This window comes from Streptomyces sp. NPDC001787 (genome assembly GCF_040297465.1).
In the GTDB taxonomy this organism is placed as follows: Bacteria; Actinomycetota; Actinomycetes; order Streptomycetales; family Streptomycetaceae; genus Streptomyces.
Genome location: NZ_JBEOZE010000009.1, coordinates 230,686 through 277,531, shown reverse-complemented (window position 1 = coordinate 277,531; position 46,846 = coordinate 230,686). Strand labels below are relative to the sequence as shown.

At 71.8% G+C, this 46,846-nt stretch carries 43 protein-coding genes and 1 pseudogene (1 of these 44 cut by a window edge); 25 read left to right on the top strand and 19 right to left on the bottom strand.

Annotated features, from left to right (window positions below):
- Nucleotides 1–81, bottom strand: a pseudogene (locus ABT170_RS16085) (electron transfer flavoprotein subunit beta); the annotation flags it as partial.
- 145 nt (nt 82–226) lie between these two features.
- On the opposite strand from ABT170_RS16085, the gene ABT170_RS16080 reads away from it, so the two are divergent.
- Together ABT170_RS16080 and ABT170_RS16075 are read left to right on the top strand one after the other, a co-directional pair.
- Nucleotides 227–895: a TetR family transcriptional regulator gene (locus tag ABT170_RS16080; protein WP_329946779.1), complete on the top strand. Its 669-nt coding sequence runs from the start codon at nt 227–229 to the stop codon at nt 893–895.
- A 126-nt stretch (nt 896–1,021) separates the two neighbouring features.
- Nucleotides 1,022–1,405, top strand: coding sequence for a PhlB family protein (locus tag ABT170_RS16075; RefSeq protein ID WP_329946780.1), 384 nt, complete (start codon nt 1,022–1,024; stop codon nt 1,403–1,405).
- Between the two features lie 113 nt (nt 1,406–1,518).
- On the opposite strand, the gene ABT170_RS16070 is transcribed toward ABT170_RS16075, so the two are convergent.
- On the bottom strand, nt 1,519–2,214 hold the full coding sequence (locus ABT170_RS16070) for a type 1 glutamine amidotransferase domain-containing protein (protein WP_351867801.1): 696 nt from the start codon (nt 2,212–2,214) through the stop codon (nt 1,519–1,521).
- Nucleotides 2,215–2,766: 552 nt separating this feature from the next.
- Here ABT170_RS16070 and ABT170_RS16065 point away from each other — a divergent pair.
- The 11 genes from ABT170_RS16065 (at nt 2,767) to ABT170_RS16015 (ending at nt 15,685) form a co-directional block, all read left to right on the top strand.
- Entirely contained in the window at nt 2,767–4,350 is a 1,584-nt protein-coding gene (locus ABT170_RS16065; protein ID WP_351867799.1) for an ABC transporter substrate-binding protein, read from the top strand.
- Entirely contained in the window at nt 4,347–5,300 is a 954-nt protein-coding gene (locus ABT170_RS16060; RefSeq protein ID WP_329946582.1) for an ABC transporter permease, read from the top strand. Before ABT170_RS16065 ends, ABT170_RS16060 begins: the two co-directional genes overlap by 4 nt.
- Nucleotides 5,297–6,187, top strand: a complete 891-nt coding sequence (locus tag ABT170_RS16055; RefSeq protein ID WP_502970523.1) for an ABC transporter permease — start codon at nt 5,297–5,299, stop codon at nt 6,185–6,187. The genes ABT170_RS16060 and ABT170_RS16055 overlap by 4 nt, the downstream gene beginning before the upstream one ends.
- Complete coding sequence (locus ABT170_RS16050) at nt 6,184–7,299, top strand: ABC transporter ATP-binding protein (protein WP_351867796.1); 1,116 nt, start codon at nt 6,184–6,186, stop codon at nt 7,297–7,299. Before ABT170_RS16055 ends, ABT170_RS16050 begins: the two co-directional genes overlap by 4 nt.
- Before the next feature lie 86 nt (nt 7,300–7,385).
- Nucleotides 7,386–8,342 (top strand): ABC transporter ATP-binding protein, encoded by a 957-nt coding sequence (locus ABT170_RS16045; protein ID WP_351867823.1) that lies wholly within the window; start codon nt 7,386–7,388, stop codon nt 8,340–8,342.
- A gap of 170 nt (nt 8,343–8,512) precedes the next feature.
- Entirely contained in the window at nt 8,513–10,354 is a 1,842-nt protein-coding gene (locus ABT170_RS16040) for a gamma-glutamyltransferase family protein (RefSeq protein WP_329946584.1), read from the top strand.
- 45 nt (nt 10,355–10,399) lie between these two features.
- Nucleotides 10,400–11,245 (top strand): inositol monophosphatase family protein, encoded by an 846-nt coding sequence (locus tag ABT170_RS16035; RefSeq protein WP_351867793.1) that lies wholly within the window; start codon nt 10,400–10,402, stop codon nt 11,243–11,245.
- Nucleotides 11,246–11,381: 136 nt separating this feature from the next.
- Nucleotides 11,382–12,797 carry a phytoene desaturase family protein gene (locus tag ABT170_RS16030; protein WP_329946586.1) on the top strand — a complete coding sequence of 472 codons (1,416 nt, stop codon included), beginning with the start codon at nt 11,382–11,384 and terminating at the stop codon, nt 12,795–12,797.
- A gap of 105 nt (nt 12,798–12,902) precedes the next feature.
- Nucleotides 12,903–13,445, top strand: a complete 543-nt coding sequence (locus ABT170_RS16025) for an O-acetyl-ADP-ribose deacetylase (protein WP_329946587.1) — start codon at nt 12,903–12,905, stop codon at nt 13,443–13,445.
- Nucleotides 13,446–13,674: 229 nt separating this feature from the next.
- On the top strand, nt 13,675–15,147 hold the full coding sequence (locus ABT170_RS16020) for an AlkA N-terminal domain-containing protein (RefSeq protein ID WP_329946588.1): 1,473 nt from the start codon (nt 13,675–13,677) through the stop codon (nt 15,145–15,147).
- A 19-nt stretch (nt 15,148–15,166) separates the two neighbouring features.
- Complete coding sequence (locus ABT170_RS16015) at nt 15,167–15,685, top strand: methylated-DNA--[protein]-cysteine S-methyltransferase (protein ID WP_351867788.1); 519 nt, start codon at nt 15,167–15,169, stop codon at nt 15,683–15,685.
- Between the two features lie 129 nt (nt 15,686–15,814).
- Here ABT170_RS16015 and ABT170_RS16010 read toward each other — a convergent pair whose 3' ends face one another.
- On the bottom strand, nt 15,815–16,399 hold the full coding sequence (locus tag ABT170_RS16010; protein ID WP_329946590.1) for a TMEM165/GDT1 family protein: 585 nt from the start codon (nt 16,397–16,399) through the stop codon (nt 15,815–15,817).
- A 333-nt stretch (nt 16,400–16,732) separates the two neighbouring features.
- Here ABT170_RS16010 and ABT170_RS16005 point away from each other — a divergent pair, with 333 nt between their 5' ends.
- On the top strand, nt 16,733–17,137 hold the full coding sequence (locus tag ABT170_RS16005) for a (2Fe-2S) ferredoxin domain-containing protein (protein ID WP_329946591.1): 405 nt from the start codon (nt 16,733–16,735) through the stop codon (nt 17,135–17,137).
- A 33-nt stretch (nt 17,138–17,170) separates the two neighbouring features.
- On the opposite strand, the gene ABT170_RS16000 is transcribed toward ABT170_RS16005, so the two are convergent.
- Nucleotides 17,171–18,415 (bottom strand): hypothetical protein, encoded by a 1,245-nt coding sequence (locus tag ABT170_RS16000; protein ID WP_351867784.1) that lies wholly within the window; start codon nt 18,413–18,415, stop codon nt 17,171–17,173.
- A 157-nt stretch (nt 18,416–18,572) separates the two neighbouring features.
- The gene (locus ABT170_RS15995) at nt 18,573–19,067 is read right to left on the bottom strand and encodes an NUDIX domain-containing protein (protein ID WP_329946593.1); all 495 of its coding nucleotides are present in this window, start codon (nt 19,065–19,067) and stop codon (nt 18,573–18,575) included.
- A gap of 134 nt (nt 19,068–19,201) precedes the next feature.
- Between ABT170_RS15995 and ABT170_RS15990 the strand changes: the two genes are divergently transcribed.
- A complete protein-coding gene (locus tag ABT170_RS15990; protein ID WP_329946783.1) occupies nt 19,202–20,317 on the top strand; it encodes a glycerate kinase in 1,116 nt (371 codons plus the stop codon).
- A gap of 173 nt (nt 20,318–20,490) precedes the next feature.
- Here ABT170_RS15990 and ABT170_RS15985 read toward each other — a convergent pair whose 3' ends face one another.
- Nucleotides 20,491–21,270: a PucR family transcriptional regulator gene (locus ABT170_RS15985; RefSeq protein ID WP_329946594.1), complete on the bottom strand. Its 780-nt coding sequence runs from the start codon at nt 21,268–21,270 to the stop codon at nt 20,491–20,493.
- Nucleotides 21,271–21,700: 430 nt separating this feature from the next.
- Between ABT170_RS15985 and ABT170_RS15980 the strand changes: the two genes are divergently transcribed.
- From ABT170_RS15980 to ABT170_RS15960, 5 genes are all read left to right on the top strand, one after another.
- Entirely contained in the window at nt 21,701–22,498 is a 798-nt protein-coding gene (locus tag ABT170_RS15980; protein ID WP_329946595.1) for an ABC transporter ATP-binding protein, read from the top strand.
- A gap of 113 nt (nt 22,499–22,611) precedes the next feature.
- Nucleotides 22,612–23,352, top strand: coding sequence for an ABC transporter ATP-binding protein (locus tag ABT170_RS15975; RefSeq protein ID WP_351867819.1), 741 nt, complete (start codon nt 22,612–22,614; stop codon nt 23,350–23,352).
- Nucleotides 23,349–24,239 (top strand): branched-chain amino acid ABC transporter permease, encoded by an 891-nt coding sequence (locus ABT170_RS15970; protein ID WP_329946596.1) that lies wholly within the window; start codon nt 23,349–23,351, stop codon nt 24,237–24,239. Before ABT170_RS15975 ends, ABT170_RS15970 begins: the two co-directional genes overlap by 4 nt.
- A complete protein-coding gene (locus tag ABT170_RS15965) occupies nt 24,232–25,365 on the top strand; it encodes a branched-chain amino acid ABC transporter permease (protein ID WP_443034392.1) in 1,134 nt (377 codons plus the stop codon). The genes ABT170_RS15970 and ABT170_RS15965 overlap by 8 nt, the downstream gene beginning before the upstream one ends.
- Entirely contained in the window at nt 25,362–26,615 is a 1,254-nt protein-coding gene (locus ABT170_RS15960) for an ABC transporter substrate-binding protein (RefSeq protein ID WP_329946597.1), read from the top strand. Before ABT170_RS15965 ends, ABT170_RS15960 begins: the two co-directional genes overlap by 4 nt.
- A gap of 217 nt (nt 26,616–26,832) precedes the next feature.
- On the opposite strand, the gene ABT170_RS15955 is transcribed toward ABT170_RS15960, so the two are convergent.
- Entirely contained in the window at nt 26,833–28,518 is a 1,686-nt protein-coding gene (locus tag ABT170_RS15955; RefSeq protein WP_351867778.1) for a DHA2 family efflux MFS transporter permease subunit, read from the bottom strand.
- A gap of 166 nt (nt 28,519–28,684) precedes the next feature.
- On the opposite strand from ABT170_RS15955, the gene ABT170_RS15950 reads away from it, so the two are divergent.
- Together ABT170_RS15950 and ABT170_RS15945 are read left to right on the top strand one after the other, a co-directional pair.
- On the top strand, nt 28,685–29,161 hold the full coding sequence (locus ABT170_RS15950; protein WP_329946599.1) for a MarR family winged helix-turn-helix transcriptional regulator: 477 nt from the start codon (nt 28,685–28,687) through the stop codon (nt 29,159–29,161).
- 204 nt (nt 29,162–29,365) lie between these two features.
- Nucleotides 29,366–30,136, top strand: a complete 771-nt coding sequence (locus tag ABT170_RS15945; protein WP_329946600.1) for a PIG-L deacetylase family protein — start codon at nt 29,366–29,368, stop codon at nt 30,134–30,136.
- A 79-nt stretch (nt 30,137–30,215) separates the two neighbouring features.
- On the opposite strand, the gene pssA is transcribed toward ABT170_RS15945, so the two are convergent.
- From pssA to ABT170_RS15895, 10 genes are all read right to left on the bottom strand, one after another.
- The gene (gene pssA / locus ABT170_RS15940) at nt 30,216–31,043 is read right to left on the bottom strand and encodes a CDP-diacylglycerol--serine O-phosphatidyltransferase (RefSeq protein ID WP_329946786.1); all 828 of its coding nucleotides are present in this window, start codon (nt 31,041–31,043) and stop codon (nt 30,216–30,218) included.
- Between the two features lie 22 nt (nt 31,044–31,065).
- Nucleotides 31,066–31,713: a phosphatidylserine decarboxylase gene (locus tag ABT170_RS15935; RefSeq protein WP_266925455.1), complete on the bottom strand. Its 648-nt coding sequence runs from the start codon at nt 31,711–31,713 to the stop codon at nt 31,066–31,068.
- Between the two features lie 180 nt (nt 31,714–31,893).
- Entirely contained in the window at nt 31,894–33,099 is a 1,206-nt protein-coding gene (locus tag ABT170_RS15930; protein WP_329946601.1) for an acyl-CoA dehydrogenase family protein, read from the bottom strand.
- A 27-nt stretch (nt 33,100–33,126) separates the two neighbouring features.
- Complete coding sequence (locus tag ABT170_RS15925) at nt 33,127–33,630, bottom strand: MaoC family dehydratase (protein WP_329946602.1); 504 nt, start codon at nt 33,628–33,630, stop codon at nt 33,127–33,129.
- Nucleotides 33,631–33,632: 2 nt separating this feature from the next.
- Nucleotides 33,633–34,607, bottom strand: coding sequence for an HpcH/HpaI aldolase/citrate lyase family protein (locus ABT170_RS15920; RefSeq protein ID WP_329946603.1), 975 nt, complete (start codon nt 34,605–34,607; stop codon nt 33,633–33,635).
- A complete protein-coding gene (locus tag ABT170_RS15915; protein ID WP_329946604.1) occupies nt 34,604–36,616 on the bottom strand; it encodes an ethylmalonyl-CoA mutase in 2,013 nt (670 codons plus the stop codon). Before ABT170_RS15915 ends, ABT170_RS15920 begins: the two co-directional genes overlap by 4 nt.
- 10 nt (nt 36,617–36,626) lie before the next feature.
- The gene (gene ccrA, locus ABT170_RS15910) at nt 36,627–38,000 is read right to left on the bottom strand and encodes a crotonyl-CoA carboxylase/reductase (protein ID WP_329946605.1); all 1,374 of its coding nucleotides are present in this window, start codon (nt 37,998–38,000) and stop codon (nt 36,627–36,629) included.
- A 352-nt stretch (nt 38,001–38,352) separates the two neighbouring features.
- The gene (locus ABT170_RS15905; RefSeq protein WP_351867771.1) at nt 38,353–39,165 is read right to left on the bottom strand and encodes a GNAT family N-acetyltransferase; all 813 of its coding nucleotides are present in this window, start codon (nt 39,163–39,165) and stop codon (nt 38,353–38,355) included.
- A 105-nt stretch (nt 39,166–39,270) separates the two neighbouring features.
- Entirely contained in the window at nt 39,271–40,089 is an 819-nt protein-coding gene (locus tag ABT170_RS15900; protein WP_329946607.1) for a TetR family transcriptional regulator, read from the bottom strand.
- A gap of 91 nt (nt 40,090–40,180) precedes the next feature.
- A complete protein-coding gene (locus ABT170_RS15895; RefSeq protein ID WP_351867768.1) occupies nt 40,181–41,962 on the bottom strand; it encodes a 3-hydroxyacyl-CoA dehydrogenase family protein in 1,782 nt (593 codons plus the stop codon).
- 373 nt (nt 41,963–42,335) lie between these two features.
- Here ABT170_RS15895 and ABT170_RS15890 point away from each other — a divergent pair, with 373 nt between their 5' ends.
- Nucleotides 42,336–42,908, top strand: coding sequence for an adenylosuccinate lyase (locus tag ABT170_RS15890; protein WP_329946609.1), 573 nt, complete (start codon nt 42,336–42,338; stop codon nt 42,906–42,908).
- 51 nt (nt 42,909–42,959) lie between these two features.
- Here ABT170_RS15890 and ABT170_RS15885 read toward each other — a convergent pair whose 3' ends face one another.
- Together ABT170_RS15885 and ABT170_RS15880 are read right to left on the bottom strand one after the other, a co-directional pair.
- On the bottom strand, nt 42,960–44,573 hold the full coding sequence (locus tag ABT170_RS15885; protein WP_351867765.1) for an alpha/beta hydrolase: 1,614 nt from the start codon (nt 44,571–44,573) through the stop codon (nt 42,960–42,962).
- Nucleotides 44,574–44,728: 155 nt separating this feature from the next.
- A complete protein-coding gene (locus tag ABT170_RS15880; protein WP_329946611.1) occupies nt 44,729–45,772 on the bottom strand; it encodes an Rv2578c family radical SAM protein in 1,044 nt (347 codons plus the stop codon).
- A 150-nt stretch (nt 45,773–45,922) separates the two neighbouring features.
- Here ABT170_RS15880 and ABT170_RS15875 point away from each other — a divergent pair, with 150 nt between their 5' ends.
- Nucleotides 45,923–46,366, top strand: coding sequence for an SRPBCC family protein (locus tag ABT170_RS15875; RefSeq protein WP_266925501.1), 444 nt, complete (start codon nt 45,923–45,925; stop codon nt 46,364–46,366).
- A gap of 223 nt (nt 46,367–46,589) precedes the next feature.
- Nucleotides 46,590–46,846, top strand: partial view of an MFS transporter gene (locus ABT170_RS15870; protein WP_351867762.1) — the 5' end (the start) only. Its footprint extends 2,191 nt past the window's final position; only the first 257 of its 2,448 coding nucleotides appear in the window; it begins with the start codon at nt 46,590–46,592; the stop codon falls past the right edge of the window.

Here is a 46,846-nt window from a genome sequence, read left to right as displayed (position 1 = left end):
CACCGTCAGGTCATCGGCGAAACGCCGGTCACCGGTCGCGTCGGGCACATACTTCACACAGACAACGATCCTCAAGCTCACGCCGGCTCTCCTACCTGGGTGTGGTTCGTAGAACGAGATTATGGCACTCAGTACCCTCTGTAAAGGTACGTAGTGCCAAAAGCGTCGTTCCGGTGCTACGTTTCGCCGCATGACCGAGGCGCGCAGACCGGAGAAGAAGGCCCCCATGCGGGAGGTGCTCGCACAGGCGGCTTTCCAGCTCTTCCTGGAGCGCGGATTCGAGCAGACCACGGTGGACGACATCGTGGCGCGGGCCGGGGTCGGACGGCGTTCGTTCTTCCGCTACTTCCCGTCCAAGGAGGACGCGGTCTTCCCGGACCACGAGAGCTGTCTCGCCGAGGTGACCGCTTTTCTGGCGGACGTCGACGACAGTGATCCGGTGGAGGCGGTGTGCGACGCGGCCCGGATCGTGCTGCGGATGTACGCCGCCAACCCCGAGTTCTCCGTGCGGCGTTACCGGCTCACCCGGGAGGTTCCCGGCCTGCGCACGTATGAACTCTCCGTGGTGCGCCGCTACGAGCAGAAGCTGGCCGGTCATCTCCGGGGCCGGTTCGGTGAGACGGGCGACGAGGCGCTGCGGGCCGAGGTGATCGCCGCTTCGGTGGTCGCCGCGCACAACAACGGGCTGCGCCAGTGGCTGCGTTCGGGCGGTGCGGGTGATCCCGAGGCCGCCGTGGATCATGCGCTGGGCCTGGTCCGGGAGGTCTGGGGGAGCCCGGCCGAACGTACGGCGGTGGCGTCCGGCGACAACGAGGTGATCGTCATGGTCGCCCCGAGGGGCACCCCGATGTGGCGCGTCGTGCAGCAGATCGAAGCGGTCGTGGGCGAGGGGTGAGTCCAGAACTAGGCACTCAGTGCCTTTACGTCTCGACACTCAGTGCCATATGGTGCGGACGCGCCGACGTCGAGGTGCGGCGCGTGCGATCCGAGCGCAGGGGGTAGAGCCGTGTCCCAGTCAGGAATTGGCACCGTCCGGAAGCCGCACGAGGAGTGCGGGCTGTCCTACCACCGCTGCCGCTGGTGCGGCACCGCCTCCTTCCGGCGGCTGCTGTGCCCCGTCTGCGCGTCGAGCGACCTGGAACCCGAGCGCAGCGCCGGTGACGGTGTCGTCGTACGGGCCGCGGTCGTCCACCGCTACACGGAGGCGGCGCGCAACGAGTCCCTGGTGCGGTTCTCCGAAGGCTTCGTCTTCCGCTGCCGTGTCGTGGGTGTCGCCCCGCACCTGGTGACGGCCGGTGCGCGGGTCCGTCCCGTCGCCGCCGCGGGGGCGGGCGAGGGCGGGGTGGGCGAGGACGATGTCGTCTTCGAACTCTGCGATCCGCCCGCGTGCAACGCCTGGACCTGACGCGCCAGCCCGTCCGTCCCCGTCCGTCCCTGCCCGTCGTCCCCTTCCGCCCGCCCCGCCCCGCCCCGTCCCGTCCCGCCCCGTCCCGTCCCGTCCCGTCGTCCGGTCCGGCTTCAGCCCAGCTTCTTGAGGAGTTCGGCGGCCAGTGGTGCGGAGGACGCGGGATTCTGGCCCGTGACCAGGTTGCGGTCGACGATCACGAACGGTGCCCATGGCTCGCCTTCCTGGAAGTCGGCGCCGATCTCCACGAGGCGGTCCTGGAGCAGCCACTTCGCCCTGTCGGCGAGCCCTGCCTGGCGTTCCTCCGCGTTGGTGAAGCCGGTCAGCCGGTATCCGGCGAACGCGTTGGTGCCGTCCGGGCCGTCCGCCGCGAGCAGCGCTGCCGGGCCGTGGCAGACGACTCCGAGCGGCTTGCCGGACTTCAGGGCCGAGGTGAGCAGCCGGCCGGAGGCGGCGCTGACGGCGAGGTCCTCCATGGGCCCGTGGCCACCGGGATAGAAGACGGCGGCGTAGGCGTCCAGGTCCACGTCCTCCAGCGCGATCGGCTCCCGCAGCGCGCTGAACGAGTCGAGCGTCGCGGCGACGCGGGCGGCGCCTTCCTCGCCGCCGTTCACGTCGGGGGCCAGGCTCCCGCGGTCCACGGGCGGTACGACTCCGCCGGGCGTGGCGACGACGACCTCGTGGCCGGCGGCGGTGAACGCCTCGTACGGGGCGGCGGCCTCCTCGGCCCAGAAGCCGGTCGGGTGCTCGGTCCCGTCGGCCAGGGTCCAGTGGTCGGCGCCGGTCAGCACGAGAAGGATCTTTGCCATGTCACATGTCTCCGCGGTCCGGGGTGTCGCTGACGACTCCGACCGTAGGCGGCTCCGGCGGCCGGTGGGGGGCGGGCGCGGCTGATCTGCCGGTCCCGGGGAGCCGTTCCCGGGGGAGTCGCGTGTCCTTGCCCCCTGTAAAACACCGGGCTGCGACCGTGCGGCGGGCCCCGGGGGCGGTGCGCCCCGCGGGTGAGGGGTTCGCCCCGGTGGCCGCGCCCGTCCGGGCGGCGCGGCCCCCCGGCCCCGCGCATCGGCGTGCCGGTCCGGCCCCCCGGCCCCGCGCATCGGCGTGCCGGTCCGGCCCCCCGGCCCCGCGCATCGGCGTGCCGGTCCGGCGCACCGACCCCGCGCGTCGGTACGTCGTTCCGGCGCACGGGTCCGGCGTGTCTGCCCCGCGTCCCTCCGTTATCCGATCGTCAGGAAAATCTTGTCCGCTATGTGGGCGGACCTCTTGCCTTGCGGACTGTATGCGAAATACGGTCTGCGATATTCCCTTGATCACCCCCTGGCGGGAGGTAGGCCCTCGTGCGCCGAAAAGCGGTTGCCCTGGTGGCAGTTGCATTGGTGTCCCTCACCTCGGGCTGCGCGTCGTTGCAGTCCTCGGCGACCGAGGTCGGCGGTGTACGGAAGACCGATGAACGGCCCGTACACGACGGCGGGACACTCACCGTCGCCCTCAACTCCGACCCCGACAAACTGGATCCCACCCTTGCCCAGACCCTTGTGGGCCGCACGGTCTTCGCGGGCATGTGCGAGAAGCTCTACGACATCGACGAGGACGGCGCCGTCGTGCCGCAGCTCGCCGCGGCACTCCCCGGCGTCTCGGCCGACGGCCGCACCGTCACCCTGCCGGTGCGCCCCGGTCTGACGTTCAGCGACGGAACCCGGCTCGACGCCCGAGCGGTCGTCACCTCGCTGCTGCGCCACCGCGATCTCCCCGGATCCGCACGCGGCACCGAACTGGCCCCGGTCACCGGGATCCGGGCCACCGGACCGCTCACCGTCAGCCTGACCCTCGACCACCCCTACGTACCGCTCACCGGCGTACTCGCCGACCGGGCCGGGATGGTGATGTCACCGGCCGCACTGGAGAAGTACGGGAAGGACTTCACCAACCACCCCTCCTGCGTCGGCCCCTTCCGCTTCGTCGAGCGCGTCGGCGGCGACCGGATCGTGCTGGAGAAGGACCCCCACTACTACGACGCCGACAAGGTCCGGCTGGACGGCGTCGTCTACAAGCCCATCCCCGACGGCAACGTCCGCCTCGCCAACCTGCGCTCCGGCGACCTCCAGGTCGGCGACCAGATGGGCCCCGTCGACGTACGCAGCGCACTGACCGAGCCGAAGCTCCAGCTGTTCAACTCGCCCTCCCTCGGCTACCAGGGCATCGGCCTCAACGTCGGCAATGTGAACGGCCTCGGGAAGAAGCCCGGCAGGCTCGACACCCCGATCGCCCGGGACGTCCGCGTCCGGGAGGCCTTCGAACTCGCCATCGACCGCGACCTGATCAACAAGGTCGTCTTCCAGGGCATGTACGAACCTGCCTGCGGCCCGATCTCCCCGCAGTCCGCCATCGCCCCCGGCGTCAAGCCCGAGGACTGCCCCCGGCGCGATGTCGCGAAGGCCAGGAAGCTGCTGACGGAGGCCGGGGTGAGGACTCCGGTCAGGATCGAGCTGAAGACCTCCACGACCCCCGAACAGGGGCGCGTCGGCCAGGTCCTCCAGGCCATGGTCAAGGAGGCGGGCTTCGAACTGACCCTGCGGCCCACCGAGTACGCCACCATGCTCGCGGAGACCGACGCGGGCGACTACGACGTCTTCACCAGCGGCTGGTCCGGCAGGCTCGACCCGGACGGCAACGTGTCCAACTTCCTCAAGACCGCCGGCGCCATGAACGCCTACGGCCTCGGCGACCCCCGGATCGACGCACTGATCGCCCAGGGCCGCACCGTCGCCGATCCGGCCCGGCGCACCGAGATCTACGAGGAACTCACCCGTCGCGTCCAGGACGCCCACGCGATGATCTACCTCTACCGGCAGAAGAACTACGTCGTCGCCACCAAGGACGTCGCGGGCATCCGCGTCTACGGCGACGGACTGGTCCGGGTCAAGACTGCGGGGTACACCCGATGACGAAATACCTGCTGACGCGTTTGCGCCAGTCCCTGATCACCCTCTTCCTCGTCAGCGTCGTGGTCTTCGCCGGAATCCGGGCGCTGCCCGGCGACCCGGCACTCGCGCTGGCCGGGGAGGAGCGCAGCCCCGAGGCGCTCGCCGCGATCCGCGAGAGCTACGGACTCGACGACAACGTCGTGGTCCAGTACGGGCGGTTCATCGGCCACGCCCTCACCGGCGACCTCGGCAACTCCTCCCGCACCGGGCTCCCGGTCGCCGATGCCATCGGGCAGGCCCTGCCCGTCACCCTGGAACTGGCCGCGCTCTCCCTGCTCCTGGCGATCGTCGTCGGCATCGGCGCCGGTGTCGTGGCCGCCGTACGGCGCGGAAGGCCGGAGGAGTGGCTGGCCAACGTCATCGCGCTGATCGGCCTCTCCATCCCGACGTTCTGGCTCGGCATCGTGCTCGTTCTCGGATTCGCCATCGCCCTACCGGTGTTCGCCGCCTCCGGATACGTCCCCTTCGGCACCGACCCGATCGACAACCTGCGCCGCATGGTGCTGCCCGCGATCGTGCTCGGCTCCGGACTCGCCGCCGTCGTGATGCGGCAGACCCGGGCCGCGATGCTCGACTCGCTCTCCGCCGACTACGTCCGCACCGCCCGCGCCAAGGGACTGTCCAGGCGCTCCGTCATCGGCGGCCACGCACTGCGCAACTCCCTCGTCACCGTGGTGACCGTGCTCGGCCTCCAGCTCGGCCATCTGATCTCCGGCGCCGTCGTCACCGAGCAGATCTTCGTCCTGCCCGGCTTCGGCAAGCTGACCATCGACGCCGTCTTCACCCGCGACTACGCCACGCTCCAGGCCGTGGTGCTCTGCACCTCGGCCGCGTACATCCTCATCAATCTGCTGGTCGACGTGGTCTATTCGGTCATCGACCCGCGTATCCGGCTCGGAGGTGCCCGGTGACCACCGCGACCACAGTGCTCCCCACCCCGCCACCGGCCACCCGGAGGCGCGGGGGCGGCGGCAAGCTGCGGGCCCTGCGCCGCAACCGGCTCGCCCTCACCGGGGCGGTCATCGCCGCCGTCTTCGTCCTCGCCGCCGTGTTCGCCCCGCTCATCGCCCCGTACGATCCCGCGCAGCCCGACTTCGGCAACGTCCTGGCCGAACCCGGCTGGGCACACTGGCTGGGCACCGACGACCTCGGCCGCGACCAGCTCTCCCGCATCGTCCACGGTGCCCGCGCCTCGATGCAGGTCGGCCTCGTCGCCGTCGTCCTGGCCTTCGTCGTCGGCGTACCGCTGGGACTGCTCGGCGGGTACTACGGCCGGTTCGCCGACAGTGCGGTGTCACGCCTCACCGACACCATGCTGGCGTTCCCGTTCCTGGTGCTCGCCGTCGGGCTCGCCGCGATCCTCGGCCCGTCGCTGACCAACGCCACCATCGCCATCGGCATCTCCCAGATCCCCGCCGTCATCCGCATCACCCGGGCCGAGACCCTGCGGCTCAAACACGTCGACTACGTCGGGGCGGCCATCGTCAACGGCGGCGGGGACGTCACCGTCCTCTTCCGGCACATCCTGCCCAACGCCACCTCCGCGCTGATCGTCCAGGCCACCGTCGGCATCCCCGCGGCGATCATCGGCGAGGCACTCCTGAGCTTCCTCGGCCTGGGAGTCCAGCCCCCCGACCCCTCGCTCGGCGTGATGCTCTCCGGGGCCCAGTCGTTCCTGGCCCCCGCGCCCTGGCTGGCGGTCTTCCCCGGCCTGGCGATCGTCGCGGCGACGCTGGCCTTCAATCTGCTCGGCGACGGACTGCGGGACGTCCTCGACCCCCGTGGAGGGACCCGATGACCGAGACCGTTCCCGCGACCGGACCCGAGCCCGCAGCCGTACGGGACGCCGCCCGCGCACCCGTCCTCAGCGTCCGCGACCTGTCGGTGTCCTTCCGCTCCGACACCCGCACCGTGCACGCCGTCGACGGTCTCTCCTACGACCTGGCACCCGGCGAAGTCCTCGCCGTGGTGGGGGAGTCGGGCTGCGGGAAGTCCGTCACCTCGATGGCGGCCATGGGGCTGCTCCCGCCGACCGCCAGGATCGGCGGCTCGATCAGGCTGGGCGGACGCGAACTGGTCGGCGCGCCGGAGAAGGAGCTCCAGAAGATCCGCGGCAAGGACATCGCGATGATCTTCCAGGAGCCGATGACCTCGCTGAACCCGGTCCTCACCATCGGCCGGCAGATCGGCGAGGTGCTGCGCAGGCACCAGGGGCTGAGCAAGAAGGAGGCCAGGGCACGCGCCGTGGAGCTCCTCGAACTCGTGGGCATCCCCGCCCCCGCCCGCCGTATCGACGAGTACCCGCACCAGCTCTCCGGCGGCATGCGCCAGCGCGTCATGATCGCCATCGCCGTCGCCTGCGACCCGTCCGTCCTGATCGCCGACGAGCCGACGACCGCGCTCGACGTCACCGTGCAGGCGGGCATCCTCGAAGTCCTCCAGTCGCTGCGCGAACGGCTCGGCACGGCCATCGTCCTGGTCACCCACGACCTCGGCGTCGTCGCGGACGCCGCCGACCGGGTGCTCGTGATGTACGCGGGCCGGGCCGTCGAACAGGCCCCGGTCCACGACCTGTTCGCTTCCGGACGCCACCCCTACACCCGCGGCCTGCTCGGCGCGGTGCTCCGTCCCGGCGGCGAGGGCAAGCGCCGGCTCCCCGAGATCCCCGGCCTCGTCCCGAGCCTCGACAGCCAGCCCGACGCCTGCACCTTCGCCCCCCGCTGCGCCCGCGCCGACGACAGATGTACCGGCGGCCGGCCCGGTCTGAGGTCCGTCGACCGGCGGTCCGGCACGGACGCCCCGCACCGGGCGGCCTGCTGGCACCCGTACACCGACGGCGAAGCGGCAGCCGCCCTCGACGCGCGACCCGACCAGGAGGCCGGGCGACCCGACCAGGAGGCCGGAAAGTGACCACCGCACAGGCCGTCCCCGCACCGCGCGGAAGCGGCGAGGACAAGGAAGGCGCCCCGCACCCCCCGGTGCTGGAGATCAGCGCCATGGAACGGCACTTCGCCGCATCCGGCGGCGGCACCGTCCGCGCCGTCGACGGGGTCTCGATCACCATCGGGCGCGGCGAGGTCGTCGGCCTCGTCGGCGAGTCCGGCAGCGGCAAGTCGACCGTCGGCCGTTGCGCCGTACGCCTGGACGAACCCACCGCCGGGACCGTCCGCATCAACGGCACGGACGTCACCCACCTCTCCCGCCGTGCCCTGCGCCCCCTGCGCAAGGACTTCCACCTGGTCTTCCAGGACCCGTCGTCCTCGCTCGACCCGCGGATGACGATCGGCCAGATCATCGCGGAGCCCATCAGACTGCACCGGAGGGCCCGCGGCGCCGCCGTACGGGACCGGGTCGAGCAGCTGCTCGGCCAGGTCGGACTGCGCCCGGAACACGCCGACCGGCACCCCCACGAGCTGTCCGGCGGGCAGCGCCAGCGCATCTCGATCGCCCGCGCGCTGTCCTGCGACCCCGATCTGGTGATCGCCGACGAACCGACCTCCGCGCTCGACGTCTCCGTCCAGGCGTCCGTGCTCAATCTCCTCGCCGACCTCCAGCGCGACCGGGGCTTCGGCTGTCTGTTCATCACCCACGACCTGGCGGCCGTCGAGTTCCTCGCCGACCGGATCGCCGTCATGTACCTCGGCCAGATCGTCGAACAGGCCCCGACCGCAGAGCTGTTCACCGCTCCCAAGCACCCCTACACCCAGGCGCTCCTGTCCGCCGCGCCCGTCCCCGACCCGGTGCTCCAGCGCTCGCGCGAGCGCATCGTTCTGCACGGCGAACTGCCCAGCCCGCTCGACCCCCCGCCCGGCTGCCGCTTCCACACCCGCTGCCCGCTGGCCACCGACCGGTGCCGCACCGAGGTGCCGGAACTGCGTGAGATCCCCGGCGGACGGCAGGTCTCCTGCCACCTCGTGACCGTCGACGGCACCGCCCCCGACGCGGCCGCCTGACCCTCGGCCGCGGATCCCGCGACGGCGCGTACGTACGATCCGCACAGCGGCCGAGAACCCCGAAGGTCCCGGAGAACCGAAGGTTCCGCGGACCCGACCGCCACGGAGACCCGAGCGTCTCCGCACCCCTCACTCCAGAACTCCGCACGTCGCAGCAAGGAGCCGCATTCGTGTTCACCACCCGGCCGACCCTCCAGGGCACCTTCGGCATGGTCTCCTCCACCCACTGGCTCGCCTCGCAGTCGGCGATGGCCGTCCTGGAGGACGGCGGCAACGCCTACGACGCGGCCGTCGCCGCCGGATTCGTCCTGCATGTCGTCGAACCGCACCTCAACGGCCCGGCCGGTGAGGTCCCGATGATCCTGGCGCCCCAGGACGGCGACGTACAGGTCCTGTGCGGCCAGGGCCCCGCCCCCGCGGGCGCCACCGTCGCGCACTACCGCTCCCTCGGCCTCGACCTGGTGCCCGGCACCGGACCGCTCGCCGCCGCCGTACCGGGCGCCTTCGACGCCTGGATGCTGCTGCTGCGCGACCACGGGACCAGGACCCTCGCCCAGGTCCTGCGGTACGCGATCGGCTACGCCGAGGACGGCCACGCCCCCGTCGAACGCGTCGGCCAGACCGTGGAGACCGTCCGCGAGCTCTTCGAGACGGAGTGGCGGACCTCCGCCGACGTCTACCTCCCCGGCGGCAGGTCGCCCCGGCCGGGCGAGCTGTTCCGCAACCCGGCCCTCGCCGCGACCTGGCGCCGGCTGATAGCGGAGGCGCGGGAGACCGGCGGCGAGGACCGCACCGCGCAGATCGAGGCCGCCCGCGCGATCTGGCGCACCGGCTTCATCGCCGAGGCGCTCGTCCGCCAGGCCGCCGTCCCCACCAAGGACACCAGCGGGAACCGCCACACCGGCACCCTCACCGCCGCCGACCTGGCGGGCTGGTCCGCGTCGTACGAGGCGCCCGCCACGTACGACTGGAACGGCTGGACCCTGGCCAAGGCGGCCGGCTGGAGCCAGGGGCCCGCCTTCCTCCAGCAGCTCGCCCTGCTCCCCGCCGAACTGCCCCGGTACGGCTCCGCCGACTACGTCCACCTGCTCATCGAGGGCTGCAAGCTCGCGATGGCCGACCGCGAGGCCTGGTACGGCGACGCCGCCGGCGTACCGCTCGACGCACTGCTCTCGGAGACGTACAACGCCGAACGCCGTGCCCTGATCACCGCCACCGCCTCACGGGAGCTGCGCCCCGGCAGCCCCGGCGGCCGTACCCCGGTCCTCAGCGCGCACGCCCACGCGGTCGCCTCCGGCGAGTCCGGCTTCGACGCCATGGGCATCCCGACGGCCGGAGTCGGCGAGCCCACCGTGGCCAAGGACGGCGCGGAGCCCGGTGAGCAGGTGGTGGCACCCGACGGCGGAACCCGGGGCGACACCTGCCATGTCGACATCGTCGACCGCTGGGGCAACATGGTTTCAGCCACCCCGAGCGGTGGCTGGCTCCAGTCCAACCCGGTCGTGCCGGAGCTGGGCTTCCCGCTCGGCACCCGGCTCCAGATGGCCTGGCTGGAGGAGGGGCTGCCGAACTCGCTGACCCCCGGCCGCCGCCCCCGCACCACGCTCACCCCGTCCCTCGCCCTGCGCGACGGCGTCCCCGTCATGGCGTTCGGCACGCCGGGCGGCGACCAGCAGGACCAGTGGCAGCTGCACTTCTTCCTCGCCGTCGCACTGCGCGCCGAGGTCCGCGGCGGTCTCGACCTCCAGGGCGCCATCGACGCCCCGAACTGGCACAACGACAGTTTCCCCGGTTCCTTCTTCCCGCGCGGCATGCGTCCGGGCAGCGTCACGGTCGAGGAGGGCATGGACCCGGAGGTCGTCGCGGAGCTGCGCCGCCGCGGCCACGACGTCACGGTCGGCGCCGCCTGGTCGGAGGGCCGCATGTGCGCGGTCGCCAGGGACCCGCGGACCGGTGTCCTGTCCGCCGCCGCCAATCCGCGCGGGATGCAGGGGTACGCGGTCGGCCGCTGACCGCCCGCCCGAGGTGCCCCCGGCGGCGCGTGCTTAGCTGGAGTCATGATCGATGACTTTCTGGCCGATACCGCCGGGGACACCGGGCCGCTGACCGAGGTCGAGGCGGCCGTCCGCGCCGCGGCCGCCGCCGAGATCATGCCGCGCTTCCGGCAGCTCGCGGCGGACGAGATCATCGAGAAGAACGGCCCGCACGACCTCGTCACCACCGCCGACCGGCTCGCCGAGGAACACCTCACCGCCTCCCTGACCGCACTGCTGCCCGGATCGGTCGTCGTCGGCGAGGAGGCCGTCCACGCCGACGCGAGGGTGTACGAGGCGCTGGGCGGTGACGCCCCGGTGTGGATCGTCGACCCGGTCGACGGCACCCGGCAGTTCGTCCGCGGCGAGGCGGGCTTCTGCACGCTCGTGGCCCTCGCGCACCGGGGCGAGATCCTCGCCTCCTGGACGTACGCCGCCGCACGGGACGAGATGGCCGTCGCGGTACGGGGCCGGGGTGCCACGCTCAACGGAGCGCCGATACGTTCCGGCTCGCCCGCCCCGGACGCCGTCCTGAGAGTGGCGATGTCCCACCCCGACTACACCACCGACGCCCAGAAGCGGGCGCTGCTGGGCCTGCGCACCGACGGCATCGACGCGCGCCCCTGCGGCTCGGCCGGCCTGGAGTACCTCGCCGTGGCCCGCGGCGCGTCGGACGCGGTCGCCTTCAACTGGGAGTTCGCCTGGGACCACGCGGCGGGCCTGCTCCTGGTCACCGAGGCGGGCGGCACGGAGGCCACCCTCTCCGGCGCCCCCTACCGGATCACCGGCGGCAACGACCTGCCCTTCACGGCCGCCCGCGACGAGGCCACCGCGGCCCGCGTCCTGACCGCGCTGCGCGCGGGAGCCTGAGCCGCACCGGCACCGGCGGACCACCCCGGCCGGCCCGGGACGGACCTCGGCCCGCCGGGGACGCCCCGCCGCCACGCTGTCCGCGGGCCCGAATATCCTGGGCCCCTTGCCCACCGGCTGACGAAGGAGTCCGAAGGTGCCGTCGATGCTCGATGCCGTCGTCGTGGGGGCGGGCCCCAACGGACTGACCGCCGCGGCCGAACTGACCCGCCGGGGCTTCGCCGTGGAGGTGTACGAGGCGGCCGGGACCGTGGGCGGAGGCGCCCGCACCGAGGAGCTCACCCTTCCCGGCTTCCGGCACGATCCGTGCTCCGCCGTCCACCCGCTCGGGATCGGCTCACCCGCGTTCCGGGGGATGCCCCTGGACCGGCACGGACTGGAGTGGCTCCAGCCGGAACTGGCGCTCGCCCACCCCTTCCCGGACGGGACCGCCGCCGTCCTCAACCGGTCGGTGGGGGAGAGCGCGATGTCGCTCGGGCCGCGGGACGCCGGGGCCTACCGCAGGCTCGTCGCCCCCTTCCTCGGCCACTGGGACACCCTCGCCGCCGACTTCCTGCGCACCCCGTGGGACGGACTGCCCCGTGATCCGTACCGGCTGGCCCGCTTCGGCGCGCTCGGGCTGCGGCCCGCCACCTGGCTCTCGCGGCGCTTCGACGGGGACCGGGCCCGGGGGCTCATCGCCGGTCTCGCCGCCCATGCCATAGCGCCGACCAGCGGATTCGCCACCGGGGCCATCGCCCTGGTCTTCGCACTCGCCGCCCACGAGAAAGGCTGGCCGGTGCCGCGCGGCGGCTCGCAGGCCATCTCCGACGCCCTCGCTTCCTACGTACGCGAACAGGGCGGCACGATCCGCACCGGCACCGAGGTCAGACGGCTGGACGAACTCCCGCCCGCCCGCTCCTACATCTTCGACACCTCACCCACCGCCATGGCCCGGATCGCGGGACTCGGCGACGCCTACCGCGGATACCGCTACGGCGCCGCCACCTTCAAGATCGACTACGCCCTGTCGGGCCCGGTGCCCTGGACGGCGACGGAGGCCCGGCGCGCCGGCACGGTCCACATCGGGCCCACCGCCGGGGAGATCGACACCGCGCTGCGCGCCGCCGTCCAGGGCCGGGACCCGGACGTGCCGTTCCTGATCACCGCGCAGCCGAGCGTGACCGACCCGTCCAGAGCCCCCGAGGGACGCCATGTCTTCTGGGTGTACGGGCATGTCCCGGCGGCCTGGGAGGGCGACGCCACCGATGTCATCGAACGCCAACTGGAGCGGTTCGCCCCGGGGTTCCGCGATCTGGTGCTCGCCCGCGCGGTCGCGGGACCGCCCGAGATCGCCGCGCGCAACGCCAACTACGTCGGCGGTGACATCGCCTGCGGGGCGTTCTCCGGACTCCAGACCCTGATCCGCCCCAAGCTCGCCCGCGTCCCCTACGCCACCGCCCATCCGGCGGTCTTCCTCTGCTCATCGGCCACACCGCCGGGCCCCGGCGTGCACGGCATGTCCGGTCACCACGCGGCGAAGGCCGTCTGGCGGCGGCTCCGGGCCCGGTGAACGAGGCGCGGGGCCCGGTGTTACGGGAGCGCGGGCCCCGGTGCGCGGGAGCGCGGGGCCCCGCGTACGGGAGCGCGGGTGCCGGTGTGACGGCATGATGTCCGCATGAGCACCTCCGAGCCCGAGCCGGTGGCCGTCCGGCTGTTCCGGGGCGACATCACCGCCCAGTCCGTCGACGCCATCGTCAACGCCGCGAATTCCTCGCTCCTCGGCGGAGGCGGGGTGGACGGCGCGATCCACCGGCGTGGCGGTCCGGAGATCCTCGCCGCCTGCCGGGACCTGCGGGCCTCGCACTACGGCAAGGGCCTGCCCACCGGCCGTGCCGTGGCCACCACCGCAGGCCGTCTGGACGCCCGTTGGGTCATCCATACGGTCGGCCCGGTCTTCAGCGGTGTCGAGGACCGTTCCGCGCTGCTGGTCTCCTGCTACCGCGAATCCCTGCGCGTGGCCGCGGAGTTGGGGGCCCGCACCGTCGCGTTCCCGGCGATCTCGACCGGCATCTACGGCTGGCCGATGGACGACGGCGCGCGCCTCGCGATCAGCACGGTGCTGGCGGAGGCCGCGGCCCCCGTGGAAGAGGTGCGCTTCGTGCTGTTCGACGCGCACGCGTACGCGGAGTTCGAAGAGGCCCTCGCGAAACAGGGCTGATCCGCGGCACCGGATGAGCCGCGAAACAGGGCTGACCGCGAGACAGGGCCGAGCCGCGACACAGGGCTGATCCGCGGCACCGGGCCGGGTCAGGACACAGGGCCGGGACGTGACACAGGATGAGCCGCGAACCGCACGGCACCGTGCGATGTCGCATGTCGCATTTCCGCGCAACCGTGATGTCGGATTTCCGCCAGCCCGGCCCCCGGCGGTGACCGATGCTTGAACCATGCACACCGACACCGAGCGCTGCGTGCGGGCCGTCCAGTCCAAGGACGCCCGCTTCGACGGCTGGTTCTTCACCGCGGTCCTGACCACCCGGATCTACTGCCGCCCCAGCTGCCCCGTCGTACCGCCCAAGGTCCGCAACATGGCGTTCTACCCCAGCGCCGCCGCCTGCCAGCAGGCCGGATTCCGGGCCTGCAAGCGGTGCCGGCCCGACACCAGCCCCGGTTCCCCGGAGTGGAACGCCCGCGCCGACTCGGTGGCCCGTGCCATGCGCCTCATCCAGGACGGTGTCGTCGACCGCGAGGGCGTACCGGGGCTCGCGGCCCGGCTCGGCTACTCCGCCCGGCAGATCGAGCGCCAGCTCCTGGCCGAGCTGGGCGCCGGGCCCCTGGCGCTCGCCCGTGCCCAGCGGGCGCAGACCGCGCGCCTGCTGATCGAGACCACCACGCTCCCGATGGCGGAGGTGGCGTTCGCCGCCGGTTTCGCCTCCATCCGCACCTTCAACGACACCGTCCGCGAGGTCTTCGCCCTCGCCCCGGGCGAGCTGCGCACCCGGGCCGCCCGGGGCCCCCGGGTCCCCGCCCTCCCCGGTGTCATAGCGCTGCGTCTGCCGTTCCGGGCGCCGCTCAATCCCAGCAACCTCTTCGGGCACCTCGCCGCGACCGCCGTCCCCGGGGTCGAGGAGTGGCGCGACGGCGCCTACCGCCGCACGCTCACCCTTCCGTACGGCCATGGCACGGTCGCCCTGACCCCGCAGCCCGACCACATCGCCTGCCGGCTCTCCCTCACCGACCCGCGCGACCTCACCCTGGCCATCAGCCGCTGCCGTCGGCTGCTCGACCTGGACGCCGACCCGGTCGCCGTCGATGAGCGGCTGCGCACCGCCCCCCTGCTCGCGCCGCTGGTCGACGCGGCCCCGGGACGGCGCGTGCCACGCACCGTGGACGGCGCGGAGTTCGCCGTACGCGCGGTCCTCGGCCAGCAGGTCTCCACCGCCGCTGCGCGCACGCACGCGGCCCGGCTCGTCACCGCGCACGGCATCCCCGTCGACGACCCCGAAGGCTCCCTGACGCATCTCTTCCCGACTCCGGAGGCGCTGGCGGAACTCGACCCGGAGTCGCTCGCGCTGCCGCGCAGCCGCCGCAGGACCCTCACCACACTCGTCGCCGCGCTCGCCGGGGATGAGCTCCGGCTGGGGGCCGACACCGACTGGGAGCAGGCACGCGCCGATCTGGCCGCGCTGCCCGGCTTCGGCCCCTGGACGGTCGAGGTGATCGCGATGCGGGCACTGGGCGATCCGGACGCCTTCCTGCCCACCGATCTCGGCATCCGCCGGGCGGCGGAGCGGCTCGGCCTCCCGGCGACCCCCGCCGCCCTCACCGCGCGCGCCGCGGACTGGCGGCCCTGGCGGGCGTACGCCGTCCAGTACCTCTGGACCGTCGACGACCACCCCATCAACCACCTGCCCGCCTGACCACGGAAGGACCTCTCCCATGTCTGCCCTCAACGCGCCGACCACGTGCCACATGGTCACGGACAGTCCGTACGGCCCGCTGACGCTCGTCGCCACCGACGGTGTCCTGTCCGCCGTCTACATGACGGAGCAGCGCCACCGCCCGCCCGAGGAGACCTTCGGCGTGTTCGACCCACGCCCGTTCCCCGAGGTGATCCGCCAGTTGGAGGCGTACTTCGCGGGCGAGCTGAGGGAGTTCGATCTGCCGCTGCGTCTGGCCGGCACCCCGTTCCAGCGGAGCGTCTGGGACGAGCTGCTGAAGATCCCGTACGGCGAGACCCGTTCCTACGGCGAACTGGCCGAATCGCTCGGCAAGCCCAACGCCTCCCGGGCGGTCGGTCTCGCCAACGGCAAGAACCCGGTCTCGATCGTCGTCCCGTGCCACCGGGTCATCGGCGCGTCCGGCGGCCTCACCGGATACGGCGGCGGGCTCGACCGGAAGCAGCGGCTGCTCGCCTTCGAGAGCGGCGGGGACCACGACGTGCCGGCACTGTTCTGATCCGGCGGGCGGGCGGGGTCGGCCCGACCGCCCGCCTCAGCCGTCCCGGCTGCCCACGCCCGGGGCAGCCGTCCCCGTCCGCCTCAGCCGTCCCCGTCCGCCTCAGCCGTCCCCGCCGCCCGCGCCGGGTCAGCCGGTGAAGATCTCCACGACCGACCAGATGGCGAGGCCGAGCATGCACAGACCGCCGATGCGCTGAACGGTCTTCAGCGGCACCCGCTTGGCGATGAACCGTCCCGCCAGCAGCGCCAGCGCGGACACGGACATCAGGGCGGCGGCCGAACCGATCGCCGTGGACCAGGTGCCGTTGCTCGCCGCGAGGTTGGCGGTGGTGATCTGGGTGAGGTCGCCCCACTCGCTGATGAAGACCGCCATGAACGCGGTCGAGTAGACCGGCCAGAAGCCGGTCACCGTCTTGACCTCGCCGTCCTCGTCGTCGTCACCGCTCCCGCTGCGCAGCAGCATGAACGCGCCGAAGGCGAAGAGCGAGGCCGAGACCAGCTTGACGATCCAGTCGGGCAGCAGCCCGATCAGGCTGCCGGCGCCGACCGCGATGGCCACATGCACGATGAACGCGGACGAGGTGCCGAACCAGACATAGAGGGGACGCATACGCGTACCCATGGCCAGCGAGGCGAACATCGTCTTGTCGGGGAGCTCCGCGAGGAAGATCAGCCCGAAGGCGGTGAGGATCGCCAGGGGGTCGAGATGCATTCCGGGTGGCTTTCTGTGAGAGCCGGGCCCCGGGTCTCCGCGAAGTGCCGTTTCTGGCTTTCGGAGGACCACTCGGCCCGGCATGACGGCAGCGCCCGCAGGGCGCGGGCGTGTCATACCTGACCGAAGGTCTCGCCCGCCCGTAAGCATCTACGGGCCCGGCCACCGGGAACCCGAGGGCTCCAGTGTGTCGACGACCGGTTTGCGGGGCTACTCCCCTTCGCAGCCATCAACACTACCCCACCCCGTCCGCCGGGGGTGCAGGTGTTCGAGTCGGTGGCCGCTGGGTAGAGTCCGGGTGATCATCAGCATCGCCCTACCGGAAGTGCCCGCATGAGCCGCCGCCCCCGCAAGGCCGCCCCCGCCGAGGGGCCGCCCCGGCCCACCGTCAGCGTCTGCCGGGGCTGCTGCTGCGGTACGCAGAAGATTCCCGGCGTCGATCACGCAGGCCAGCTGGCCCAGCTGCGGCAGTCCCTGGGGGGCGCCGCCACGGTGCGCGCGGTGGAGTGCCTGGACGCCTGTGAGCAGGGCAATGTCATCGTCGTCCAGCCCTCGTCCGAGGGCCGCAGGGCCGGGGGCCGCCCGGTCTGGCTGGGGCTGGTCAACGATCCGGACGCCGTGGCGGACATCTCGGCCTGGGCCGCGGCGGGCGGCCCCGGCCTCGTGGACGCCCCGGAGATCCTCGACCTCTACGTCTTCAAGCCCTCGCGCCGCGTTCAGGCCGAGCTGGATCACTGAGGACCGTCCCGGCCGTGCCGGCGGCGCCCGACGTCACACCGCGGGAGCGACAGGACCGAACGGCGACGGGGTGCGCCCCGTCCAGGTGTTGAGCTCCGCTCGCGCGGTCTGCTTGGTGACCCCGCCGTCCTGGACCGTGCCGCCGCGGGCCACGTAGAACCGTCCGTCGTCGAGCGAGACCAGCCCGTACTGGCCGTACTGCCCGGGGGCCGGCCAGCCGTACGTCCCGGTCGGCGCGTCGTGCAGACCCGCGCGGAGCAGCGGCAGCAGCAGTCCGCGCTCCGGCTCCCGCTGCCCGCGGACCACGCCCCGTACGGGCTTCTTCGAGCCGTCGAGCGCGAAGAGCGTGTAGTTGGGGAAGCCGGGCTTGGTGCCCTTGTACGCCGCCATCAGCCAGTTGCCGCTGTGCCCGTCGAACTCCAGATTCTGCACGCCGTACGTGGTGTTCCCGGTGTACGCGAAGTACTTGCCGTCGACCCGGGCGGGGCCGCTGGTGTGCGGAGCGGCCTCGGAGAGCGGACGCTCGTACTTCTTCCACCGGCCGATGTCGTACTGGAGCAGGACCTGGTGGTCGTTGTCCGCGCGCCCGGTGTTGGCGTACACGCCGTAGGCCACCGTCAGCCGTTGCTTCCCGTGCTTCCGGCCGAACTCGGGGCCGAACGCCACCCCGTCGATGCCGCTGCAGCCGTACCGGTGGTCGGGAGTGTTGCCGGTGTCCCCGTCGAAGACCCCGTCGCCGTTCATGTCGGCCGTGAAGTCCCGTACGACCTCCTTGAGATGGACGGTCGAGACGACGCCCGTGGACTGGGCGTCCATGCCCATGCGGGTGATGCGGTCGGCGTCGAGGATCGCGATGTAGAACGACTTCGCGGCCTTGTACTCCAGCGATCCGTAGACCCTGCCGTCCCGCGCGTTGAAGTCCAGATCGCCGAGGTGCCCGGTGAAGCCGGTGACCGAGCCCACCGGCCGGCCCCCGAGGTCGGTCTTGACCAGCAGATCGGTGAACGAGAAGTACATGAAGCCCTTGCGGCGGTCGATGGCCATGCCCTGGACATGCCCCGACCGCCAGGCGCCGCCGTCGACCGAGGACGGCAGCCGGGACGGCTCGGTGGGCGGCGACGGGAACGGGGACCGCGGCGAGGGCGCTTCGCGCACGGTGGCCGCCGCGGCCGTACCCGCTCCGCCGCCGGCCAGTGCTGTGCAGGCAACCGCCGTGCAGGCCAGTGCCGTTGCCGCCGTTCTGCGCAGTGTGCCGATACGTCCCATGAGTGTGCGCATGGCCCCTCCCCTGTCGTGGTGCTCGGATGATGCCGGGCGTGGATGCACGACGGACCAATGGCGCGTGAACGAGTAAGTCCGTCACATGCGGAGGCACTTCACGAGATTGGCATGGACATGGGGATCGATGCGAGGGCGCCTACAGTCGGAGAGCCCGTCAGGAACCGACCGGTACGCCGTCCTCCAGCTCCACCGCCCCGGCACCGGACGCCAGTACCTCCAGCGCCGCGCCCACCCGCCGCCGCAGGGGGCCCGGCAGATGGCCGTCCAGTTCGGCGGGCAGCGCCAGCTTCCAGGACAGGAGTTCCTCCTCCTGGAGCCGGATGGCCGCGAACTGCTCCTCGGAGAGCACTCCTCCGTCGTACAGATACGCGGCGATCGGCGGACGGGCCGCCCCGCGTGCCCAGTCGACGGCGAGCAGCCGGCCCGGCTCCAGGTCGAGTCCGATCTCCTCGGCCGTCTCCCGGCGGGCGGCCTGCCGGGGGCCCTCTCCGGTGTCCGACTCGACCGTTCCGCCGGGCAGCGCCCAGCCGTCACGGTAGTTGGGCTCGACGAGCAGGATCCGGCCCCGGTCGTCGCGGAACAGCGAGGCGGCGGCGGCCAGGACACGGGGGAGTCCGGCGATGTACGTGGCGTAGTCGGTGGAGGTCACCCCAGGCAGCGTAGCGGCAGCACCGGGTGCGCCCGTGGGCGCCCATGGGCAGATCAGGGGTCGTGCGGATAGGGTCGGGGCGGCGCGACTGCCTGTTCGAAAGCAAGGGATGCAAGGTGACGGACGGAGCAGAGATGGAGACCGCCCGCGTGCTCGTCGCGGCGGACAAGTTCAAGGGCTCGCTCACGGCCGTACAGGTCGCGGAGCGGGTGACGGCCGGGCTGCGGTCCGTCGTCCCCGGTGTGCGGGTCGAGACCCTGCCCGTCGCGGACGGTGGCGACGGCACGGTCGCGGCGGCGCTGGCCGCCGGATTCGAGCGCCGCGAGGCGCGGGTGACCGGACCCCTCGGGCAGCCGGTGACCGCGGCGTACGCGCTGCGCGGGTCCACCGCGGTGGTGGAGATGGCCGAGGCCTCGGGGCTCCAGCACCTCCCCGCAGGGGTGTTCGCCCCCCTCACCGCCACCACGTACGGCTCGGGCGAACTGCTGCGGGCCGCCCTGGACGCGGGCGCCCGGACCCTGGTCTTCGGGGTCGGCGGCAGCGCCACCACGGACGGCGGCGCGGGCATGCTCGCCGCACTCGGAGCCCGTTTCCTGGACGCCGACGGCACACCGGTCGGCCCCGGCGGCGGCGGCCTCGCCGGTCTGGCGGAGGCGGATCTCTCCGGGCTCGACCCGCGCCTCGCGGACGTCGACCTGATCCTGGCCAGCGATGTGGACAACCCGCTGACCGGGCCGAAGGGGGCCCCCGAGGTGTACGGGCGGCAGAAGGGGGCGTCCGAGGACGACATCGCGGTCCTGGACGCGGCCCTCGTCCACTACGCCTCGGTCCTGGGCCCCGGCCACGCGGCCCTGCCCGGCGCGGGCGCGGCCGGCGGCATCGGCTACGGGGCACTGGTCGCCCTCGGCGCCCGCTTCCGGCCCGGCATCGAGGTCATGCTGGACGTCCTCGGTTTCGCCCCGGCGCTCGCCCGCGCCACGCTGGTCATCACCGGCGAGGGTTCGCTGGACGAGCAGACGCTGCACGGCAAGGCTCCGGCGGGAGTCGCCGCCGCCGCCCGCGCCGCCGGGGTCGAGGTCGTCGCGGTCTGCGGCAGGCTCGCGCTGTCCCCGGAGGCGCTGGGCCGGGCGGGCATCCGGCGTGCCTACGCCCTCACCGAGCTGGAGCCCGACCCGGCCGTCAGCATGGCCCAGGCGGGGCCGCTGCTGGAGCGGGTCGCCGGTGCGATCGCCCGTGACTTCCTGAGCTGAGGCCGGGCGGGAGTCCGGAGCGCGAATGTCCGGACCTGTGAACCCCGGAGGCCGGAGGGGCCACAGGTCCGGGGGCGGGGGGCCGGCCCTTCGGGGCCGGGTTCTTCGGGCCCGGGGCCCGCTTCCGGGCTCCCGTCCACGCGAACCGCGCACCCACCCCCGTACCCCGACGGCTACGGCCGTGACGACGGCGGCAGCCGGAACGCGTCCAGGGCGAGCATGACCTCGGTCAGCTCGCGCGGCACCGACAACGAGCGCGCCGTCAGCCCCTCCAGCCGGCGCAGGCGGTTGAACACCGTGTTCCGGTGGCACCGCAGCCGCCTCGCCGCCCGGCTCACCGACCCGCCGCACTCCAGCCATGCCTCCAGCGTCTCCACCAGCAGCGTCCGCTCCGCGGGCGCCAGCGCGAGCAGCGGACCGAACACCTCGCTGACCAGCCTGGCCGACAGCTCGGGCCGGCTCACCACCAGCGCGGTCGACAGCCGCTCGTCCAGCCGGACGATCTCCCGCGCCCGCGGGGCACAGGTCAGCAGCGCGAACCCGGCCAGCCTGCGGGCCAGGCCGAGTTCGGCCAGACCGTCCACCACCGGACTGAGCCCGGCCGGACCCGCGCGGCGCTCCGCGAGCAGTGCGGCCGGCGCGGCGAGGCTCCCCTCGCCCAGGGCGACGACGGCGATCTCGCAGTCCGCCCGTGTCCGCCAGCACCAGCGCATGCCGTCCGTGTCCAGGGCCCACCGCACGGGGGCCGGCCGACCCACCGGGTCACCCCGGTCGGCGCCCAGCACCGCCACCGCGTAGCGCCCCCGTTCGGGCAGCCCGAGGCACTCCGCCGTACGCCGGACCAGACCCGGCACCGCTCGGCCGTCCAGGAGTACGTCGAGCAGCGCCCGGCCCCGCTCGTCCCTGCGCCGCTGCATCCTCTGTTCCCCTTCGCGCGCTCTGCGGCCGCTCATGAGCGGTGAGGATGCCACCGGCCGCGGCGGGCGCCGACGCGCGGCAACGCCCTCTGTGCGCGTGCACAACCGCGCCCTTCACTCGCTGGTCACCCGCATCGAGTCGGCCCCGCCCCGTGGACGCACGGTGCGCTGCGGTGCTGGTCTGTGGCACCACACGGCGCACACCCCCGCGACGCGGCACCCCGGCGACGCGGCAGGTGGCACGACGCGACACGTGGCACGTGACATGGCACGCCCCACCGCGCTCGTCCGACCGCGCTCGCCCCCACCGCGCCCGCTCCCGTGCATGCGCGGCACAGCGCACGCACCCCCACGACACGAACACCGGCACCAGCACCAGCACCAGAGCGAACACGAACGACCACACGAGCAACAACACCAACGGCAACACGAACACGAACACGACAAGGCGGAAGGAGGAGGACGCATGGCAACGCTAGAGATCCGCGCACTGTCCGTGGGCTACGGCCCGGTACGGGCCCTGCGCGACGTCTCCGTCGACGTGCCGGCCGGCGCGATCACCGCCGTACTCGGCGGCAACGGCGCCGGCAAGACCACGCTGCTGCGGGCCGTATCGCGGACCCTCGGCTTCCACCGCGGAACGGGCACGGGCACCATCCACTTCGACGGCAGGCCCCTGGAAGGGCTTCGGCCCGCCCAGGTGGTGGCCGCCGGAGTGGTCCAGGTGCCGGAGGGGCGACAGGTGTTCGCCCGGATGACGGTGGCCGACAATCTGCGGGCGGGCGCACTGGGGGCCCGCGGCGGGCGCAAGGACGTGACCGCCGCACTGGCCCGCGTACACGAGTTGTTTCCGGTGCTCGCCCAGCGCGCGCACCAGCGGGCCGGGCTGCTGTCCGGCGGCGAGCAGCAGATGCTCGCGATGGGCCGGGCGCTGATGGCGGGTCCCCGGCTGCTCCTGCTGGACGAGCCGTCCCTCGGCCTCGCGCCGCTGATGGCGGCCAGGATCGCCGAGACCATTCAGGAGATCAACGCGGCCGGCACCTCCGTCATGCTCGTCGAGCAGAACGCGGCCATCGCCCTGCGGCTCGCCTCCACCGCGTATGTCCTGGATGTCGGCGAGGTCGCCCTGTCCGGACCGGCCGACGAACTCGCCGCGTCCGACGAGGTACGCCGCCGCTATCTGGGCGTCGTGGACGAGACGGCCGCCGAGGACGCCGACCCGGCGGTCCGGTCGGCCCGCACCCTGAGCAGGTGGTCCGCGTGAAGAACGCCCCCGGCGCGCCGAACGCCAACAGGACCGCCAACGGGACCGCCAACGGGACCGCCAACGGGGCCCCTGCCACCGCACCCGCCCCCGCGGCCCTCGCCGTCCGCGACGTGACCGTGCGCTTCGCCGGGCTCACCGCCCTGGACGGCGTCTCGTTCACCGTGGAACCGGGCAGCGTGCACGCCGTGATCGGCCCGAACGGCGCGGGCAAGTCCACCTGCTTCAACGTGCTCTCCGGCGTCTACCGCGCCACCTCGGGCACCGTCCACCTCGGCACCACCGAGCTGACCGGCCTCTCGCCGCACAGGATCGCCGGACTCGGCGTCGCGCGCACCTTCCAGAACCTGGCCCTGCCGCCGCACGCCACGGTCGCCGACAGCCTGCTGCTCGGCCGGCACCGGCTCACCCGCTCCGGTTTCCTCGCCACCGGTCTGCGACTGCCGTCCGCCGCCCGCGAGGAGCGGCGCCATCTGGACCGGGTCCGGGAGATCGCCGAATTCATCGGGCTGGAAAAGGAGTTGGACCGTCCCGCCGGGGCCCTCCCCTACGGACAGCAGAAGCTCGTCGAGTTCGGCCGCGCCCTGTGCATGGAGCCGCAGGTCCTGCTGCTGGACGAACCCATCGCCGGGATGACCGCCGACGAACGACGCCGTACCGCGGCCGTTGTCGCGAACGTGCGCGACAGCCTCGGCATCTCGATCGTCCTGGTGGAACACGACATGGGGGTGGTGATGCGGCTCGCCGACGCGGTGACCGTACTCGACTTCGGACGCAGGATCGCCGGCGGAACGCCCGCCGAGGTCCAGAACGACCCGGCCGTCGTCCAGGCCTACTTGGGAGCACCGGAATGACCACGTTCATCGAACTCCTCCTCGGCGGGCTCTCGATCGGTTCGGTCTACGCGCTGATCGCGCTGGGCTTCGTCGTCATCTTCAAGGCGACCGAGGTCGTCAACTTCGCCCATGCGTCACTGCTGTTGGCGGGCGGCTATGTCACCGCGGTGCTCCACGACGACATCGGCTTCTGGCCGGCGCTCGGTGTCGGCATCGCGGGTGCCGCGGTCGTCGGCTCGGCGATCGAGTTCTTCGTGATGCGCCGCTACCGGGGCAGCGACCACAGTGTCCTGGCCATCGTCACCATCGGCGTCGACATCCTCCTCACCACCGAACTCACCCGCCGCATGGGCACGGACGTGCTGGCGCTCGGAGACCCGTGGGGCGACGAGGTCGTCACCGTCGGAGGTGTCACCCTCGCCCAGACCCGCATCGCCGCGTTCGTCGCGGCCGGACTGCTGATCACGGTGTTCCTGCTCGCCTTCCGCTACACCTCCTGGGGTGTGTCGATGCGGGCCGCGGCCGAGAACCCGCAGACCGCGGCCCTGATGGGGATCAAGCTCGGCCGGGTCTCGCTCGCCGCCTGGGCGGTCGCCGGAGCACTCGCCGCCGTCGCCGCGCTCTTCCTGACCGTGTTCCCGACCCCCGGCCTCGAACGGGCCACCTCGCTCGCCGCGCTCAAGGCGTTCCCCGCGGCCATCCTGGGCGGACTCGACTCCACGACGGGGGCACTCGCCGGCGGACTCATCGTCGGTGTCACCGAGTCGCTCGCCACCGGCTACCAGAGCGATCTCTCCTTCCTCGGCCGGGGCATCGGCGATCTGGCGCCCTATCTGGTGATGGTGATCGTGCTGCTCATCCGGCCCGCGGGACTCTTCGGCACGAAGGAGCTCGCCCGTGTCTGACGCCATCGCCGAACCCGCCGTGACCGGCGCCCTTCCCTCGGCGGGGAGCACCGCCGGGACCGGGGAGAGCTTCACCGACCGGCTGCGCCGCCCCCGTACGTACGTCCTGCTGATCGGCTCGGTCCTGCTGCTCGTCCTCCCGTTCTACCTGGACCGCTTCTGGCTCCAGGCCGGACTGTTCGCGATGGCCGCCGCGATCGGGGCCATCGGCATCAACCTGCTCACCGGAGCCACCGGCCAGCTCTCCATGGGCCACGCCTTCTTCCTCGCCGTGGGCGCGTACGGCTACTGCGTCCTGGCGGGCGGGAGCGGCACCGAGAACGGGCACGCGTTCAGCGGCCTGGGGCTTCCCACCTGGCTCGCGGCGATCCTCGCCGTGCTGCTGGCGGGGGCCGCGGGCGGGATCTTCAGCCCCATCGCGGGCCGGCTGCGCGGCGCGTACCTCGGTATCGCCACGCTCGCGCTGATCTTCATCGGCCAGCATGTGCTGTTCAACGCGGGCTCGCTCACCGGCGGCTTCAACGGCCGTGCCGTACCGCCGCTCTCGGTGTTCGGCCTCACCTTCGACGACAGCGAACTCGTCGTCGCCGCCGTGCCGTTCCAGTCCGCCGAGAAGCTCTGGTACGTCGCCCTGCTCGCGCTGCTCCTCAGCGGACTGTTCGCCCGCGGAGTGCTGCGCGGCCGGCCGGGCCGGGCGATGAACGCCATCCGGGACCACCGGATCGCCGCGGGCGTGATGGGCGTGCCGGTGGCCCGCTACCGGGCCGGGGTCTTCGTCCTGTCCTCGATGTACGCGGGCCTGGCGGGCGTCCTGCTCGCCCTGCTCTTCCAGCGGACCGTGCCCGAGTACTTCGGCATGATCCTCTCGCTCGAATACCTCGCCATGATCGTCATCGGCGGCCTCGGCAGCGTCGCCGGAGCGGTCGTCGGCGCGGCCTTCGTCTCCCTGCTCCCGCAGGTGCTCACTCACTACAGCGACTCCCTCCCGCTCGTCTCCGCGCCCGGTACGGGCGGGCTGGCACCGGGTGAGGCGTCCCGCTATCTGTACGGCGCCGCGGTGGTCGCGGTGGTCCTGTTCCTGCCCGGCGGCATCGCGCGTCCGAAGAATTCTGGGGAGAAGAAATGAAACTGAGAGCACTCACGGCCGTGGTCGCGGCCCTCACCGTCACCCTCGTGGGATGCAGTGGAAAGGCCACCGAGGGGGACGGCGGCGAGAAGGACAAGAGCGGGATGAAGACCGGAGAGGGAGTCACCTCCGAGAAGATCACCCTCGGCGCGCTGACCGATATGACCGGGGTGTACGCCTCGCTCGGCAAGAGCGTCACCCAGGCCCAGCAGCTGTGGGTGAAGCAGACCAACGCCGCGGGCGGAATCTGCGACCGGAAGATCGAACTGACCGTCCGTGACCACGGTTACGACCCGCAGAAGGCCATCGCCTCCTACACCGAACTGGAGCCGGAGGTACTGGGGTTCACCCAGTTCATCGGTTCCCCGTTCGTCGCCGCGGTGGAGCAGCGCATCGACGGCCAGGACAAGGGACTCGTCCTTCCGCAGGCCTGGTCGGCGAGCCTGCTCGGCTCCAGCTACGTGCGGGTCATCGGGGCCACGTACGACATCGAGACGATCAACCTGATCGACTACCTGCTGGCCGAGAAGCGCATCGCCAAGGGTGACAAGATCGGTCATGTCTACTTCGAGGGCGACTACGGCGAGAACGCCCTCGCCGGGTCGAAGCACGCGGCGAAGGAGCTGGGCCTCACCGTCGTCGAGCAGAAGATCAAGCCGACCGACAACGACATGACCGCCCAGGTCGCCGCACTCAAGCAGGCCGGGGTGAAGGCGGTCGTCGTGAGCGCCGGTCCGCGCCAGGCGGCCTCGCTCGTCGGCGTGGCCGCGGCCACCGGCTTCGATGTCCCGGTCGTCGGCAACAACTCGGCGTTCGCGCCGCAGCTGCTGAAGACCCAGGCGGGCCCGGCCCTGCTCAAGGACTACTACGTCGCCGCCTCCACCCTGCCGATCGGCGACCCGGGCACGGGCCCGGCCAAGCTCGCCAAGGAGTACGCGGCGCAGTACCCCAAGGACGGGCTCGACAACGGCGTCGTCGCCGGATACACGGCGGCGTCCCTCTACGGCGAGGCGCTGAAGAAGGCGTGCGAGTCCAAGGACCTCACGCGGGCGGGGGTGGACAAGGCGCTGCTCACGATCAAGGGGTACGGAGCGGAGTTCGGGATGTCGCACGACTTCTCGGACCCGGCGGCGCCGTCCACCCGGCAGAGCGTCATCATGAAGCCCGACGCGAAGACCCCCGGTGGCCTCAAGGTGATCCGCCCGGCCGCCGTGGCCGCGGCGGCCGAGTCCTTCACGATGAAGCCCTGATCCGTGAAGCCCTGAACCTGTGAGCTGTGATCCGTGGAGCACCGACCCGTGGAGCACTGACCCATGAAGCCCCGCCCGCCGAAGCCTTCCGCGGGTCCGGCGGGGCGGGGCGCCGGACACCCGAGCACACGCTGAACGCCCGAGCGGGCCCGGCCGATGTCGGGCCGGACCCGTTCGGGCGTTCTCGTGTCCACCGGTGCGACGCGTGCCCCGACGGTCACGGCCGTGCCGGTGTGCTCTCCTTCCCCGGGTGCGGGCCGGTGCCGGTACTGGGGGCGACGGCCGGGGACGCGGCCTCCTCGGACTCGCCGGCCTTCGAGGCGGCCCGGGTGCCCCGGGCGGCGGGGATGAGGGCGGTGGCCACAAGACCGAGCACCACGAAGCCCGCCGCGAGGTAACTGCCCAGCACGAGGCCCTCCGTCATCGCGGAGCGCGCCGCGTCGGCGACGGAGGCCGTCCGGGGCTGCGCCGACAGCGGGCCGATGGCGGCACCGGCGCTGTCCGTGACCGCGGCGGTGAGCCGGTCGGCGTCCGCCGGGGGCAGCCCGGCCGTGGCCAGCCGGTCATGCAGCCTGGAGCTCAGCGCGGAGAGGAACACCGTGGTCAGCACCGCGATGCCCAGGGCCGAGCCGAGCTGGCGGAAGGAACTCTGGATCCCCGAGCCCTGGCCGGCGCTGTGGTGCGGGACTTCGGCCAGTACGACATTGGTGACCTGGGCGGTCGCGAACCCGACGCCGATCCCGTACAGGAAGAGGACCAGCGCCACGGTCCACCAGGGGCTGTCCGTGGCCGCGATCAGCCCGAGTCCGGCCAGGCCCACGACCTCCAGCGCCAGACCGATCCGGACCTGGCCGAGCGCCGCGACCCTGGCGGCCATGCCGAAGCTCGCGCCGCTCGCGACGAAACTCCCCACCGCCACCGGAACCAGGGCGAGCCCCGCCTGCACGGCGCTGTAGCCGAGCGTGAACTGGAGCCACAGGGGGAGCACCGCGATGATGCCGAACTCGCCGAGGCCGATGATCAGGGTGGCGATGTTGCCGTTCCGGAACGAGGCGACGGAGAACAGCCGCACGTCCATCAGGGCCCGGGAGGGATCGCTGCTCCGGGTGAGGGCCGACTGACGGCGGACGAAGGCGAACAGGGACAGTGCGGCGATCACCAGCGCGACCAGCACCGGGGAAGGCCCGCCGCTCCAGGTGAGGCCGAGGACGTGCAGCGGCTCGACCGTGCCGAGCCAGCCGTAGGTACGCCCCTCGACGAGGCCGAACGCGAGCGATCCCAGACCGAGGACGGACAGGGCCGCGCCGATACCGTCGATGCGCCCCTCGGTACGGGGCGAGGGCGCCAGGTACAGCACGGCACCGACGACGATCAGCGCCGAGAGCGGCACATTGATGCCGAACGCCCAGCGCCAGGAGGCGTGTTCGGCCAGCCAGCCGCCGAGCAGCGGGCCCAGTGCGGAGGCGGCGCCGATGGTCGAGCCCCACACGGCGAACGCCTGGCCGCGCGCCTTGCCGGTGAAGGTCGCGTTCAGCAGGGAGAGCGAGGTCGGCAGGATCATCGCCGCGGCCACGCCCTGGAGGAAGCGGGCCAGGATGAGCAGGCCGCCCGAGGGGGCCAGCCCGGCCATCACGCTGGTCGCGCCGAACAGCACGACACCCGCGAGGAAGATCCTGCGGGCGCCGAGGATGTCGGCGAAGCGTCCGACGAGCAGGAGCAGCGCCGCGCAGACGATGGCGTACGACTCCTGGATCCACTGCGCCTGGGCCGAGTCGGCGTCGAGGTCCTCGATGACCGAGGGGACGATCACGTTGACGATCGTGGTGTCGACCACGATCAGTGCCACCCCCAGGGCGATGGCGATCAGGCCGAGCCAGCGCCGAGTGGCGGACGGGTCACGCATCTCATTACCTCCATGGTGAAGTATCTCGATGGTGAAGGTAAATTGGGGACGGGTAGGTTGTCAAAGTGATCCGACGGTGCGGATCACGGTGTGGGACGCGGTGCGGATCACGGTGTGACCGGCGGGGACCGCCGGTCATGGACACGAGGGAAGGGGGCGGGCTCCCATGGAGGAACCGCAGCTCGACGAGGTCGCGGTGCGGCGTGAGCAGTTGATGGACGGGCTCAGGGCCTACGGTGAGTGCTATCACCGGGTCAGCCGCCGCTTCGCCGTCTGGCTGGGCCTGCACTCCACCGACGCGGACGCCCTGCTGGAGATCGTCGCCGCCGAGGAGCGCGGCACCCCGCTGTCACCCGCGCGCCTCAGCGAACGCATCCTGCTGTCCTCCGGCGCCACCACCGCGCTCCTCAACCGCCTCGAAGGGGCCGGGCACATCGCCCGCAGCCGGGAACACACCGACCGGCGGATCGTCACCCTGCGCACCCGGCCGCACATCCTGGAGCGCGCCACCGAGTTCTTCGACCCGCTCGCCGAACGGCTGGACGGGGTGCTGGCCCAGTACGCGCCGGAGCAGCTGGAGGAGTTCAGGACCTTCCTGGCGCGGATGTCCGACGCGATGGACGATCACCTGGCCGAGCTGTAGCCGGGGTGGCCGGCCGGGGGAGCGCCGAGGGCGGCAGGGGCCGGCCGGAGGATGCGGTCGGACGGTGGGTCCCCGGTAACGCGTCGGTTTTTGGTCTGGACCAAAACGCGCCGGTGATGATTAGCTCCATGGCGACCGGGCCCGCGTCCGGCCCACCGGGCCGTCGCGCCGCTCACCCCTGCCGCACCCTTTCCGGAGCACCTCATGTCCCTGCCGCACACGCCCCCCTGGCGCACCGTCATCCTCTCGCCGCACTTCGACGACGCCGCGCTCTCCCTGGCCGGACTGCTGCCCGGACTGCCGGGCCCCACCGCCGTGGTCACCGTCCACGGCGGCGCTCCGGCCCCCGGCGTCCCGGCCTCCGACTGGGACGACCTCGGCGGCTTCTCCACCGGCGCGCAGGCCCATGCGGTCCGCCGGGCCGAGGACGCGCGGTCCTGCGCGCTGCTCGGCGTCGAGCAGGTGACCGTCGACCATCCCGACGGCCCGTACCTCGACGGCGACGACGGGCCCGGACCGACCGCTCTGGACGACCTCCTGAGGAGCCTCGCCCCCGGCACCCGGGTCCTCGCCCCGCTCGGCACCAACCAGCGCGACCACCGGGCCGTACGGCTGCGCGCCATGCGGGTCCTGGCCGAGGCGGGCGCCCCCGCCCCCTGGGTCTACGCCGACCTGCCGTACACCGGGCACCTGCCCGAGTGGGACACCGAGCAGGCGTGCGAGGCGCTGGCCGGGAGCGAGGCGTACGGCCTCGCGTACCAGGAGCTCCTGCGCGACCACGACGTCACCCTCCGCCACGAACTGCGGCTGACGGACGAACAGTGGGCGGCGAAGCGCGAGGCGGTCCTGTGCCACGCCTCGCAGCTCGCCGCACTCGTCCCCGGCCACGGCAGCTTCCTCGTCCGCAACGGGCCGCTGCGCACCGAACGGATATGGAGTCTGGAACCCCGCGATCCGGCCGGCCGGGCGGAGTAGGGCCCTGAGCGGACCACACACGTATGAGGGCCCGGATGCTGGGGAGCATCCGGGCCCTCATACGTGTCGCGCGTCGCGGCTACGGCAGCTGCGCCGCCCGTGCCTCGCGCCGGTTGTCGCGGAATGTGTTCACCCGGCGGGCCGTCGCGAAGAGCGGGATCACCGCGCCCAGCACGACCTGGAGTGCGCAGCCGGTCTGGAGGAGCAGCTGACCGCCGGGCGCGTCGAAGGCCCACGCGGCGAGCAGTCCCATCGCGGCCACGATCCAGCTCAGCATCGCCACCGCGAGGATGCCCCGCGGCTTGGGGTACTCGACCCGGCTCACCATCAGCCACGCCACACCGACGATCGCGAGCAGCGTCGGTACGAAGGGCAGCTCCAGAAGCACGATCGAGACGACCGTCAGCGCTCCGAAGGGGCTCGGCATGCCCTGGAACATGCCGTCCTTCATGGTCACGCAGGAGAACCTGGCCAGTCTGAGCACGACCGCCAGCAGCACCACGATCGCCGCCAGCGCCGATACCCGCTGGTGGGCGTCGTCCGCGACCATCCCGTACACGAGCACGAAGTAGGCCGGGGCGAGCCCGAAGCTGATCAGGTCCGACAGGTTGTCCAGCTCGGCGCCCATCGGGGAGGAGCGCAGCTTGCGCGCCACGAGCCCGTCGAAGAGGTCGAAGACCGCGGCCATGAGCATGAGGATCACCGCGGTGGCCGCCGAGTGACGGGCCATCCCCGACTCGTCGCTGCCCGTGAGGTGCGGGATGAGGATGCCCGTGGTGGTGAAGTACACCGCCATGAATCCACACGTGGCGTTACCGAGAGTGAGGGTGTCCGCTATCGACAGCCGCATGGAGAGCGGCATGTCCTCCGTGCCGTCGGGGTCGTTCTCCTCGGCGGCCTGCGGCACCCAGCCCGCCTGTGTATCAGGATCAATCACGGTCAATTCGAGTCACCCCCGCGGTGGTGGCCTGGCCTACCTCGACCGCGACATCGACACCTTCCGGAAGGTAGATGTCGACACGCGAGCCGAAGCGGATCAGGCCGATGCGCTCGCCCTGTTCCACCTTCGTACCCTGCGGGAGGTACGGCACGATGCGACGGGCGACCGCTCCCGCGATCTGCACCATCTCGATGTCGCCGAGCTCGGTGTCGAAGTGCCAGACAACGCGCTCGTTGTTCTCGCTCTCCTTGTTGAACGCCGGAACGAACCCGCCGGGGATGTGCTCGACCGACGTCACCGTGCCGGCCAGCGGCGCCCGGTTGACGTGGACATTCAGCGGGCTCATGAAGATCGCGACGCGGGTGCGCCCGTCCTTCCACGGCATGATGCTCTGCACCACACCGTCGGCCGGGGAGATGACCCGGCCCTCGGTGATCTCGCGCTCGGGGTCACGGAAGAACCAGAGCATGCCCGCCGCGAGCGCGGTGGTGGGCACGGCCACGGCTGCCCAGCGCCCGGACTTGCGTGCCCGGGAGAGGCTGAGTGCGGCGGTGGCGACGGTCGGCAGGAGCCACGGCGATGCTCCGCGTGCGATGCGGACCCCACCGCGTGGTGCGGAGGTATGGCTGTCGGGCATGAATGACCTTCGTAGCGGATGATGCCGCGCTGGCAACGGGGGACGGCGGCTTTCCGGCGATGCTATCGGTTGCGAGCCGCAACTGGGCAAGCCAGCAGCCGAGTCGGACGGCTTGAGCGCACCTGCCGAGGGTGACAGGGTGTGATCTTCTTCGCGGCTAAATCACCCCTAACGGGACATTCAGCCCTGAAGTCGGTACTCCTCCAGGAGGCGGCGACCAATGATCATTTTCTGGATTTCGGCGGTACCTTCACCGATCAGCAGCATCGGTGCCTCACGGTAGAGGCGCTCGATCTCGTACTCCTTGGAGAAGCCGTAGCCGCCGTGGATGCGGAAGGCGTCCTCGACGACTTCCTTGCAGTACTCGGAGGCGAGGTACTTCGCCATCCCTGCCTCCAGGTCGTTTCGTTCCCCGGAGTCCTTTTTGCGGGCCGCGTTTACCATCATTGCATGGGCGGCCTCGACCTTGGTGGCCATTTCGGCCAATTTGAACTGGATGGCCTGGTGCTGGGCGATGGGCTTTCCGAAGGTCTGGCGCTGCTGCGCGTACGAAACGCCCAGCTCGAATGCACGCTGCGCGACACCGCAACCACGCGCCGCCACATTTACCCGGCCGACCTCGACACCGTCCATCATTTGGTAAAATCCGCGGCCGGTGGTGCCCCCCAGTACACGATTGGCCGGAATGCGTAGCCCGTCCATGATGAGTTCGGTCGTGTCGACGCCCTTGTAGCCCATCTTGTCGATCTTCCCGGGGATGGTGAGGCCGGGCCGGACCTCTCCGAAGCCGGCCTCCTTCTCCACCAGGAAGGTCGTCATCGACTTGTGCGGAGCGGTGCCCTCGGGGTGGCCTTCGTCACTCCGGCACAGCACGGCCACCAGATTCGACGTGCCGCCGTTCGTCAGCCACATCTTCTGGCCGTTCAGGACGTACTCGTCGCCGTCCCTGACGCCCTTGGAGGTGATGGCGGAGACATCGGAGCCGAGCGCCGGCTCCGACATCGAGAACGCGCCGCGCACCTCTCCCAGTGCCATCCGCGGCAGGAACGTGTCCTTCTGCTCCTGTGTGCCGTGCTGCTTGAGCATGTACGCCACGATGAAGTGCGTGTTGATGATCCCCGACACGCTCATCCAGCCGCGGGCGATTTCCTCCACGCACAGCGCGTAGGTGAGAAGCGACTCGCCCAGACCCCCGTACTCCTCGGGAATCATCAGCCCGAAAAGACCGAGTTCCTTGAGTCCCTCGACGATCTCGGTGGGGTATTCGTCACGGTGCTCCAGCCGGGTCGCGACCGGAATGATCTCCTTGTCGACGAAATCCCGGACCGTGGAGAGGATTTCCCGCTGGATTTCGTTCAGGCCGGCGGTCTGGGCGAGTCGCGTCATGGCTGCTTCTCCTGTGGCTTCACGCGGTCAGTTGGAAGGCGTCGGGCGGCCGGGCTGTTCGCCGCCGCGCTCCTTGGTGTACGTCTCGGTGGGGACCATCACCTTGCGGCGGAACACGCAGACCACGGTGCCGTCCTGCTTGTAGCCCCTGGTCTCCACGTACACGATTCCGCGGTCGTTCCTGGACTTCGACGGGATCTTGTCCAGGACGGTGGTCTCGCCGTAGAGGGTGTCGCCGTGGAAGGTCGGCGCGATGTGCTTGAGCGATTCGACCTCCAGGTTGGCGATGGCCTTCCCGGAGACGTCCGGCACCGACATGCCGAGCAGCAGTGAATAGATGTAGTTGCCGACGACGACGTTCTTCCCGAAATCGGTCGTCGTCTCCGCGTAGTTGCTGTCCATGTGCAGCGGGTGGTGATTCATGGTCAGCAGGCAGAAGAGGTGGTCGTCGTATTCGGTGACGGTCTTTCCGGGCCAGTGCTTGTAGACAGCACCGACTTCGAATTCCTCGTATGTGCGTCCGAACTGCACGATCAGGCCTCCGGAACGTCGAACGTGGAGGTGCGCCGCATTCCGGCCGCACGGCCCTTGCCCGCGACGACCAGGGCCATCTTGCGGCTGGCCTCGTCGATCATCTCGTCGCCGAGCATCGCCGAGCCCTTCTTGCCGCCCTCCTCGGAGGTGTACCAGTCGTAGGCGTCCAGGATCAGCTCGGCGTGGTCGTAGTCCTCCTGGGAGGGTGAGAACACCTCGTTGGCCGCGTCGACCTGGCCGGGGTGCAGCACCCACTTGCCGTCGAAGCCGAGGGCGGCGGCACGGCCCGCGACCTCGCGGTAGGCGTCCACGTCGCGGATCTGGAGGAACGGCCCGTCGATCGCCTGGAGATCGTGGGTGCGGGCCGCCATCAGGATGCGCATCAGGATGTAGTGGTAGGCGTCCGCGCCGTAGCCCGGCGGCTGCTGGCCCACCACCAGGGTCTTCATGTTGATCGACGCCATGAAGTCGGCCGGGCCGAAGATCAGGGTCTCCAGGCGGGGCGAGGCGGCGGCGATGTCGTCGATGTTCACCAGGCCCTTGGCGTTCTCGATCTGCGCCTCGATGCCGATCCTGCCGGTCTCGAAGCCCATCGTCTTCTCGATCTGGGTCAGCAGCAGGTCCAGGGCGACGACCTGCTGGGCGTCCTGGACCTTCGGCAGCATGATGCAGTCGAGGTTCGGCCCGGCGCCCTCGACGACCGTGATGACGTCCCGGTAGGTCCAGTGCGTCGTCCAGTCGTTGACCCGCACGACCCGGGTCTTGCCCGTCCAGTCACCGTTGTTGAGCGCGTCGACGATGTGGTGGCGGGCGCCCTCCTTGGCGAGCGGCGCGCAGGCGTCCTCCAGGTCCAGGAAGACCTGGTCGGCCGGGAGGCCCTGGGCCTTCTCCAGGAAGCGCGGGTTCGAGCCGGGCACGGCGAGGCAGGAACGGCGCGGGCGCAGCCGGTTCACCGGCGTCGTGGGCGTGGTCATGCGGGGACCTCCAGAGGGTCGAGCTTGTTCGCTTTCCGGATCTCGTCGACGATACGGCCGATGATTTCCGTGATGCCGAAGTCCTTCGGGGTGAAGACGGCGGCGACGCCGGCTCCGATCAGGGCGGTGGCGTCGGCGGGGGGAATGATGCCGCCCGCGATCACCGGGATGTCGGCCGCGCCGGCCTCGCGCAGCCGGTGGAGCACGTCGGGCACCAGCTCGGCGTGCGAGCCGGACAGGATGGACAGGCCGACGCAGTGCACATCCTCGGCCAGGGCGGCGTCGACGATCTGCTCGGGGGTCAGCCTGATCCCCTGGTAGACCACTTCGAACCCGGCGTCACGGGCCCGTACGGCGATCTGCTCGGCGCCGTTGGAATGCCCGTCCAGGCCCGGCTTGCCGACCAGCAGCCGCAGCCGGCCCACCGCCAGGTCAGCCGCCGTGCGGGCGGCCTTCTCGCGGACCAGCGCGAGCGGGGTGCCGGCCTCGGCGGTGACGGCGACCGGGGCCGACGAGACGCCCGTGGGCGCCCGGAACTCGCCGAAGACGTCCCGCAGCGCCCAGGACCACTCGCCGGTGGTGACGCCCGCGCGGGCGCACTCCACGGTCGCTTCCATCATGTTCTCGGTGCCGGCGGCGGCCTTCTTCAGCGCCGCGAGCGCCTCGGTGGCGCGTGCCTCGTCACGGTTGTCGCGCCACTGGTGCAGGGCGGCGACGACCTTGGCCTCGTTCGCCGGGTCCACCGTCATGATCGCGCCGTCCTGGTCGGCGGTGAGCGGGTTGGGCTCCGTCGTCTCGTAGATGTTGACGCCGACGATCTTCTCCTCGCCGCCCTCGATCCGGGCCCGCCGCGCGGCGTGCGAGGAGACCAGCTCCGACTTGAGGTAGCCGGACTCCACGGCGGCCATCGCGCCGCCCATCCGCTCGATCCGGTCCATCTCCGCGAGCGACTCGGTGACCAGGGCGTCCACCTTGGCCTCGATGACATGCGAACCGGCGAAGATGTCCTCGTACTCCAGCAGGTCGCTCTCATGGGCGAGGACCTGCTGGATACGGAGCGACCACTGCTGGTCCCAGGGGCGGGGGAGCCCCAGTGCCTCGTTCCAGGCGGGCAGCTGCACCGCGCGGGCGCGGGCGTCCTTGGAGAGGGTGACGGCCAGCATCTCCAGGACGATGCGCTGGACGTTGTTCTCCGGCTGGGCCTCGGTCAGACCGAGGGAGTTGACCTGGACGCCGTAGCGGAAGCGGCGCTGCTTGGCATCGGTGATGCCGTACCGCTCCCGGGTGACGCGGTCCCAGATGCGGCCGAAGGCGCGCATCTTGCACATCTCCTCGATGAAGCGGACGCCCGCGTTCACGAAGAACGAGATACGCGCGACCACATCGCCGAACTTCTCCTCGGGCACCTGGCCGGAGTCGCGCACCGCGTCCAGCACCGCGACCGCGGTCGACATCGCGTACGCGATCTCCTGGACCGGGGTGGCCCCCGCCTCCTGGAGGTGGTAGCTGCAGATGTTGATCGGGTTCCACCTGGGGATGCGGCCGACCGTGTACGTGATCATGTCGGTGGTCAGCCGCAGCGAGGGGCCGGGCGGGAAGACGTGCGTCCCGCGCGAGAGGTACTCCTTCACGATGTCGTTCTGCGTGGTGCCCTGGAGCTTGTCCGGGTCCGCGCCCTGCTCCTCGGCGACCACCTGGTAGAGCGCCAGAAGCCACATCGCGGTCGCGTTGATGGTCATCGACGTGTTCATCCGTTCCAGGGGGATGTCCTGGAACAGCCGTCGCATGTCCCCGAGGTGCGAGACGGGCACGCCGACCCGGCCCACCTCGCCCCGGGCGAGGATGTGATCGGGGTCGTACCCGGTCTGCGTGGGCAGATCGAAGGCGACCGACAGGCCTGTCTGGCCCTTGGCGAGGTTGCGCCGGTACAGCTCGTTGGACGCCTCGGCGGTCGAGTGACCGGCGTAGGTCCGCATGAGCCAGGGCCGGTCCTTCTGGCGCTCAGTCATCCGGTGGACCTCAGACGTTCCGGCTGGAAGGGGCGGACTGCTCCGACGGGGCGTCACGGAACAGGTTGATGGCGTCGATGTGCCGCTCGCGCAGTTCCTGGTCGCGCACCCCCAGCCCCTCGCGGGGCGCCAGCGCGAGGACGCCGACCTTGCCCTGGTGGAGGTTGCGGTGCACGTCGTACGCGGCCTGACCGGTCTGTTCCAGGGAGTAGACCTTGGAGAGCGTGGGGTGGATCCTGCCCTTGGCCACCAGCCGGTTGGCCTCCCAGGCCTCGCGGTAGTTGGCGAAGTGCGAGCCCACGATCCGCTTCAGCGACATCCACAGGTAGCGGTTGTCGTACTCGTGGTTGTAGCCCGAGGTCGAGGCGCAGGTGACGATCGTGCCGCCCTTGCGGGTGACGTAGACCGAGGCGCCGAACGTCTCGCGGCCCGGGTGCTCGAAGACGATGTCCACGTCCTCGCCGCCGGTCAGCTCCCGGATGCGCTTGCCGAAGCGCTTCCACTCGCGCGGATCCTGGTGGTGCTCGTCCTTCCAGAACCGGTAGCCCTCGGCATTGCGGTCGATGATCGCCTCGGCGCCCATCCTCCGGCAGATCTCCGCCTTCTGGTCGCTGGAGACCACGCAGATCGGGTTGGCGCCGCCGGCCAGCGCGAACTGTGTCGCGTAGGAGCCGAGGCCGCCGCTGGCGCCCCAGATCAGCACGTTGTCGCCCTGCTTCATGTCCGCGCCGTTGCGGGACACCAGCTGGCGGTACGCGGTGGAGTTGACCAGGCCCGGTGCGGCGGCCTCCTCCCAGCTGAGGTGGTCCGGCTTGGGCATCAGCTGGTTGGACTTGACGAGGGCGATCTCCGCGAGCCCGCCGAAGTTGGTCTCGAAGCCCCAGATGCGCTGCTCGGGGTCGAGCATCGTGTCGTTGTGGCCGTCCGAGGACTCCAGTTCGACCGACAGGCAGTGCGCGACGACCTCGTCGCCCGGCTTCCAGGCGTTGACGCCGGGGCCGGTGCGCAGGACGACGCCCGCGAGGTCGGAGCCGATGACGTGGTACGGGAGGTCATGGCGCCTGGTGAGCTCGCTGAGCCTGCCGTACCGCTCCAGGAAGCCGAAGGTGGACATCGGCTCGAAGATGGAGGTCCAGACGGAGTTGTAGTTCACCGAGCTGGCCATGACGGCGACCAGTGCCTCGCCGGGGCCCAGTTCGGGCACCGGAACCTCGTCCAGGTGCAGTGACTTGCGGGGGTCCTTGTCGCGGGTTTCGAGCCCGGCGAACATCTCCGTCTCGTCCTTGTGCACGGTCACCGCGCGGTACGACTCGGGGACGGACAGGGCCGCGAAGTCCGCGGCGGTGCTGTCCTGCGATTGGATCGCGTCCAGGATTTCCTTCACGGTGTTGCCTCCGGCGAAGCTGGCGTCGAGGGAACGCTTGAGAGGTCCCTGCGGGCAGGGGGAGTGGTGTGGAGGTGCTGCCGTCGGTTCGGCGGGTGGGGCTTCGGCCTGCTCTGTGGAGCAGAAGGGTGCCTGTGACGCAGGCGTCCGGGCGCGCGGACACGTGGTTCGCGGGGACAGCCGGCGTACCTGAGGTCCCAGCACGCCGGCCGCCCGGACTCCTTCAACGTATGGCACTCCGTGACACCTGACAAGGCACCGAGTGCCAACAATTTCTCTCACTTGTCATCCGGTGGGCACGCATGAGCAATACGATGGGTGTTACGGGTCGTTCTGTCCTGCTGTCGGCGCGCTACCGCGCGGGGCGGTACACGTACGGCGTCGTGGCACCCAGGGCCGTGAACCCCAGCCGGCGCAGGATCGGGGCGGACCGGTCGCTCGCGTCGACCTGGAGGTAGCGGCAGCCCCGCTCGGCGGCGATCCGCGTACGGAAGGCGACCAGCGCCCGGTAGATGCCCTTGCCCCGCCACGGGGTCACCGTCCCGCCGCCCCAGAGACCCGCGAACCCCGTGCCCGGGTACAGCTCCATCCGGGCCGAGCTGACCGGCTCGTCCCCCGCCATCGCCAGCACCCCCACAAAGCTGTCCGGGTCCCGCTCCAGCCGGGCCAGCACCTGACGGCGCAGCCGCGACGGGTCCGAACCGAACACCCGCTCATGGGCGGCGGCCATCAGCTCCGCACCGGCCGCGTCGGTCACCGTGCGGAGCCGGACCCCGGCGGGCAGTTCGACGGGGGGCAGTTCGACGGCGGTGGCCGCCGGGCCCACCGGGGCGATCATCAGGGTCTCCGGCGGCTCCGGCACGAAACCGGCCGCCCGCAGCCGCCGGGGCAGATCGGCGGGCCGGTCGTGCGCGTAGAGCTTCCACTCGAACTCGTCGTGGCCGAGCGCCGTGTAGTACGCCACCTGCGCGGCGATCGCCGCGTCCGCCGTCCCGGAGTCCAGCTCCGGGGCCGACCAGACGACGCCGTTCCAGTCGTCGGCGGTGCCCACCTGCCGGACGACCGGGCCGGCGCGTTCGACCCGTGCGCCGGGGCCGTCGGGGCGGGCGTTCTCCCGCATCCCGTGGTCGAAGAGAGCGAGCAGAGTGTGCTGATCCTGATTCATCCGCCCAGCCCAGCACCGGCGGTGGGCGGCGGCAACCAGGTATCGCGCGGGCCGGAGCACGGGGACGGCGGGCCCGCCCCGGCGAACGGGACGGACCGGCCCGGCTCAGCGCTCCTTGCTGAGGGCCTGCTGGATGGTGCGCATGACCTCGTCGAGGGGCGCGTCGGTCCGCGCCACCGCCACCAGCACCTCGCCGTCGGACGCCACCGTCGCGGAGGGCGCCGCCATCGGCTCCGTCCCGGCGATCCGCCCGGCGCCGATGCCCGTACCGAACGTCTCCCGGACGATCGAGAAGGCGTGGTCCAGCTGCGCCTCCACATCACCCTGGCCGCCCGCCCGCAGCCAGCGGCGCAGTACGTGGTTGTGCGCCGTGACCACGGCGGACGCGGCCACCTCGGCCAGCAGCGGGTCGTCATTGCCCACGTGGTGGTCGCGCTCGTCGAAGTGGCCCAGCAGATAGCGGGTGAACAGCCGCTCGTAGCGGGCCACCGAGGCGATCTCGGCCTCCCGCAGGGTGGGCACCTCACGGGTCAGTTTGTAACGGGCCACGGAGACGGCGGGCTTGGCCGCGTACATCTTCATGACTTCCTTGATGCCGCGGCACACGGTGTCGAGCGGGTGCTCGTGCGCGGGGGCGGCGTTGAGCACGGCCTCGGCCCTGACGAGGGTGTCGTCGTGGTCGGGGAAGATCGCCTCTTCCTTGGAGCGGAAGTGCCGGAAGAAGGTCCGCCGGGCGACACCCGCGGCGCCCGCGATCTCGTCGACGGTCGTCGCCTCGTAGCCCTTCGTGGCGAAGAGTTCCATCGCCGCGGCGGCCAGTTCTCGGCGCATCTTGAGCCGTTGGGCGGCGGCGCGCGTGCCGGCGGCACTTTCCGGGGCGTCGGGCGCGGCGGAGGCACGGGGTGACTTGGCGGGGTGGGACATGGTGTGAACGTACTGCATCCGTGCAGGAGGGCGCGCCTGCGGGGGCGGGCGGCCCGAGGGCCCGAGCAGCCCGCCCCAGCCGGCTCCCGGCTCAGCGACGGGCATACTCGCGGAAGCCGCGCCCCGTCTTGCGGCCCAGGCAGCCCGCGGCGACCAGATGCTCCAGCAGCGGTGCCGGAGCCAGGCCCGGGTCACGGAACTCGCTGTGGAGGACCTTCTCGATGGCGAGCGAGACATCGAGACCGACGACGTCCAGCAGTTCGAACGGACCCATCGGGTAGCCGCCGCCCAGCTTCATGGCGGCGTCGATGTCGTCGAGCGTCGCGTAGTGCTCCCCGACCATCTTGATCGCGTTGTTGAGGTAGGGGAAGAGCAGCGCGTTCACGATGAAACCCGCCCGGTCCCCGCAGTCCACCGGGTGCTTGCGCACCTTCGCGCACACCTCGCGGACCGTGGCGTGCACCTCGTCGGCGGTCAGCACCGTGCGGACCACCTCCACCAGCTTCATCGCGGGCGCCGGGTTGAAGAAGTGCATCCCGATGACGTCCTCGGGCCGCGCGGTGGCCCGCGCTATCGCGACGACGGGCAGCGACGAGGTGGTGGTGGCCAGGACCGCGCCCGGCCGGCACACCTTGTCCAGCACCGCGAACAGCTGCCGCTTGACCTCAAGGTCCTCGGCGACCGCCTCGACCGCGAGGTCCACCCCGGCCAACGCGTCCAGCGAGTCCGCCGCCGTGATCCGGGCCAGCGTCTCGTCGCGCGCCCCGGAGGTCAGCCGCCCCTTGGTCACCGAGCGCTCCAGCGAGGTGGCGATCCGGCCCTTCGCCGTGTCCGCCTTCTCCTGGCTGCGGGCGGCCAGCACCACGTCGTAGCCCGCCTTGGCGAAGACCTCGGCGATACCCGAGGCCATCGTTCCGGAGCCGGCGACCCCCACGGACCGCACCGTGCGCCCGGCGGCCGCTCCCGCGCCCTCCGGCGGCGTCTGCGCGTCGGGCACCACGGTCCCGCTGCCCGGGGCCTCGTACGTGTAGAAGCCGCGTCCCGCCTTGCGGCCGGTCAGGCCCGCCTGGCCGAGCTGCCCCAGCACGGGGGCCGGTGCGTGCAGCCGGTCGTGCGAAGCGGCGTACATCGCCTCCAGGACCGTACGGGCGGTGTCGATGCCGATCAGGTCGAGCAGGGCGAGCGGCCCCATCGGCAGCCCGCAGCCCAGCTTCATCGCGGCGTCGATGTCCTCGCGGGAGGCGTAGTTCGCCTCGTACATCGCGGCGGCCTGGTTGAGGTAGCCGAACAGCAGCCCGTCCGCGACGAAGCCCGGCCTGTCGCCGACCGCGACCGGTTCCTTGCCGAGTTCCCGGGCGAGCCGGGTGACGGACTCGACGGCGGGCGGCGCGGTCAGCACCGAGGACACCACCTCGACCAGCTTCATCGCGGGCGCCGGGTTGAAGAAGTGCAGCCCGAGCACGCGCTCGGGGTACCGCGACTCGGCGGCCAGCCGGGTCACCGACAGGGCGTTGGTGCCCGTGGCCAGAATCGCGGTGGGGGAGACGACCGCGTCGAGCTCGCGGAAGACCTGCTGCTTGATCTCGTACGACTCCGGCACGACCTCGATGACCAGTTCCGCCTCCGCGACGGCCCGGAGGTCGCGGAAGGTACGGAACCGGGCGAGGGCGTCGGTCCGCTCCTGCTCGGTGATCCGCCCGCGCCGCACGGCGCGGGCGGTGGAGGCTTCGAGGGAGGCGACGGCCCGGCGGGCCGCCGCGTCGCTGGTGTCGATACCGATGACCTCGCGGCCCGCGCGGGCCAGGACCTCGGCGATGCCGGTGCCCATGGTGCCGAGGCCGACGACGGCAATGGTGCTGAGCGGGGTGTCCATCACGGGACTCCAGGGTGAGTGACGACTGAGGGAGCACGGCGTGCCGGGAATCGGTCGACCGGCGCGGGGCGTGCGGAAGGCGCGTGCCGTGGTGCGCGGGGCCGGGGTGCTCGGAGCGCACCCGGGCCGGGAAGGGGCGACGGACTCTGTCCCGAGTCGCGTCTCGTGGAACTGCCGAACCGACGGGCAACTCCGGATGGCTGCGTCACCAGGCCATCGGAGCCTGCGGGGAGTGCGCCCCGCTCACATGAGGTTAACCGGCGAGTAATGAGCGCGCCAGCCCCGCGTCGGTATGCACTGGGTCACACCGCGCGCCCCGGGGTGTGCGCCCACGGGGTCCACACGGAACGTGCCCGCCGATACGCTGAGTGTCATGGATGAGGAGTTCCGGTCGCTCAGGGACCGGCTGCGGGACGAGGCGGGGCGGTCGGCGGCGTACGACCGGCTCGTCGACACCGACGACGACGAGGAGCTGGCCCGGGTCCTCGTCGAACCCGAACGTCCGCTGTGGGCACGTGAGATCGCCGCGTTCCGGCTCGGCTGCGGCGGCGACCGGCGGGCCTTCGAGGCGCTGGTCCTGCTGCTCAACCACCGCGACCCCGAGCGCTGTGTCTCCGCCGCCCACGCCCTGGAGCGGCTGGGCGATCCCCGCACGCCCCGGGCCGCCGCCGCGCTCGCCACCAACACCCTGCGCACGGCCTACGCCCTGCACCCCGTGCGGCTGCTCACCGCGCTGCGCGCACCCGAGTCCGTCCCGGCCCTGGTCGGGACGCTGGAGCGGCTGCTGGCTCCGCAGGAGCCGCACTGGCGGGTGGCGCTCGCCTGCGTGGAGGGGCTGGGCACGCTGGGCGACGGCCGCGCCCGCCCGGTCCTGCGGGCGGCGCTGCCGCACCCCCGCCTCGGCCCCGCCGCGGCCGAGGCCCTCAGCCGGCTCCCGGCCGGCTGAGTCCGCGTACGTACCGACCTCCCGGCCCGGGGCGTTTCGCCGCCCGCCGGTTCAGCTCCGGAAGCCCAGCAGCCTGTGGAGGCGGCTGCCCTTGCTGCCGTTCGCGCTCTGCGCGGCGGCCTTCTCGGCGGGCAGCGGCTTCGGTTCGGGCAGCGCGGAACAGACCGCGTCCACGCCGGCCCGGCCGCCCTCGCCGCGCGGGACGGCGCCCGTGGCGAGATAGTCCGCGAGATACGCGTCCAGGCAGTCGCTGCCGCTCAGGGTGATCCCGTGATTGCCCCCGCCCCGCTCCACGACCAGGCTGGAGCCCTTGAGCGCGCGGTGCATGGTGGCACCGCCCTCGTACGGGGTCGCCGCGTCCTCGGTCGCCTGGAAGAGCAGGGCCGGCGGGAGCCTGTCGTTGGACACCCGCACCGGATCGAGCGGCTTCACCGGCCAGGACGCGCACGGGGCGTTGTACCAGGTGTTGTTCCAGGTCATGAAGGGCGCCTTGGCGTGCGCCGCGCGGGAGTCCTCGCGCCAGGTGCTCCAGTCCCGCGGCCATGCGGCGTCGCGGCACTGGACGGCCGTGTAGACCGAGTAGCCGTTGTCGCCGGCCGCGTCGGTGGCGCCGAAGGTCTCGTAGGTCTCGACCAGCGCTTCCTGGTCCCCCTCGTTCACATACGCGGCGAACGCCTCGGCCAGATAGGGCCAGTAGCCGTTGTAGTACCCGCCGGGCAGGAAGGTGTCCTCCAGTTCGCCCGGTCCGACCCTGCCGCCCGCGGGGTTCTCCCCGACCGCCGCGCGCATCGCGTACCAGGCGGCCTCGACCCGCGCCGGGTCGGTGCCGAGCCCGTAGGCGGCGTCGTTCCTCGCTACCCAGGCGGCGAACGCCTTGTTGCGGGCGTCGAACGCGTAGTCCTGGGCGAGGTTGTCGTCGTACCAGACCCCGGCCGGGTCGACGACCGAGTCGAGCACCAGGCGCCGCACCCGCTCGGGGTACAGCTTCGCGTAGACGGCGCCGAGGTAGGTGCCGTACGAGTAGCCGAAGTAGTTGATCTGCCGTGAGCCCAGCGCCCGGCGGATCACGTCGAGGTCCTTGGCGGCGCTGACGGTGTCCATGTGGGGCAGCAGGTCGCCGTGCTTCTCCCCGCACGCCCCGGCGAACGCGGCGGCCCGGTCCCGCTTGGCCCGCTCGTCCCGGAAGGACGCCGGCACCGAGCCGGGGCGCACCGGATCGAAGTGGCCGGGTACGCAGTCCAGCGCCGGGGTGCTCTTCCCGACCCCGCGCGGATCGAACCCGATCACGTCGTAGCTCGCGGCGACCTTCTCCGGCAGCGCGGAGGCCACGAAACCGGCCATCGAGAGGCCGCTGCCGCCGGGGCCGCCGGGATTGACCAGCAGGGGGCCCTGCGAGGTCTTCGCGGTGTGCGGGATGCGGGACAGGGCGAGCGTGACCTGGCGGCCGGAGGGGCGGTCATGGTCCAGCGGGGCGCGGACCGTCGCGCACTGGAGCGCCGGGTAGTCCTCCGTCGCGCAGTCGGTCCAGGTGAGCTGCTGCGCGGGCGGCGCGTTCACGCCGGCGCCCGCCGGGTACGGCGCGGCGCTCACCGGGGCGGGCGCGGCGCTCACCAGACCGGCGACCGTCGCGCCGACGGCGACCAGAATTCCTGCACGATTCGTCATACGGCCTCCCAGGGTGGAGGGAACGCGGCTGTGGGTGGCACAGCCCCCGCCGCATGGTCCCCGCATTCAGAGGGAAGCGGACATGTTCCGCCAAGAGTTGACCCGATTGGTCATGAGAAACGATCACCTGCCGGTCCGCGGCAGCGCGGCCCCGGTCACAGCAGCGTCAGCTGGGTCGGGCCGGCCGGTCCCTCCCCGGCGGGCCCCGGCGTCCCGGACGCGGCGACGCGGCGCGCGGCGCCCCAGTCGGGCGGCCCGATGCCGAACTCGGTGGCCAGTTCGTGCACCTGGCGGGTGATCCGGCGCTGGTACCACGTCGGCGCGTACGACCCGTCCGCGTACATCCGCTCGTAGCGCGCCACCAGACGCGGGTGGTACCGGGCGAGCCACTGTGCGAACCACTCCCGGGCGCCGGGCCGCAGATGGAGCACGAGCGGGGTGACCGAGGTCGCCCCGGCGGCGGCGATCGCGCGGACCGTGTCGCGCAGCTGGTCGGGCCGGTCGCCGAGGAACGGGATCACGGGGGCCATCAGGACCGCGCAGCCGATGCCGTTGGCGGTGAGCGTGCGTACGACGTCGAGGCGCCGTTCGGGGGAGGGGGTGCCGGGCTCCACCGTGCGCCACAGCTCGCGGTCGGTGAAGCCGACGGAGACGGAGACCCCGATCTCGGTGACCTCGGCCGCCTGCCGCAGCAGTTCGAGATCCCGCAGGATCAGGGTGCCCTTGGTCAGGATCGAGAACGGGTTCGCGTGATCGCGCAGGGCCGCGATGATGCCGGGCATCAGCCGGTAGCGGCCCTCGGCCCGCTGGTAGCAGTCGACGTTCGTGCCCATCGCGATGTGGTCGCCGTGCCAGCGGTGGGACGCGAGTTGCCGCCGCACCAGCTCCGCCGCGTTGATCTTGACGACGATCTGGGAGTCGAAGCCCAGCCCGGTGTCGAGATCCAGGTAGCCGTGGGTCTTGCGGGCGAAGCAGTACACACAGGCATGGGTGCAGCCCCGGTAAGGGTTCACCGTCCATTCGAACGGCATCCGGGATGCCCCGGGCACCCGGTTCACGATCGAACGGGCCCGGATCTCATGGAAGGTGATCCCTCTGAATTCGGGGGTGTCGAACGTGCGCGTGGTCACCGCGTCCGCGGCGAAGAGCGCGCTGTTCCCGGTCATTGTGCCGTTCTCGACCAGATTGTCCCAGCGCATGGACGCCTCCTCGGTAGAGCTGGGCACAGAATAGAACACTTGTTCCCTTGATCGTGCGGGGCGGCACACGGACCCCCGATTTTGAGGGGCCGCACCCGAGGTGGTTGGCTCAGCTCACCCCCCGAACAACCGAGTGCTGGAGGAACAGCCATGGCGCAGGTCGAGGCCACGACAGAGCGGATCATCGCGGCGGACGCAGAGACGGTGTTCGATGCGCTGGCCGACTACCAGGAGGTCCGGGGCAAGGTGCTGACCGGCCACTTCAGCGAGTACGAGGTGCGCGAGGGCGGCGACGGCGAGGGCACCCTCGTCCACTGGAAGCTCCAGGCCACCAGCAAGCGGGTCCGCGACTGTCTGCTGGAGGTCTCCGAGCCGACCGACGGGCAGCTCATCGAGAAGGACCGAAACTCCTCCATGGTCACCACGTGGACCGTCACCCCGGCCGGTGAGGGCACGTCCCGGGCCGTCGTCTCGACCGTCTGGAACGGCGCGGGCGGCATCGGCGGATTCTTCGAGAAGACCTTCGCGCCCAAGGGCCTCGGCCGGATCTACGACGAACTGCTCCAGAACCTCGCCAACGAGGTCGAGAAGTAGGCATCGACGCGGCCCGGCCGGCACCACGTCCGGCCCGGCCGCACGCTCGACGGCCGGCCTCACCGGAACGGGTGGTCTTCCGGGATGGCCGGTCGCGCGCCGTAGTGGCTCCGACCGGCGCATAAGCCCTCCGTGCGCGCCGTAGCGCCCCTGCCCGCGTTTGCCCCGCCCCGCCGCGCGGTGCGACAAATGGGCGGCGCAGGTGCGACGAGGGGAGCGTTACGTGGTGGGCGGGGTCACGCTGACGAAGGACGGGCCGGGCGGCACGGCGGGGGACACCGGCACCGGGACCGTGCCACTGCCCGCGGCACCACCGCCCGTCCGCGGCCCGGCCGGTGCCGCCGGGGCCCCGGCCGGAGAGCTCGGCCCGCGCCGCATCCGGCTGATCTTCCTCGGGCTGATGCTCACCCTGCTGCTCGCGGCGCTCGACCAGATGATCGTCGCCACCGCCCTGCCGAGGATCGTCGGTGAGCTGCACGG

Bases quoted from the DNA above. Each gene is read 5' to 3' on its own strand.
- ABT170_RS16080 (WP_329946779.1), top strand. From the start codon at position 227: ATGCGGGAGGTGCTCGCACAGGCGGCTTTCCAGCTCTTCCTGGAGCGC.
- ABT170_RS16070 (WP_351867801.1), bottom strand. From the start codon at position 2,214: ATGGCAAAGATCCTTCTCGTGCTGACCGGCGCCGACCACTGGACCCTG.
- ABT170_RS16060 (WP_329946582.1), top strand. From the start codon at position 4,347: ATGACGAAATACCTGCTGACGCGTTTGCGCCAGTCCCTGATCACCCTC.
- ABT170_RS16050 (WP_351867796.1), top strand. From the start codon at position 6,184: ATGACCGAGACCGTTCCCGCGACCGGACCCGAGCCCGCAGCCGTACGG.
- ABT170_RS16045 (WP_351867823.1), top strand. From the start codon at position 7,386: ATGGAACGGCACTTCGCCGCATCCGGCGGCGGCACCGTCCGCGCCGTC.
- ABT170_RS16035 (WP_351867793.1), top strand. From the start codon at position 10,400: ATGATCGATGACTTTCTGGCCGATACCGCCGGGGACACCGGGCCGCTG.
- ABT170_RS16025 (WP_329946587.1), top strand. From the start codon at position 12,903: ATGAGCACCTCCGAGCCCGAGCCGGTGGCCGTCCGGCTGTTCCGGGGC.
- ABT170_RS16020 (WP_329946588.1), top strand. From the start codon at position 13,675: ATGCACACCGACACCGAGCGCTGCGTGCGGGCCGTCCAGTCCAAGGAC.
- ABT170_RS16015 (WP_351867788.1), top strand. From the start codon at position 15,167: ATGTCTGCCCTCAACGCGCCGACCACGTGCCACATGGTCACGGACAGT.
- ABT170_RS16010 (WP_329946590.1), bottom strand. From the start codon at position 16,399: ATGCATCTCGACCCCCTGGCGATCCTCACCGCCTTCGGGCTGATCTTC.
- ABT170_RS16005 (WP_329946591.1), top strand. From the start codon at position 16,733: ATGAGCCGCCGCCCCCGCAAGGCCGCCCCCGCCGAGGGGCCGCCCCGG.
- ABT170_RS16000 (WP_351867784.1), bottom strand. From the start codon at position 18,415: ATGCGCACACTCATGGGACGTATCGGCACACTGCGCAGAACGGCGGCA.
- ABT170_RS15990 (WP_329946783.1), top strand. From the start codon at position 19,202: ATGGAGACCGCCCGCGTGCTCGTCGCGGCGGACAAGTTCAAGGGCTCG.
- ABT170_RS15985 (WP_329946594.1), bottom strand. From the start codon at position 21,270: ATGAGCGGCCGCAGAGCGCGCGAAGGGGAACAGAGGATGCAGCGGCGC.
- ABT170_RS15980 (WP_329946595.1), top strand. From the start codon at position 21,701: ATGGCAACGCTAGAGATCCGCGCACTGTCCGTGGGCTACGGCCCGGTA.
- ABT170_RS15970 (WP_329946596.1), top strand. From the start codon at position 23,349: ATGACCACGTTCATCGAACTCCTCCTCGGCGGGCTCTCGATCGGTTCG.
- ABT170_RS15960 (WP_329946597.1), top strand. From the start codon at position 25,362: ATGAAACTGAGAGCACTCACGGCCGTGGTCGCGGCCCTCACCGTCACC.
- ABT170_RS15955 (WP_351867778.1), bottom strand. From the start codon at position 28,518: ATGCGTGACCCGTCCGCCACTCGGCGCTGGCTCGGCCTGATCGCCATC.
- ABT170_RS15950 (WP_329946599.1), top strand. From the start codon at position 28,685: ATGGAGGAACCGCAGCTCGACGAGGTCGCGGTGCGGCGTGAGCAGTTG.
- ABT170_RS15945 (WP_329946600.1), top strand. From the start codon at position 29,366: ATGTCCCTGCCGCACACGCCCCCCTGGCGCACCGTCATCCTCTCGCCG.
- ABT170_RS15935 (WP_266925455.1), bottom strand. From the start codon at position 31,713: ATGCCCGACAGCCATACCTCCGCACCACGCGGTGGGGTCCGCATCGCA.
- ABT170_RS15930 (WP_329946601.1), bottom strand. From the start codon at position 33,099: ATGACGCGACTCGCCCAGACCGCCGGCCTGAACGAAATCCAGCGGGAA.
- ABT170_RS15920 (WP_329946603.1), bottom strand. From the start codon at position 34,607: ATGACCACGCCCACGACGCCGGTGAACCGGCTGCGCCCGCGCCGTTCC.
- ABT170_RS15915 (WP_329946604.1), bottom strand. From the start codon at position 36,616: ATGACTGAGCGCCAGAAGGACCGGCCCTGGCTCATGCGGACCTACGCC.
- ABT170_RS15905 (WP_351867771.1), bottom strand. From the start codon at position 39,165: ATGAATCAGGATCAGCACACTCTGCTCGCTCTCTTCGACCACGGGATG.
- ABT170_RS15900 (WP_329946607.1), bottom strand. From the start codon at position 40,089: ATGTCCCACCCCGCCAAGTCACCCCGTGCCTCCGCCGCGCCCGACGCC.
- ABT170_RS15895 (WP_351867768.1), bottom strand. From the start codon at position 41,962: ATGGACACCCCGCTCAGCACCATTGCCGTCGTCGGCCTCGGCACCATG.
- ABT170_RS15890 (WP_329946609.1), top strand. From the start codon at position 42,336: ATGGATGAGGAGTTCCGGTCGCTCAGGGACCGGCTGCGGGACGAGGCG.
- ABT170_RS15885 (WP_351867765.1), bottom strand. From the start codon at position 44,573: ATGACGAATCGTGCAGGAATTCTGGTCGCCGTCGGCGCGACGGTCGCC.
- ABT170_RS15880 (WP_329946611.1), bottom strand. From the start codon at position 45,772: ATGCGCTGGGACAATCTGGTCGAGAACGGCACAATGACCGGGAACAGC.
- ABT170_RS15875 (WP_266925501.1), top strand. From the start codon at position 45,923: ATGGCGCAGGTCGAGGCCACGACAGAGCGGATCATCGCGGCGGACGCA.